Here is a 42,523-nt window from a genome sequence, read left to right on the forward strand (position 1 = left end):
CAATGTTGTGCTGTACGACCAACCCTACGCGGGCAAGTCCAAAGCCCACAACCGGCATGAGACCATGCTGACGAAAGAGGTCGAAGGCCAGATCCTCCTGGAACTGATCGACCACTTCGCCGCCGAGCACGTGCTGTCGTTTTCCTGGGGCGGCGCCGCCACACTGACCGCCCTGGCCCAGCGCCCACGGCGCATCGAAAAAGCCGTGATCAGCTCGTTCTCACCGGTACTCAATGCGCCGATGCGTGACTACCTGGAGCGCGGCGTGGATTACCTGAGCAGCCTGGACGGCGACCGTGTCGGACACTTGGTCAACAGCACCATCGGCAAACACTTGCCGCCGTTGTTCAAGCGTTTCAACTATCGCCACGTCAGCAGCCTGGCCGAGCACGAATACGGGCAGATGCACTTCCACATCAGCGATGTGCTTCACAGCGACCAGTTGTGCTACGTCAACGCGGCGAAAAAAATCAACGTGCCGGTGCTGTTCCTGAACGGCGAATGGGACGAATACACCGCGGCCGACGACGCCAGGCTTTTTGCCGATCATGTGCAGTACAGCAGCTTCAGCACACTGCAAGCCACCGGGCACTTCCTGGACATGGAACACAAGGCCGCCTGCCGCGACAGCCGCAACGCCCTGTTGGACTTCCTGAAACCGGCCCACCACGAAAGTCGACCACGCTACAACTACGTGCAGGACTATCATGCACTGGCTATCTGAAACCGAGTCCTCGCGAGCAAGCCCCGCCCTACGCTTCTGGCAACGGGGCTTGCCCGCGAACGACCGCTCTGGTTTGAGGCTTGCGTAGACGGGTGACCTCGCCGTACGTAAAGAAAAACTTCAAATCCTCGGCCACATCTGGTACAAAGTCAGCCGCTCTGAGCGGGTGTCGTATAATGGCATTACTCCAGCTTCCCAAGCTGATAACGAGGGTTCGATTCCCTTCACCCGCTCCAATCGAATTCTGGTCCCGCGTTGTATATTTTTTGGCGAGGGATTAAAAAAAACCGGCTCATGGTGGCCGGTTTTTTTATGGCTGATGTTTGGGGAAGTGTGAGGTGATCTCCGAGCGTAGATAGATGGCTCCCCATCTCCGTCCAAAATAATACGCCCCCATTTCCACATCCTCGACGTTATCGAGAAAGCACCCTCTTGCAAGCCGAAGACGCCTTGAGCCGGCTACCGCCACGGCATCGCCGAAAAAAGGTATCTCAGCGATAGAGCATCAAACATGCTTAGCGACAAAAGCGACGACGACAAACACGGTCAGAGCGAACGCTGCACCGATGCTGAACGGCAACCACGTAACGCGGAATGTGGTCGGGGCCGGGCGCCTCATTTCTTCTGCCAAAGCCTCTACCTCTCGATGCAATTGCTCAATGCTTGCTTGATGACTTCGATGTGTGGACATGTCATTTCTCCTCCGAGGTCGCGGGGCCCTGTCTGTCCATCAACAGCATCTGATCCCTGGGTCTGGAGAATCAGCGCAATTAAAATATCGTATGGCTACCATGAAGATTTGTAGGCAAAATCCGAAAACTGCGTAGGGGGTGCGCTTACCTTACTTTTTGGCGAGTTTTCGCCTTGTCGCCCTTGTCCTTCGATGGCTACTCTCCAGACGTCGCTGCAAATCAGCGATCGGGCTTGGGAACCCGTGAGTCATGCAACCGCGCTTCACGGGAGCTAGACAATGCGTACCTCGCAGCAAAACAGATCATTTTTAAACCAGCCAAATCTCAGGCCTCGAATTTACTGCTTCTCGATCAACGGAGGCAGACCATGAACGAAAACACTGAGCTCAAAACCATCGGCTACACCCCCTTCAACTATTCCGCTGATCGAGCACTGTTCCGAGTCAACGGCGGCGTCCCTATCCAAGAGGCATTGGAACGGGCGTCGGATCTTTTGCATCTCGCCCACCGGCTTGCCGAAGACGCGGCGTTTGAGAAGAGCACCGACCGCTACGCCTGGGCTGCGCATTTTTTGTTGGAGATGAGCAAGGCAGTAATTGATGACGTTGTGAAAGTCATTACGCCTAGATCGGAAGTTGAAGTTAGAAAAAAAGCCGAGAAACAATAGATAGACCGTACGTTTGAGAATGGGAGCCGCAAGACTCCCACCTAACGACAAACCAAAAAGCCCCGGCGGTTTTTCGCAGCGGGGCTTTTTGTATCTTGGCTGCCTACTTGTGTTGCTCAGCCCCCAGGCAAATGCCCCAACGGCAACGCCCCCGGCGTCTTCACCGTATGAATCGCAAAATTGCTCCGGATGTCACTCACCCCCGGCAACTTCAGCAGCCGCCCGGTGAGGAACCGGTCGTAGGCCCGCAGATCCGGCACCACCACTTGCAACAGAAAATCCGATTCGCCTGAGACCAGGAACGCCGAGATCACCTCCGGCAACGCCGTGACCGCCTGGCGAAACGCTTCGGCTTGTTCGTCGTTGTGTCGTTCGACCTTCACGCCGACAAAGATCGTCAGCCCGAGGCCCACTTCGTCGCGATCCAGAATGGCTTGATAACCACGAATCACACCGGCGTCTTCGAGCATCCGCACGCGGCGCAGGCAGGGTGACGGGGACAGGCCAATTTCTTCGGCCAGTTGCACATTGCTCAGCCGACCGTCACGTTGCAGCGCGGCGAGGATTTTGCGGTCGAAGGCATCCAGTTTCATGAATTGGCATTTCCCGATTAAATAACACGAGTACATGGCAGGTTATGCCAACTTCCTGAGCTTTAGAAGCTGACTTCGCAACCACCTGCCCTGCCCTTCGGCCCTAGACTGACACGACCGAATCGTCGATGAAGGGGGATGTGGCATGGCAGAGCTCTGGTTGTTCCTGATGGCCTTGATGGTGGTGTATGTGCTGCCTGGGCCGGACATGATCCTGCTGCTGCAAACCGGTGCCCGCCAGGGCAAGGGCGCGGCGCTGGCGACGGCGGTGGGCCTGGGGGTTGCCCGGGGATGTCATGTCGCGCTGGCCGCATTGGGGCTTTCGGCATTGTTCAAGACCGCGCCCTGGACGTTTGATGCGGTGCGCCTGGCCGGGGCTGCCTACCTGTTATGGATCGGTTTTCAATGCCTGCGGACCACGTTGTTGCCGAGTTTTGAAGGAGCCGGTATCGAGGCCGGAAAACGGCGTTGGTACCAGGCGATTCGGCGCGGTCTGCTGACCAATCTGCTCAACCCCAAGGCATTGTTGTTTTGCTCGGTGTTGTTGCCGCAATTCATCGATCCACAGGGCGGGCCGGTGCTGGGGCAGTTTGCGGCCCTGGGTGTGATGTTGGTCAGCGTGGGTTTGTTGTTCGATAGCGCCTACGCGCTGGTAGGTGTCGCGCTTGGGCGCTGGCTTCAACGCTCGCCTTCGGCCCAGCGTGTTCAGCAATGGTTGTTTGGGAGTCTTTTGATTGGGTTTGCGGTGCGGCTGACGTTTGTGCAGCAGGCCTAGTGCCTGTGGATAAGCTGGTCGGACGGACACCTGGAGCGAGGCGAACTGGGCTGAAACCGGGGGCTGCTACGCAGCCCAGCGGGAGCAAGCTCCCTCGCCACGTGGCATTATTCGGCGGTAACAAATACCGAATCATTCTGGCGATCGACTATCAGCGCCAACTCGGTTTTGTCCGGTTCGTCGGAACCCATGCCCAGTACGACCAAATCAATGCGGAGACCGTATGATGAACATCAAACCCATTCGCAACCAAGATGATCTGAATGCAGCCTTTGCGCGCATCGAGCAACTCTGGGGTGCTGACGTCGATTCGGCTGAAGGCGATGAGCTGGAAATCCTTGCCTTGCTGATCGAAAAATATGAGGACGAGCACTACCCAATGCCGCCTTCCGATCCAATTGAGGCCATCAAATTCCGGATGGATCAGCAAGGCTTGACCGCGCGCGACTTGGAACCGTTCCTCGGTTCGAGCGGGCGTGTATCTGAAGTGCTGAACCGCAAACGCAAACTGAGTCTGGCGATGATTAAACGCCTTCACGATGGATTGCGAATCCCTTATGAGAGCCTTTTGGCGGACGTTGCCTAACACGTGACGGCATCGACCAACCCCACCAACATCTCAAATAGAACCGGTCCATCGTGACCGGTTTTTGAGGTCCTCGTTTTAGTCACTACCACCCTCATCACATCCCGAAATAACTCACTCCCTCTCCCCCGCAGTCCTTACCGGGCGCGGCTTCTACACTTCGAAGCAACCCACTCAGCCACCCGCCAGTGTCGTCGCTGGTGGTTATAGTGTTGATCATTAAATTTCAGTAGGTATAGTACCCACCAAGCACACCACACGGAGGTGTTGTGAATAGCCGATTCTTGATAAGCCAAATCATTGCAGACGGTTGGTATCTGGTGCGGGTTCGGGGCAGCCACCATCACTTCAAGCACCCGACCAAGCCGGGATTGGTCACGGTTCCTCATCCGAAGAAGGACCTGCTCAAGAAAACGGCCATCAGTATTTTGCAACAGGCGCTGCTTCAGCCGCCCCGTTGCCCTGCGTTCCCGGAGGACGATGAATATGCTTTACCCGATTGCGATTTCCATGGGCGATGACAAGCACGCCTGGGGTGTTGAAGTGCCGGATATTCCCGGATGTTTTTCCGCAGGCGATGACCTGGACGAGGCCATGGCGATGGCGCGTGAGGCCATTGAGGGACACTTCGAGATTTTGGCCGAGGACGGTTCGGCGATTCCGCCAGCCAACACCGTCACCCTGCATGCAGCTAATCCAAAGTATGCCGGCTGCACTTGGGCGCTGGTGGACATCGATGTCACTAAGTACCTGGGCAAGGCGCAGAAACTCAACATCACGTTGCCCGGTTATCTGCTGAATCGCATTGATGAATATGTGTTGCACCATCCTGAAGAGAAGAGCCGGTCAGGGTTCCTCGCTTCTGCCGCTCTCAAGGTATTGCAGCAAGGGCGGTGAACGTTTGTGGGAGCGAGCTCGCTCCCACAGGGGTTTGCAATCGCCCCTCCGATGGCTGCGGGCCGTCTATTTTTTCTCAGCCCCGGACTCCTGCATCTGCACCGAAGACTTGGTGCCGTCGGTGTTGTCCTTGGTCTCGTTATCCGAGTTGTCGAAACAGCCTTGCAGAGTGAACAAGCAGCAGGCAAGGCAAAAAGTGCGGGCGAGATTCATGATGTACTCCAATGCCGAGGGCTTTCAGCAGTGACCTGCGAGAGCGGCAATGGTTGCGACTGTCATCGTGCCGAACGATGAACGTCGACGGATGTTGGGGACTGAAATGTAAGTAGAATCTTCACCGCCTCGTTGCTGTCACACCAGACAGGTGCATCCAATAAGGAAACACGGCAATGACGTTCGCAAAAATCGCTCAAAAACTGGCCCTCTGGGCGGGGAGCCCCAAGACATTCCTGGGGGCCATCGTATTGTTGGCACTGTGGGCAGCCAGCGGACCTTTCTTCGGTTTCAACGACACCTGGCAATTGATCATCAACACCTCAACCACGATCATTACCTTCCTCATGGTGTTCCTGATTCAGAACACGCAGAACCGCGATACAGACATCTTGCACCTGAAGATCGATGAACTGTTGAGAGCGACCAAGGAGGCACAAAACGCAATGCTCGGACTCGAATCCCTGGACCTCAAGCAACTGGAGGCGCTGAGGAAACACTACCAGGCCATGGGCAACGACGAGGTCAGAAGCCTTGAAGGCCTGGAAGCGAAAAGCAAGATCGACCTGAACCAGTGCTGAGAGATGCGCGAGTGGGTGACATGCCCACTCGCGCGGTTCGGCCAAGCGTCAAGGCAGTGGGTTACCGCCCGTCACGCCAAACACTTCCCCAGTGATGTAGCTCGACTCCTGGGATGCCAGCAATACATAGAGCGGCGCGCATTCGGCCGGTTGGCCTGGACGTTTCATCGGCACCTGCACGCCAAAGGAAGGAATCTTCTCCTGCGGTTGGCCGCCACTGGGTTGCAGCACGGTCCAAATCGGTCCCGGTGCCACGGCATTGACCCGGATGCCCTTGCTGATGACTTGTCCGGCCAACGCCTTGGTGAACGCCACGATGGCCGCTTTGGTCGTGGCGTAATCCAACAGCGTCGCGGACGGGTCGTAGGATTGGATCGATGCGGTGTTGATGATGGTCGCCCCCGCCGGCATCAGCGGCACCGCTGCCTTGCAGATCCAGAACATCGCATAGATGTTGGTTTTCATGGTGTCGTCGAATTGCGCAGTGGTGATGTCGGCAATGTCTTTTTGCGCTTCCTGCTTGCCGGCAACGTTCACCACAATATCCAGGCCGCCCAATTGCTCGTGGGCACTCTTGACCAATTGCACGCAAAAGGTTTCGTCCTTGAGGTCGCCGGGAATCGCAATCGCCTTGCGGCCTTCGGCTTCGATCAGCTCGATGACTTGCCGCGCATCCCGCTCTTCGCTGGGCAAGTAGTTGATCGCGACATCCGCGCCCTCGCGGGCATAGGCGATGGCGGCGGCACGACCGATGCCTGAGTCACCACCGGTGACCAGGGCCTTGCGCCCTTCCAGACGCCCGAAGCCCTGGTAACTGTTTTCACCATGATCGGGCTTGGGCACCATGTCCTGGTCAATGCCCGGTGGCGACTGCGGCTGGTCGGGAAAGGGTGGGCGCGGATATTGGGTCAGTGGGTTCTGCATCGCGTATTGGTTGGGCTCTCGGCGTGTGGACATCGAGGTTCTCCTTTTCGGCGGGCAAAAACAGCCGGGACGCTGACGCCCCGGTCCTGAATGCAAAAGCAGATGCGGCAGATCAACGGCTGGCTTGCAGCGCCCTGGCCATTTCAAGATGGGTCTGCAATTTAGGCAGGGTTTCATCGGCAAACGCCTTGATCTCCGGCACTTCGGTGGTCTGGGCCTGCTGCTGGATCTGCGCGATGGCCTCCTCGGTGGCCTTGACCTGGGTGGCGGCATACGCAGCCTCGAACGACTCGCCTTCCTTGACCTGCGGCATCAGGGCCTTGGCCTTGTCAGCCACCTCCTCCCGGGGGGCGACAGGCAAGTCGAGCTTCTTGGCGATCTTCGCCAAGTGTTGATTGGCCGTGGTGCGGTCGTTGATCACCATGATGGTGTAGTCCTTGACCTCCCTGGATTCGGCTTTTCCGTGGGCCATGCGACTTGTCTCGATGTCGGCCATGCCTTTGGCGGAAGCATCGTTGATGAATTCGGCAGGCGATTGGGCCCAGGCACTGTTGGCGCCCAGGCCCATCAACACGACAACACTGGTGGTGCGAAAAAAACTGGCCATACGGCTCATGATCGCGCCCTCCTCTGATGAAAGTTCTGGCGGTTTATCCACCGTTGAATCAGAACCAGCCATGAATACAGCGAAACGTGCGACCCGGCTTTCGACGGTTTCTATCGACGCTCGTGATGGTGGTTCTCCCACTTCTGCGACCCGCTTCGGACACCTTCGTTCGATCATGAGCAATGTTTGCCAGATAAATACCGCTTGAACCGGGCATGGTCCGGCCCCCCCTATTCGTGGATGCAGGGCGCGCAGCCCCCTTCTTATATTCGAATTGGATACGGGTTGAAGGTTTGAGAAAGGTGCTCGTGCCACGACGAACGGTGGCGTGTTTTCAGATGCCGAACGCCCTGTGATTCTGGCGTTTGGCGGCATACATCGCCTCGTCGGCGTGGCGGAACAGGGCAACATCTTCAGTGCCATGGTCGGGGAAACAGGCCACGCCGATGCTCGGTTCGATGCTTAGGCAGTGCCCGTCCAGGCGCAGTGGCTGGGCCAATGCATGGCGGATTTTTTCCTGCACGCGTTGGGCATCCGCCAAGGCCTGGATGCTGTGCAGCAGCACCACGAACTCGTCCCCACCAATACGTGCCACGGTGTCGGTGTCGCGGATACAGCCCTTGAGACGATTGGCCACCGCTTGTAACAGCATGTCGCCAACCCCGTGGCCATAGGTGTCGTTGATCTGCTTGAAACGGTCCAGGTCGATGTACAGCAAGGCCATGCGCCCGGACGCCGCGCGAGCGGTCGCCAATGCACACTTGAACCGTTCACGGAGTAATTCGCGGTTGGGCACCTGGGTCAATTGATCGTACTGAGCCATGTGCTGCAACCGGGCGTGCAACTGCTTGCGCTCGATGGCGACGGTGATCTGTGCGCAGACGTATTGCAGCAGTTCCTTGTCCTGCTCGGTGTAGCGCTCGTTGTGCGGCGCACTCTTGACGATCAGCGCGCCAATCGTACCGCTCTGCGAGTTCAGCGGCACGCCCAGCCAACACGGCGCATCCGGCCGCGCTACAAGGTCATCGAACCCCGGCGGCAAGTCGTTACAACCAGGCGTCAGCAGGATCGGCTGGCCGCTGCGAATCACCTCGGCGCACAAACGTCCGGTGACCGTGCCCGGCAATTCGGGCTGCCCTTCCCGGTCGTCGACGTGATAAGGGAAGTTCAGTTGCGAACATTGTTCGTCGTACAGCGCCACCGAGAAATTCAGCGCCGGCAGCCACTCGCCAATAATCAGGTGGATGCGCTTGAACAGCGCCAGCAGGTCTGCCGCGGCATGGGCCGCCTCGGAAATCGCATACAACGCCGCCTGTCGGGACTCGGCCTGCTTGCGTTCGGTGATGTCTCGGGCCACGGCAATGCGCAGCTGGTCCGCCGGCGACCAGCGCGCCGACCACAGGATGTGCACCACCCGCCCGTCCTTGCGCACGTAGCGGTTCTCGAAATTGAGCTTGGGCTCGCCGTCCATGATCTCCCGCGCCGCCTCAAGGGTCCGCTGGCGGTCGGCGGGATGCACCAGGTCGATCATTAGCTGGCCGATCAGTTCCTGCGGCGTGTAGCCAAAGATCTGTTCGCAGGCAGCACTGACGAACACGAAACGCCCTTGGCCGTCGACGGCACACACGGCGTCCAGCAGAAGATCGATGTAGCTGGCCAGCGGCGCGGAACTTCGAGTGTCCATGGGGCTGGAGGTCATCCGGATAATGCAGCGGTGAGCGAAGCGGGTGATCGTCAGTTCGTGACGCCGATACAACGAGCGAGAACGACTCGCCCCCTGTAGCGATGAGGATAGCGCAGGGGATCAGACTGTAGAGGATGAGCCTCGATATCGGGGCGAACATTCACACAAACGATGGAGACCAACGGGACTGGCCACACTTCAAGGACGATGTAGTATGTTGTATTACAAACCACTACATCGAGATCATCATGTCCATCATGTCATTGCGCTTGCCCGATGATGTCGCCGAAACCCTGGCGGTATTGGCCAAGGCTACCGGGCGCAGCAAATCATTCCTGGCCGTCGATGCGCTACGCGAATACCTAGCCCGTGAAGCCTGGCAGATCAAGGAAATCCAAGAAGCCTTGCATGAGGCAGATGCAGGTGACTTCGCGAGTCCCGAGGATGTCAGCACGATTGCCGAAAAATGGATGAACAATGCAGGTTGAGTGGCTGCGTACTGCCCTCAAGAATCTGGACGACGAAGCCGCTTATATTGCGCTGGACAATCCAAAAGCAGCAGCGCACTTCGTCAAGGCAATCCTCATGAGCGTCGAGCAACTTGCTCAATTCCCTGCGTCCGGTCGTGAAGGCCGCCTGGCTGGCACCCGTGAATGGGTTGTCCCCGACCGCCCATACCTGATTCCCTATCGCGTTCGCCACGGACGTGTGCAAATCCTGCGACTGTTCCATATGCGACGATTGCCAACGCCTGGTAGGTGCAGCCACTCGCTTCAACGCAACCCCGTCATTCCGTAAAAAACGCCATACCGGCATACGGTGCCTGCCGACAAGCCTTCAACCGCGACGCCAGGTCGCCCACATGCACTTCAAGCTTGTGCCCGTCCGGGTCGAGAAAGTAGAACGAATCACCCTCGCTGCGGTTGTCGCGCCATGATGACACCTGGGCCGCGTTCAGCCGCGCCACCAGTTCCGGGAAATCCTCGGCAGTGATGGTGAAAGCGTAATGGGTGTAGTCCCCCGCCGGCTGGGGCCGGCGCAATGGGTCGAAAGCCAGGCACAACCACAAACCCGGCAGCGACAAATAGGCCCCGCGGTCCCACTTGGCTTCGAGACGCAACTGTAATAGCTCGCCATAAAAACCCACGCTGCGATCCAGGTCGGTGACGGCAAGGGTCAGATGATTGAAGCCTGAGAGCATCAGCAAACCACCTTCAGAAAAGAGTGATAACCCAGTGGGCGTGGGGCGAACCCAGGGTACTTCCAAGCTCCGACATCGCCGACGGATTCCCCGTCCAAGGCCCTAGGCAAAGTCCTACGCAGAACTCTCCAGTGACACTCAAACACGCCAGAAACAGCCGATTCAAAGCCCTGCACAACAATCTGTAAAGTCTGGAAACACACCGCTATCGAAACACCCCACGGACAGCACCATTCACCAAGGAATGTAATCGCACCATGAACCAGACCGCTCAAGCACCCCATCACTTCACCCACTACCGCAAGGTGATTTCCCTGGCAGACCAGAACTGGCAGGGCACCGAGGCCGGAAAGGTCTCAGGGCTGAATGTCGAGGTCAAGACACCCAATGTGCTGGTCGACCAATACGGTCGTACCTTTCATCATTTCTGTACCACGTCCTACCTGGGCCTGGACTATCACCCCGCATTGCTGGACGGCGCCATGACGGCCCTGTGGGAAACCGGGACCCTGCGGGTCGCCAACTCAAGGAATCGCTGCAAACTGGCGATCCTGGACCAGTACGAAACCCAATTGTCGGAGCTGTTTGGCGCCAGTTGCCTCAGTGCCCTGTCGTGCAGTGCGGCAAGCGCCGGAATCCTGCCGCTGCTGGCCAGCGGTGCATTCACCAACCATTGTTCGCCGGTCATGGTGTTTGACAAACACGCCCATTACTCGATGAACCACAGCAAGGCCGCCTGTGCCGATGAAACCCAGGTCGTCACGTGCCCGCACAACGACATGGACTTCATCGAAGACCTGTGCAAACGCCAGCGCTGCGTGGCGTACGTGGCCGACAGCGCCTACAGCATGGGCGGATTGGCGGACCTGGACAGCCTGATGTATCTCAAGCAACGCTATGGCCTGTTTCTTTATCTGGATGACTCCCACGCGCTGTCTGCGGTCGGGGAGTCCGGCGCAGGCCTGGTCCGTTCGCGCGTCCCGGCCGTGGATGAACGCACCCTGATCGTTGCGTCCTTGGCCAAGTCATTCGGGGCCAGTGGCGGGATGGTCATGTTTGGTAGCGAGCGGCACAAAGCGCTGGTGCAGCGTTACGGTGGGCCGAGCAATTGGTCCCAGAGCCTGAACGCAGCGGCCATCGGCGCCGGTATGGCGTCGATACGCCTGCACCGCAGTCGAGAATTCAGCGCCCTGCAGGAACGTTTGCAAGCTAATATCCGCTTCTTCGACAGCCTCGTGCGCACTGAACAGCGTGGCAATCCCATGGCAATCCGCATGGTGCCCTGCGGTGAAGCAGCCCTGGCCAACAGCCTGGCCGTCGAACTGGCCGAACTGGGGTATTTCACTTCAGCGGTCTTTTTTCCCGTGGTGCCGCAAGGCAAAGCCGCCATTCGCATCACCCTGCGCGCCGACATGGAGCCGAACGTGATTCGCTCGTTTTGCGAAAAGATCACCGAACTGCTGCTGACCCACGGGCGTGACATCCGCCCTTGAGACAGGACGCTCGATGAAGAACCGTACAACCCTGATCGTCACTTGCACTACCGTTTTCCTGGCCCAACTGGGCATGAGCATCTACTTGCCGGCCCTGCCCGATATCGCCCGGGACCTGGGCGCCGATGCGTCCCGGGTTTCCTGGGGCTTGTCGGTGTACCTGATCGGCATGGCGCTGCCCATGTTGCTGTGGGGCAGCCTGAGCCAACGGCTGGGGCGCAAGCCGGTCTTGCTGGCGGCCTTGGGGTTGTACGGCTTGGGCAACCTGGCCCTGCCGCTGGGCACAACCGTGGAGGCGTTCCTGACGCTCAGGTTGATCCAGGGCATCGGTGCCAGCGGTATCTCGGTGATGGCGCGGGTACTGATTCGGGACAGTTTCAGCGGCGACCTGTTGGCCAAGGCACTGTCATGGATATCGATCGCCTTTGTGATTGCCCTCGGTATCGGCCAGTACCTGGGCTCGCTGATCCAGGCCGTTTTCGGCTGGGAAGCGATTTTCCAAGGCTTGGGCGCCGTCAGCCTGGCCATGGCAGCGGCGGTGTCCCGGGCCAGGTTCCCGGTGCTGGTGCAAACCGGCAACGGGCAATCGGCGTGGGGCATCTACGGGCACATCCTGCGACAACCCGCGTTCATGCTGCCGGCCTTGGCCGGTGGGCTGGGTTACGGCGTGATCGTCGCCTTCAACACCGCCGCGCCACTGATCCTGCAGGAGAGCTTCCACTGGTCACCCATTGAATACGGCCTGCTGGGCTGGCCGGTCAGTGCGGCGTACTTGCTTGGGGCGCTGGTGGTGAATGCTTTTGTATTGCGTACCGGTCAACGGCGAATGATGGGCTGGGGCATTGCCCTGGTGCTGGGCGGGAGCATGAGCATGCTGGCAGGCAGCCTCACCTTGAGCAGTATTGCGCTGCTCTTCTGGCTGCCGTATTGCTTCGCGGTGTTTGGCCAGTCGTTGATCTACCCCATCAGCCTGTCCCTGGCCAACGAAGGCTCACCGGTGGCCGGCGCCTATGCCATGGCGTTGAGTGGGTTCCTGCACCAACTGATGGCCTCGGTGATCGGTGCCATGGCCAGCCTGTTGTTGAGCCAACAGGCCTGGCCGCTGGCGGCGTTATGCGCACTGTTGGGGGCGGCGGCGATGCTCTGTGTGAAGTTCGTGCCACCCCGGGTCGCTTAGGCTTTGTACGAAAAGTGCCTGCGCGACGATCATGCTGCGTTGAAAACAGGCTCGGAATGCTCATTGACAACCAGTCAACTCCGCTTCCTCGCCTGTTTTCGCCTTGCCTGATCGCCGCTCGGCGACTTTTCATACAAAGCCTAGAACGCGCTGCGGAAAATCTCTTCGATCTGCCGCTGGTCCGCCGCCCGTGGGTTGGTCAGGCCGCAGGCGTCTTTCAAGGCGTTGGCGGCCAGCACCGGTACGTCGTTGAGGCGTACGCCCAGGTCACGCAAACCGGCCGGAATGTCCACGTCAAGGGCCAGTTTGCGGATCGCCGCAATGGCGTCCCGGGCTCCCTCTTCCGGGCTGAAACCGCGTGTATCGGCGCCCATGGCATGGGCCACGTCGGTCAGGCGAACGGCGCATACCGAAGCATTGAAGCTCTGCACATGAGGCAACAGCACCGCGTTGCATACACCATGAGGCAGGTCGTAGAAGCCACCCAACTGGTGCGCCATCGCGTGCACGAAACCCAGCGATGCATTGTTGAACGCCATCCCCGCGAGAAACTGCGCGTAGGCCATGTTCTCCCGCGCGGTCAGGTCATTGCCGTCACGCACGGCCAGGCGCAGGTTGTTGCTGATCAGGGTGATGGCCTTCAGGGCGCAGGCATCGGTGATGGGGGTAGCGGCGGTGGAGACATAAGCCTCGATCGCGTGGGTCAGTGCATCCATGCCGGTGGCGGCTGTCAGGCCCTTGGGCATCGCCACCATCAGCGCCGGGTCGTTCACCGACATCAATGGGGTGACATTGCGATCGACAATCGCCATTTTCACGTGGCGTGTCTCGTCGGTGATGATGCAGAAACGGGTCATTTCACTGGCGGTGCCCGCCGTGGTGTTGATGGCGATCAGCGGCAACTGCGGCTTGCTCGAACGGTCGACGCCTTCATAGTCGCGAATCTGCCCGCCGTTGGTGGCACACAGGGCAATGCCCTTGGCGCAGTCGTGGGGCGAACCGCCACCCAGCGACACGACGAAATCACACTGGCTCTCCTTCAGCAGCCCCAGCCCGAGCTCGACGTTGGCGATGCTTGGGTTGGGCTTGGCGCCGTCGAAAATGACCGAGTCGACGTCCTGTATCGCCAACAATTCGGCCACCTTGGTGGCGACGCCGGCCTTGGCCAGCCCCACGTCGGTGACGATCAGGGCTTTGCGAAAGCCGTAGTTGCGGATAGCGGTCATCGCTTCATCGAGGCAGCCCAGCCCCATGATGTTCACGGCGGGAATGAAAAAAGTGCTGCTCATGGGGTCACGCTCCTGGTTGAGGCCGGATCGGCAGGGCCTACAGAATGACCGACTAGTCATGACGCATCTTGATCTGGCTCAAGACTGGGTCGTGATAAAGTCGCGCCCTGCCTTTGCCACGTTTTGAGATGATCCTTGCGATGACCGATTTCCAGGAATACGACACCCGGCTCGAAGACTGGGAGGCCTTGCGCGCCGACACCGCCTTCAGCGGCCTGTTGGTGGGCAACGGGGCCAGCCGCGCAGTGTGGGATGATTTCGGCTATGACTCGCTGTTCGAAAATGCCCGCACCGTCGAGGAGAAACCCCTGAGCCCGTCGGAGCTGAGCGTGTTCGATGCGATGCAGACGCGCAGTTTCGAGCAGGTACTCGCTGCGCTTAAAACCACCAGTCGGGTCAACAAGGCCCTGGCCGTCAGCTCCGCCGCGCCGCGCAATCGCTATTACGCGATCAAGGAAGCACTGATCAACACTGTGCATGCGGTGCACATCCCATGGCGCCTGGTGCAACCCTCGACCCTGGCGACGCTCAACCAGGAGCTGAGCCGCTACCGCACGGTGTTCACCACCAACTACGACCTGCTCAACCATTGGGCGATCCAGCAGGCGCCCGAGAGCATCAGCGACCTGTTCTTCGGCGATGATCACAATTTCGACCTGAGCCAGGCGACCACCGACAAACCACGCCTGTTGTACCTGCACGGCGGCCTGCACCTGGTGCGCAACCAGGACGGCACGGCGCGCAAGCTCACCTCCACCGAAGGCACCTTGCTGGGCAGTTTCGCCATCAACAACACGATCAAGACCCTCGACGACGTGCCGTTGTTCGTCAACGAAGGCCCAAGCCAGGACAAGCTCAAGACCATCCGCAGCAGCGATTACCTGTCGTTCTGCTACGACCAGTTGCTGCAGCACGGCGACAACCTGTGCCTGTTCGGCCATGCCCTGGGCGAGCAGGACAAGCACATCGTGCAAGCCCTGCGCCTGGCCGCACCGAAGACCGTGGCGATTTCGATCTATCCCCGTAGCCAGGCGTTCATCCAGCATCAGAAGCGGCATTACGCCAAGGTGTTCCAGGGGCTGGAGGTGCAATTGCGCTTCTTCGATGCAAAGAGCCACCCGCTGGGCGATCCGAAGCTGTCGGTGCCGGTGGAGGTTTAACCAGAGCTGGCATGACCTGGAAACCCGACGTCAGTGAATGGTGGCGAGGGAGCTTGCTCCCGCTGGACTGCGAAGCAGTCCCATCGTGCAAATGACGGCTGCTTCGCAGCCGAGCGGGAGCAAGCTCCCTCGCCACAGGACGCTCGCTGCCACAGGGATGAATTCAGAGCGCCGCCACGGTCTTGTCCTTGATCACCGTCGTCGGTCCGTTGGCCTTGACGCTGGCAATGCCTTTGTCCCGGGCCGCATCCGATGAATAAGCTTCACTGCTGCCAATCACTTCATGGTTGGCCGCTTTGAGGTTGAAGTACGGATGGCCGTCCTTGGTGTTCTTGAGTTCATAGCGCTCGGCCAACGGACTGTTTTTCTGCACCGAAGCAATGCCACCATCGACACCGCTGCGGGTGGTGTACAGCTCACTGGTCAGAATCGTTTCGGCGTTGGCCGCTTTGAGTACAAACCGAAACTGGCCGCTGCTGCTTTTGCTGATTTCGTACCATCCGGACATGATTTTTCTCCTGGCAATGAAGACATGCCCCGAGAGTAAAGACCCGCCGCGCTTGCCCTGCCAGTCCGCTGTGCAGCGTTATTACAATGTGATGGCCGTGCCCAGCAGCGTCAGGAAACCCGCCAGCCAGCTCGGGTGCGCAGGCCAGGCCGGTGCAGTGGCGAGGTTGCCCTGGACATGGCCTTGGGTCACGGGAATGTCGATATAGGTCCCGCCCGCCAGTCGGACTTCCGGAGCACACGCCGGATAGGCGCTGCATTCACGCCCTTCGAGAATGCCCGCCGCCGCCAGCAATTGCGCACCGTGGCACACCGCGGCAATCGGCTTGCCCGCCAGATCGAAATCGCGCACCAGTTGCAGGACGGTTTCATTCAGGCGCAGGTATTCCGGCGCTCGTCCCCCCGGCACCAACAGCGCGTCGTAGTCGGCGGCCTGGACGTTGGCGAAGTCATGGTTGAGGGCAAACAAGTGCCCCGGTTTTTCACTGTAGGTCTGGTCGCCTTCGAAATCGTGGATCGCCGTGCGCACCGTCTGCCCGGCGGTTTTGTCCGGGCACACGGCGTGCACGGTGTGGCCAATCATCTGCAGGGCCTGGAACGGCACCATGACTTCATAATCTTCGACGTAATCGCCGACCAGCATGAGGATTTTCTTGGCGGCCATGGGAAGGGCTCCTTTGGGGGGCTGCGTGGGTGGTTAACGCATTAAAGGTAGCCCGCTACGTCAATAGATGAGGGATAAGCGCCGATTACCTGACGGGATGCACCTCGCTCCCACAGGATGTCAGTGATGTCAGGCGAGGTATCCATCCGCTCGCAGCAGCGTTTCGAGGCAATGCTCGGTAACGTGGTAGAAAGCCTTGAGCTCCTGGATCTTCGCCAGCAGCTCGGTGGGGTCCGCCGGTTCGGCGCGTTTGACCGCGAGGATCATCTTGTTCTTGTTGGTGTGCTCAAGGGAGATGAACTCGAAGACCTTGGTCTCGTAGCCGCACACTTCCAGGAACAGCGCCCGCAAGCTGTCGGTGACCATTTCCGCCTGCTGGCCAAGGTGCAGGCCATATTGCAGCATTGGCTTGAGCAAGGCCGGGCTCTGGATCTGCAGGCGGATCTGCTTGTGGCAGCACGGCGAGCACATGATGATCGAGGCGCCCGAGCGAATGCCCATGTGGATCGCGTAGTCGGTGGCGATGTCGCAGGCATGCAAGGCTATCATCACGTCCACCGCGCTCGGCGCCACGCTGCGCACGTCGCCGTGCTGGAAGCTCAGGCCCGGGTGTTCCAGGCGCGCGGCGGCTTCGTTGCACAGCTTGACCATGTCTTCGCGCAGCTCGACACCGGTCACCACGCCTTCGGCCTGCAAGGTGTTGCGCAGGTAATCGTGGATGGCGAACGTCAGGTAGCCTTTGCCCGAGCCGAAATCCGAGACCCGCACCGGTTTGTCCAGGGCCAGCGGCGAAGACGTCAGTGCATGGCTGAAGACCTCGATGAACTTGTTGATCTGCTTCCACTTGCGCGACATCGCCGGAATCAGCTCGTGCTTGTGGTTGGTCACGCCCAAGTCGGCCAAAAATGGTCGGTTCAGGTCGAGGAAGCGATTTTTCTCACGGTTGTGCTCGGCAGATGGCACTTCCCGCAGTTGCTGGGGCTTGCTCTTGAACAACGAGCTCTTGCCCTTCTTGCTGTACTCCAGCTGCGCCTCGTCGGTGACCGCCAGCAAATGTGCGTTCTTGAACGATGCCGGCAACAGCCCGGCAATGGTTTCCACCCCTTCGGCTACAGGGAAATTCTTGGTGATATCGCGGGTCTTGTAGCGGTAGACGAAGGACAGGCACGGCTGGTCCTTGACCGTCAGTTGCTTGATGATCAGCCGTTGGAGGTCCGCTTCGTCCCCTACGTACTTGGCCAGCACCAGTTTGATGAACGCATTCTGTTCGAGATTGGTTTTCAGCAACTCGATGAACTGGGCGTGGTGATCCGGCGCGTGATGGGCAGGGGTTGCGGTGGCGGACATGAACAAACGGCCTCGGGGCGGGCGAATCGGAGAATGGCGGGTATTTTAGGGGGGATGGGGTGCGAGGGCACGGAGAATTTCCCGCACGGTGCGAATTCGGCTAATGCCCCCTCCGCGATGACCAACGTTGTTGCAAGCAGCGGGGTTCATGTGGCGAGGGAGCTTGCTCCCGCTCGGCTGCGAAGCAGTCGCCTGGAAAAGTTGATGTCCGACAGAGAACCGATGGGGACCGCTTCGCGGTCCAACGGGAGCAAGCTCCCTCGCCACACAAGCGCTCTTGCCATGACCGAAGTTTTAGCCCAGCACCACCAACCTATTCGGCAGTTCATTGCGCTCCTGGGTCACCGGCACGTGCTCCTTGAGCAATTCGCCGCAAGCTTCGATGCAGGTCACGAAACCCTGCAACGTCTGCCCCTGGCGAACCTGCTGGGTGAACGCTGCGACGATGGCATCCCAGCATGTGTTGTCCAGGCGCTTGGAAATGCCTTCGTCCACCAGGATTTCCACGTACCGCTCAGCCTCGCAGACAAAGATCAGCATCCCTGTGCTGCCCACGGTGTGGTGCAGGTTCTGCTCGAGGAATTGCCGGCGCGCCAGGTTGGAGGCCCGCCAGTGACGCACGGAACGGGGGATCAGATGCGTGGTGATCCTGGGGATGCGAAACACCAGGCACAACACAATGAAACTGACCCACTGCACCAGCAACAGGCTGTGCATCGTCAGCCAGCCGGAAAGGTAATGGACCACGCCGGGCACCACCAGGGCCAGCAGGCTGGCCCATAACAGCGGGATATAGGCGTAGTCGTCGGCGCGGGCGGCCAGCACCGTGACCAGTTCAGCGTCGGTATGCCGCTCGACCCGGGCGATGGCCTCGGCGACCTTGCGTTGTTCGTGTTCAGTCAGTAATGCCATGGTTAGAAATGCCTGCTCATTATTATTGTCACCAGCCGCCCGACGAACCGCCGCCCCCGAAACTGCCACCGCCACCACTGAAGCCCCCGCCGCCCCCGCCGCCGAAGCCTCCACCGGATCCGCCCGAACCGCTGGAGCCACCACTTCCGGTCGGCAGGATACCGAGCATCTGGCAGACCAATATCGTCAAAATAAACAGTATCACCAGGAAGATGAACAGCCCGGGATGGCGCTCGACAAAATCGCCCTGCTCCTGCTGCCCGTCCGCACTGTACGCCGGTGCCGGCTCGTCCAGCGGGCTGCCGCCCAGCACCACCAGCATCGCCGCGACGCCGTCGCTGATGCCTTTGTTGAAGTTGCCGGTCTTGAAAGCCGGGGTGATCACCTGGTTGATGATCACCGAACTCTGCGCGTCGGTCAGGCGATCCTCCAGGCCGTAGCCCACCTCGATGCGCAGTTTACGGTCATCCCGGGCGACGATCAGCAGTGCGCCGTTGTTTTTATCCTTCTGCCCGATGCCCCAGTGGCGCCCCAGTTGATAACCGAAGTCTTCGATGCTGCTGCCTTGCAAGTTCGCCAGCGTGACCACCACCACCTGTTCGCCGGTGGCCTGTTCATGGGCCTTGAGCTGCGCTTCCAGTTGCGCGCTCACCGACGGTTCGAGCATCTGGGCGGCGTCCACCACCCGCCCGGTCAATGCCGGAAACTTCAGCTCGGCCTGGGCCGTGATGGCAAACACCCAGAGCAACAGCACAAAGGCGCAGCTGCGAGCGGCTAGCTTCAAGCCGTAAGCAAAAGCAGTGCGCAGGACCTGTGCTTGCGGCTTGTAGCTTGAAGCCTGTAGCTGCTCCATCAAAACTTCACTTCCGGCGCTTTCTCGGCATTGGGGCTGGTGGCCTCGAAGGTTTCGCGGATCGGCAGGTCGCTGTACATCACGCTGTGCCACAGGCGCCCCGGGAATGTGCGGATTTCGGTGTTGTACTTCTGCACGGCCAGGATGAAGTCGCGGCGGGCCACGGCGATGCGGTTCTCGGTGCCTTCGAGCTGCGATTGCAACGCCAGGAAATTCTGGTTGGCCTTGAGGTCCGGGTAACGCTCGGACACCACCATCAGCCGGCTCAACGCGCCGGTCAACTGGTCCTGGGCCTGCTGGAACTGCTTGAGTTTTTCCGGGTTGTCCAGGGTGCTGGCGTCGACCTGGATCGACGTGGCCTTGGCCCGCGCTTCAATCACCGCAGTCAGGGTTTCCTGCTCGTGCTGGGCGTAGCCCTTGACGGTTTCCACCAGGTTGGGAATCAGGTCGGCGCGGCGCTGGTACTGGTTCTGCACCTGGCCCCAAGCGGCCTTGGCCTGTTCGTCCAGGGTCGGGATGTTATTGATGCCGCAACCGGCCAGTAACGTGGTGAGCAGCATCAGGGCCAGCATCGGCAAGCTGCGAAGGTGGTTCAGTCGTGGATTCATCGGGTGGAGCTCTCCCTTGCATGACATTGGAAAAACACGGCCACCTATCTCACCGGCACCTGGGGCATAATCTGCCGCCGCACTGGATTGAAACGGGTCGATGGGCTAAAAGATGCGCAGTGCGAAACTAAGTTCAGCCCAATGGGTTCGAAAGTGTGCTGCATTTAACTGAACAACAATAGCCGCTCCTTATATTTTGGCCGACCGGCGTGGCCTGATCACCGCCCTTTTAGGCTTGCGAGAAAATTATTCATGAAGAAGCTGTGTTTGCTGGGCCTGTTTGTCAGTCTGGCCAGTCAATCCGTATTAGCCGACAACCTGCCAGCCCCCATAGAGAACAAGGATGCGTTCATCAGCAACCTGATGAAGCAGATGACCCTCGAAGAGAAGATCGGCCAATTGCGCCTGATCAGCATCGGCCCGGAAATGCCCCGGGAGATGATTCGCAAGGAAATCGCCGCCGGCAACATCGGCGGTACGTTCAACTCCATTACGCGCGATGAAAACCGTCCGATGCAGGACGCGGCCATGCGCAGCCGGTTGAAGATCCCGATGTTCTTCGCCTATGACGTGATCCACGGCCACCGCACGATTTTCCCGATCCCCCTGGCCCTGGCCTCGAGCTGGGACATGGACGCGATCTACCACTCCGGCCGCATCGCCGCCCAGGAAGCCGCAGCGGACAGCCTGGACATCACCTTCGCGCCGATGGTCGATATTTCCCGTGACCCGCGCTGGGGCCGCACCTCCGAAGGTTTCGGCGAGGACACCTACCTGGTGTCGCGCATCGCCGGGGTGATGGTCAAGGCTTTCCAGGGCAACGGCGCCAACGCAGCCGACAGCATCATGGCCAGCGTCAAGCACTTCGCCCTGTACGGCGCGGTGGAAGGCGGCCGGGACTACAACACCGTGGACATGAGCCCGCTGAAAATGTACCAGGACTACCTGCCACCCTACCGCGCCGCCATCGACGCGGGTGCCGGTGGGGTGATGGTCGCGCTGAACTCCATCAACGGCGTGCCGGCGACCGCCAACACCTGGCTGATGAACGACCTGCTGCGCAAGGAGTGGGGTTTCAAGGGCCTGGCGGTCAGTGACCACGGCGCCATTTTCGAACTGATCAAGCACGGCGTCGCCAAGGACGGTCGCGAAGCGGCAAAACTGGCGATCAAGGCCGGCATCGACATGAGCATGAACGATTCGCTCTATGGCAAGGAACTGCCAGGGTTGCTCAAGGCCGGTGAAATCGAGCAGAGCGACATCGACAACGCCGTACGGGAAGTGCTCGCGGCCAAATACGACATGGGCCTGTTCAAGGACCCGTACCTGCGCATCGGCAAGGCCGAGGACGACCCGGCCGACACCTACGCCGAAAGCCGCATGCACCGCGCCGACGCCCGTGACGTGGCGCGCCGCAGCCTGGTCCTGCTGGAAAACCGCAACCAGACCCTGCCCCTGAAGAAGACCGCGAAGATCGCCCTGGTCGGTCCGCTGGCCAAGGCACCGATCGATATGATGGGCAGTTGGGCCGCCGCCGGGCGTCCTGCGCAATCGGTCACCCTGTTCGATGGCATGACCCGCGCCCTGGGCGCTGACTCGAAGCTGATCTATGCCCGTGGCGCCAACATCACCGGCGACAAGAAGGTGCTCGACTACCTGAACTTCCTCAACTTCGATGCCCCGGAAGTGGTAGACGACCCGCGTCCGGCCCAGGTGCTGATCGACGAAGCGGTAAAAGCCGCCAAGGATGCCGATGTGGTGGTGGCCGCCGTAGGCGAGTCCCGTGGCATGTCCCATGAATCGTCGAGCCGTACCGAGCTGAACATTCCTGCCAGCCAACGCGAGCTGATCAAGGCCCTGAAGGCCACCGGCAAGCCGCTGGTGCTGGTGCTGATGAATGGCCGTCCGCTGTCGTTGCTGGAAGAAAAGCAGCAGGCCGATGCGATCCTGGAAACCTGGTTCAGCGGCACCGAAGGTGGCAACGCCATCGCGGACGTGCTGTTCGGTGACTACAACCCATCGGGCAAACTGCCCATCACCTTCCCACGCTCGGTGGGGCAGATTCCGACCTACTACAACCACTTGAGCATCGGTCGGCCATTCACGCCGGGCAAGCCGGGCAACTACACCTCGCAGTATTTCGATGACACCACCGGCCCGCTCTATCCGTTCGGCTACGGCCTGAGCTACACCGAGTTCAGCCTGTCGGACATGGCCCTGTCGTCGACCACGCTGAACAAGACCGGCAAGCTCGATGCCAGCGTGACATTGGAAAACACCGGCAAGCGTGACGGCGAAACGGTGGTGCAGCTGTACATCCAGGACGTGACCGGCTCGATCATTCGCCCGGTGAAGGAACTGAAGAACTTCCGCAAGGTGATGCTCAAGGCCGGCGAGAAGAAAGTCATCCACTTCACCATCACCGAGGACGACCTGAAATTCTTCAACGCCCAACTCAAGTACGCGGCTGAACCGGGCAAGTTCAACGTACAGATCGGCCTGGATTCCCAGGACGTGAAGCAGCAGAGTTTTGAGTTGCTCTGACCTTCAGAACAGGAGCGAGCTTGCTCGTGATGGCGTCAGATCAGCCGCATCGACATTGGCTGACACTCCGCTATCGCGAGCAAGCTCGCTCCCACAGTTGTATCTGGGGGTTCGGGCTAGCCGCGTCGATCCAAAAGGTTCACCACCACCCGATCCACCAAGCCCCACACCCGCTGCTTGAAGCGCTTCCACAGCGGCCGACGCTGCCAGGCGTCGAGGCTGACTTGCAGGCTCTGGGCGAAGTCCCGCTCGAAACTGGCGGCCACTGCACTGCTGAGCCTGGAGTCCAAGGCTTCGAGGTTGGCTTCCAGGTTGAAGCGCAGGTTCCAGTGATCGAAGTTGCAGGAGCCGATGCTGACCCAGTCGTCCACCAGCACCATCTTCAGGTGCAGGAAACACGGCTGGTATTCAAAAATCTGCACGCCGGCCTTGAGCAATCGCGGGTAGTAACGGTGCCCGGCGTAGCGCACGGACGGGTGATCGGTGCGCGGGCCGGTCAGCAGCAGGCGCACGTCAATGCCGCGGGCGGCGGCCTTGCGCAAGGAGCGGCGCACGTTCCAGGTCGGCAGGAAATACGGCGTCGCCATCCAGATGCGCTTCTGGCCGCTGTTCAATGCCCGCGACAGCGATTGCAGGATGTCGCGATGCTGGCGCGCGTCGGCATACGCCACCCGCCCCATCCCCTCGCCCACCGGCGGTACGCGCGGCAGGCGCGGCAAGCCGAAGTTGGACGCCGGTTTCCAGGCTCGCCGATGGCGGTTGGCGAGCCACTGGCGGTCGAACAGCAACTGCCAGTCGAGCACCAGCGGGCCGACGATTTCCACCATCACTTCGTGCCACTCACTGCGGTCGTCGAGGGGGTTCCAGAATTCATCGGTCACCCCGGTACCACCGACCACGGCCAGGCGTTGGTCCACCAACAGCAGCTTGCGGTGATCCCGGTAAAGGTTGCGCACCCAGCGGCGCCAGCTCAGGCGATTGTAGAAACGCAACTCCACCCCAGCCTCGGTCAGACGCTTGCGCAAGGCCAGGGTGAACGCCAGGCTGCCATAGTCATCGAACAGGCACCGCACGCGAACGCCACGCTCGGCGGCCTGCACCAGCGCCTGAACCATCGCCTCGGCGCAAGCGCCCGCTTCCACCAGATAGAGCTCCAGTTCGACCTGTTCCTGGGCTCGAGCGATTTCCACCAGCATGCGCGGGAAGAACTGCGGGCCATCGATCAACAGCTCGAAGCGATTGCCTTCACGCCAGGGAAAAACCGCGCCGCTCATGTCAGCGCGCCGTGAAAATCAGCACCGCATTCACCGGCACCGAGAGGCTAATGGCCGACAACCCGGCCAGGTTTCGCAGCTTTTCCAGCCCCGGCGCCAGATCGAAATCCGCCGCGTTGAGCACCACCGGTTCCAGGGTCACCACTTGGAAGCGGCGCTCATCCAAGCGCGTCGCCAGCAGTTCGACGTTGTATTCGTGCTGCTTGCCGTGCAGGTTCACCGTCAGCGGCAGGCGCAATTCCAACTGCGCACCGTTGGCCAGGTCCTGGATCGGCGCCAGGTCGATCTTGGCGGTGACAGTGGCGTCGGCAAATTGCTTGATCTCGAACAGCTCGGCCCGCATGCGCTCATCGCGCAGGGGAATGCCGCTGTTGATGGATTCCAGCTCCACTTCCAGGCGTGCCAAGCCCTCGGGCTGGACCTGACCGTGCAGCATCAGGAACCGCTGGACCTCGGAGACGTTGCCATTTTTACTGCTGATAAACGACAGCCGCGACGACTCGCCGTCCAGGTACCAGTCGGCCTGGGCTGGCAACGCGGCGCCGGCCAGCAGCAAGCTGACGGCAGCGTGAGGGAAAAACCGCTTGAACATACACACTCGCAGGGCACATAAACCTGTGGCGAACCTTAACCGCGCCGAGGGCGCTTGCAAACTGTCTGTTTCAACAACTGTCCTGCTCACCACATACCTCCGTGGCGAGGGAGCTTGCTCCCGCTGGTCTGCGAAGCAGCCCCAACATCGCGACAGGTTAAAGCTTTGCGAGCGCTGCGCACTCGAGCGGGAGCAAGCTCCCTCGCCACAACAGCGGTCGTTGCAGGCCCATCTCAAGGCTCCAACCGACACCCCATCCGCGCGCCCACCCACCGCGCACTGTGGCTACGTCCCAACCCGCTGACGGTAATGCGTTTCGCTTCAGCGGTTTCGAGAAAGTCGCTGATGGGCACCGACTGCTTCACATAGCCACGGCAGTAGTCCGCCGGTTGCTCCATCACATAGCGGCACGAGCAGTATTCCTTGGCGGTGTAGGCACTGATGATGTCGGGGAAGGCCCGCAATGCCACCCGCTCCAGCCAGACCCAACCGAGCAGGACAATGAGTAGCACCGACAGCAAGGTAAGCAGGATCTTGCGCTTCATGGCTGCCCTCTCCCGACAAACGCCGCCATGGCGCGCTTGAGCAGTTCGTTATGGCGATAGCTGCCGTCGCGGTCGTCGCCGTAGCGCACGATCACCAGTTTGGCGCTGGGGATGACGTACAGCGCCTGGCCCCAATGACCCAGCGCGGCAAAGGTATCCGGCGGCGCATCGGGCCAAGGATGGATGGCCGGATCGGTGGCGCGGTTGAGCCACCAATGCCCGCCGGGTACGGCTTCGTCCTGGCCGGCCTGGAAGCGGGCGAAAGGTTCGCGATTGAAGGCGACCCACTCTGTGGGGACCAGTTGCCGTTCGCCCCAGCGACCGTCCCGTTGCATCAGCAACCCGACACGCGCCAGGTCCCGCGCCGTGAGGTAGGCATAGGACGAACCGACGAACGTGCCGCTGGCGTCGGTTTCCCAGGTGGCGTGGCGGATGCCCAGGGGCTCGAACAAGGCCGTCCAGGGATAGTCGGGGTAGCGCGCCGGGCCGACGATGGTTTTCAAGGCCGCCGCCAGCACGTTGCTGTCACCGCTGGAATAACGGAACGCCCGCCCCGGCGGGCTGGCGCTTTCATGCTGCGCAGTGAACGCCGCCATGTCACGACGCCCCCGGGTATACAGCATGGCCACCACCGAGGAGTTGAGCGGCGCGTATTCATAGTCTTCCTGCCAATCCAGGCCCGAGGCCCAGTGGAAAAGATCGGCCAGGGTCAGGCCCGGGTGCCGGCTCAGTGGCGGGTAGTACTTGGCTGCCGGATCATCCAGGGCAAAGCGCTTTTCCCTGTAGGCCACGCCAAACACCGTCGCCATCAGGCTCTTGCTGATGGACCAGGTCAGGTGCGCAGTCTTGGCAGTGGTCGGTCCGGCGTAGCGTTCGTAGACCAGCCGACCGTCCTGGATCACCAGCAGCGCGTCGGTGCGGATGCCTTCGCGGCTGGCATCGTCCCGGGGTGGGAAGGCGTATTGTTCCAGGGCTTCAATGGTCGGGCCGCTGAGGGTCGGGCCGGTTGACCACTGCTCACCGGGCCAGTCTTCGGCGTGGGCGCTCAGGGTGAGCAGCAGCGGGATCAGGAACCAGCCTTTGGACATGCTTTGGGCTCGCAGGGTTGAACCTTCAGAGCCTATGCAGACTTGATGACAATTTGAGTTTGGGTGCTCCCACCGGGCGGGTGGTCGTTTGGAGGGCTAGCCCAACGCCTTGGCCAACCGCTTGGCCCGCGCCCCTGCCGCAATCTCCATCACGCCTTTATCCCGCGTCCACATCTCGCGCCACGTCGCAGGCCCGGCGGCCAGGGCAGCGTCGAGTTCGCCATCGAGCCCTTGGAACTGAGCGAACAACCCGCCCAGCAGCACATGCCCGGCCACACTGGAAGGGTTATGCCGACTCACCTCCGCGCAGCCGGCGAGCAACGCCAGCAGGCGCAATTGCAACGCCTGGGGCCAGGCACATTCCTGCCCGACGCCATACAACCAGGCGGTCATCGCACTGAGCACATAAAGGTCTTCCAGGGTACGGAACGGTTTGACGTAGGCGTCCCAGCCATCACCGGCCAGCAATTCGCACAGCGCGCCGTCGAGCAGCACGCGGCCATGGCTGATGTCCGGCATCAGGGCAATGGCGGGCAGCTTTTCCAGGGTTACGCCGGGCTCGCCCGCATAGGCCACGGCCAGATTCAGCCGTGGCGTTTCACCGGGCGCTTCGCAGCGAGCGGCAATCAACAGCCACTCGGCGGCGTCGCCGGCGGTGACGAAATCCTTGCGTCCACTCAGGCGCAAGTCGTCGAGACGGGTGTGCATGTCCGCCGGGCGCAGGCTGCGCTGTTCGGTGGCACACAAGGCGCCGAGGCTCTGGGGCGCACTGGGCCAAAGCACCCGCAGCGCCGCCTGATACCCCACCAGGAACGCCAGCCCCGGTGTCGCCATCAACCGCGCCCCGGTTACGGCCAGCTCGAACGGCGTCACCGGTCCCAGGCGTTGCAACAACGCTGAATAACCTTCGGCGAGGTCCGGATGGGCCGGCAGGCGCTCGCCACGTTCGATCAGGGTTTGCCAGGGCATAAGAGGCTCCTCGAGGGCTGTCATATAAGCATCACCAAAGCTTCATGGCGATGACACCGGGGCTACATAGCCTGACTTTGCACAACATGGCTGCATAAAGAAAGTCGATTGGCTGCAACTGAACAGCCCGCACGGAGATTCGCTATGACCCAGATCGCCCGCATCAGCGACACCGGCAATGAACGCCGCCTGCAAGCCGAACGCCTGATCGGCGCCCAAGCCTTGCAAGAAGCACAGGCCCTGCGTTTCAACGTCTTCAGCGGCGAATTCAACGCCAAGCTCAAGGGCGCGGAAATGGGTCTGGACATGGATGACTATGATGTTCACTGCGCCCACATCGGCGTACGCGACCTGAACACCGGCCGCCTCGTGGCCACCACGCGCCTGCTCGACCACCAGGCCGCCAGCAGCCTGGGTCGGTTCTACAGCGAAGAAGAATTCAGCCTCCACGGCCTGGTCCATCTCAAGGGCCCGATCCTGGAAATCGGCCGTACATGCGTCGACCCGGCCTACCGCAACGGTGGCACCATCGCGGTGCTCTGGGGCGAACTGGCCGAAGTCCTGAACGAAGGCGGCTACAGCTACCTGATGGGCTGCGCGAGCATTCCGATGCAGGACGGCGGTATCCAGGCCCAGGCGATCATGCAGCGCCTGCGCGAACGCTATCTGTGCACCGAACACCTGCAAGCCGTGCCGAAAAAACCGCTGCCGACCCTGGACGTGCCCTCCAACGTCATCGCCGAGATGCCGCCACTGCTCAAGGCCTATATGCGCCTGGGCGCGAAGATTTGCGGCGAACCGTGCTGGGACGAGGATTTCCAGGTGGCCGACGTGTTCATCCTGCTCAAGCGCGACGAGCTCTGCCCGCGCTACGCTCGCCACTTCAAGGCAGCGGTCTGATGAGCCGGCTGCGGGTGTACGCGCGAATCGCGCGAGTATTGCTGGTGGTGGCGCTGGGCCTGAGCATGGCCAGCGTGTTCGGCCTGTTCGAACGTGCAGGAATCGCCAACTCGATGGTCCGTCGCCAGCGCTGGTCGCGGTTCTTCATGGCACGGCTGAGCCGCGCCCTGCCCTTTTCAGTCACCGTCCACGGTCAACTGCCGCAACAGCCGATGCTGTGGGTCAGCAACCACGTGTCCTGGACCGACATCCCGTTGCTGGGCATGCTCACGCCGCTGTCGTTCCTGTCCAAGGCCGAAGTGCGCACCTGGCCGGTGGCCGGATGGCTGGCAGCCAAGGCCGGCAGCCTGTTTATCCGACGCGGTTCGGGTGACAGCCAGTTGATCCGCAAGCAAATGAGCCGCCATCTGGAACAGGCCCATCCGCTGTTGATGTTCCCGGAAGGCACCACCACCGATGGCCGCTCCTTGCGCACGTTCCACGGGCGCTTGCTGTCCGCCGCCATTGACGCCGATGTGGCGTTGCAGCCGGTGGCGATTCGTTACCTGCGCAACGGTGAACCGGATTCGCTGGCGCCGTTCATTGGCGATGATGATCTGCTGTCGCACTTGATGCGTTTGTTTGCCAACGATAGGGGTGAGGTGGAAATCCATCTGCTGGAACCGATTGCCTGCCACGGCCAGGAACGCGCGGCACTGGCATTCCAGGCGCAGCAGGCGGTGCACAAGGCGCTGTTCGGGGCGCTTCCAGAGAAACAGCAAGCGCCGATGCGACCTGCTGCGATTGCGGCCTGATCCGGATCTCTGCGCAGCCCCCTGTGGGAGCGAGCAAGCTCGCTCCCACAATTAGACCTGCGGCGTGGTTTGATTCAGCGCAAAATCCTGCAACTGCGGATAGAACAGCCGGAAATCTTCGCTCAGCGGCTCATAGAGCTCCATCAACTCCTTCATCGCCCCGGCCAGTTCCTCGGGCCGGGACAGGCGTCGGGAAATGCCGCGCAGCACCTGCCCCAACACTTCGAATTCCCGATAAGACCCCAGCCAGTCATCCGCCGCCATGTACGGCGCGATCTGTGCCAGGCGCCCCGGCAGCTGCGGTTCGGTGCCGAGTACCTGGTACACCCGGGCAGTGAAATCCACCAGCGGCCCTTCGCCGTACAACGCCCAGTCCCGGGCCAGGCAGTGGTCGAAAAACACGTCCAGCACGATCCCGGCGTAGCGCCGTCGCACCGTGGAAAAACGCGACAGGGCGATGTCCACCAGGGGATGGCGGTCGGTGTACATGTCGATGCGCCGATGCAGGGCAATCGCCGCTTCGATCCGTGGGTCGTAGAGCCCTTGCAGCGGGCCTTTGACGAAGTCGCCGTAGAGGCTGCCGAGCAGTTGTTCCCGGCCAGGGCCGCCGAGGTGCAGGTGCGCGAGATAGTTCATGGCCCGCAGCTTAGCACCGCCGAGTCCATATCGTTATAACCCGATATAGCGATTTGTTCGGTTTCCAGATCAAATCCATATTTGTATATCGCGAAATAACGATTTAAGGTTCGCTCCATCGCGATATAGCGTTTTACTCATCACGAGCTGCCACCATGCCCCTTGACCTCGACGAAATAATAAAAGCCCTGGCGCACCCAGTACGGCGAGACATCCTCAACTGGCTCAAAGACCCCAAGGTCCAGTTCCCCGAGCAGTTGCACAACCACGAATTCGGCATTTGCGCCGGACAGATCGACCAGCGTTGCGGCCTGTCGCAATCCACGGTGTCTGCGCACTTGGCGGTGTTGCAACGGGCGGGGCTGATCACCAGCCAGAAGGTCGGCCAATGGCACTTCTTCAAGCGCAACGAGGAAGTGATCCAGCAGTTCCTCAAGCAAATGAGCCAAGAGCTCTGACCCGACAAGGACCCATCATGCCCCTCTCACTCCTGATCCTGGCCCTGAGCGCCTTCGCCATCGGCACCACCGAGTTCGTCATCATGGGCCTGTTGCCCGATGTGGCGGCCGACCTGGGCGTGTCGATTCCTGGCGCCGGCTGGCTGGTGACCGGCTACGCCCTGGGCGTGGCCATCGGTGCGCCGTTCATGGCCCTGGCCACCGCCCGGTTGCCGCGCAAGGCCGCCCTGGTGGTGTTGATGGGAATTTTCATCATCGGCAACCTGCTCTGCGCCATCGCCAGCGACTACAACGTGCTGATGTTTGCCCGGGTCGTCACGGCCCTGTGCCACGGCGCGTTCTTCGGTATCGGTTCGGTGGTGGCTGCCGGCCTGGTGGCGCCCAACAAGCGCGCTTCAGCCGTAGCCTTGATGTTCACCGGCCTGACCCTGGCCAACGTGCTCGGCGTACCGCTGGGCACCGCATTGGGCCAAGAAGCCGGCTGGCGTTCGACCTTCTGGGCAGTGACTGTCATTGGCGTAATTGCGCTGATCGGCCTGATCCGCTTTCTGCCGGCCAAGCGCGATGAAGAAAAACTCGACATGCGCTCGGAACTGGTCGCGCTCAAGGGCGCAGGCCTATGGCTGTCCCTGAGCATGACGGCGCTGTTCTCCGCCTCGGTGTTTACCCTGTTCACCTATGTCGCCCCGCTGTTGGGTGAAGTGACCGGCGTATCGCCCCGCGGCGTGACCTGGACCCTGGTGCTGATCGGCCTGGGCCTGACCCTGGGCAACATCATCGGCGGCAAGCTGGCGGACAAGAGCCTGGCGAACACGCTGATGGGCGTCTTCCTCACCATGGCCGTGGTGTCCACCGTATTGAGCTGGACCAGCGTGGCGCTGATCCCCAGCGAAATCACCCTGTTCCTCTGGGCCACCGCCTGCTTCGCCGCCGTACCGGCCCTGCAGGTCAACGTGGTGACCTTTGGCAAGGCCGCGCCGAACCTGGTTTCCACGTTGAACATCGGCGCCTTCAACATCGGCAACGCCTTGGGCGCCTGGGTCGGCGGCAGCGTCATCGACCACGGCCTGGGCCTGACCTCCGTGCCCTTGGCCGCCGGCGCGCTGGCCGTGCTGGCGCTGCTGGTCACCCTCATCACCTTCCGCCAGGGCGGCAATGCCGAGCTGGCTCCAGCAACTCACTGACTTCTAACCCCTTCCACTTTCGAGGTTTGTATTTCATGGCGACTATTTTCGACCCCATCAAACTCGGCGACATCGAGTTGAAAAACCGCATCATCATGGCCCCGCTCACCCGCTGCCGCGCCGACGCGGGCCGCGTGCCCAACGCGCTGATGGCCGAGTACTACGTACAACGCGCCTCCGCCGGCCTGATCCTCAGCGAAGCGACCTCGGTCACGCCGATGGGCGTGGGTTACCCGGACACCCCGGGCATCTGGTCCAACGACCAGGTGCGCGGCTGGTCCAACGTCACCAAGGCGATCCACGGCGCCGGCGGCAAGATCTTCCTGCAACTGTGGCACGTGGGCCGGATCTCCCACCCGTCGTACCTGAACGGCGAAACCCCGGTGGCGCCCAGCGCGATCCAGCCCAAGGGCCACGTGAGCCTGGTGCGTCCGCTGGCTGACTACCCGACCCCACGCGCACTGGAGACCGCTGAAATCGCCGACATCGTCGAGGCGTACCGCGTCGGCGCCGAGAACGCCAAGGCCGCCGGCTTCGACGGTGTGGAAATCCACGGTGCCAACGGCTACCTGCTCGACCAGTTCCTGCAGAGCAGCACCAACCAGCGCACCGACCAATACGGCGGCTCCCTGGAAAATCGTGCCCGCCTGCTGCTGGAAGTGACCGACGCGGCCATCGAAGTCTGGGGCGCCGGCCGGGTGGGCGTGCACCTGGCACCACGCGCCGATTCCCATGACATGGGCGACGAGAACCGCCTGGAAACCTTCAGCTACGTGGCCCGGGAACTGGGCAAGCGTGGCATCGCCTTTATCTGCTCCCGTGAAAAGGAAGGCGACGACAGCATCGGCCCGCAACTCAAACAAGCTTTCGGCGGCCCGTACATCGCCAACGAACGCTTCACCAAGGACAGCGCCAATGCCTGGCTGGCCGAAGGCAAGGCCGATGCCGTCGCCTTCGGTGTGCCGTTCATTGCCAACCCGGACCTGCCGGCACGCTTGAAAGCCGATGCCCCACTGAACGAGCCTCATCCCGAAACGTTTTATGGAAAAGGTCCCGTGGGATACATCGATTACCCCGTACTTTGATCGTGTAACTGAAATAACAGAGCCCTGCCTCGAAAGAGCAGGGCTTTTTTATGCATTTAAATATTCGGTCAACTATCTAAACTTCCTAAAGCCCAGGGCAATGTTCATATTAAGTCTGACGACAATGCCAAACAGCGCCGTCGATCAAACTTTAATACTCCTCATTTGAAAAGGAATTCAAGCATGACGAAGACCCTTGGGTACAGCCACCAGGACAACAATGGGTTTTACGAAAAAACACTCGCGCAGTTCAACTACGCACCGCTGGATGTTCTGTACAAGTACATTGAGTCGCTGAACACGCAAGAACACTCGGAGATCCTCGACGCCCTGATGAAACAAGCAAGGCTGAACGACGGTGCCAACCAACAGGTTCAAGCCTGGCAGCAGGAGCGCATTCGCCCAAACCGCACTCGCCTCATTGTAAAAGTCATCAACCATACCGAGCGGGCGTTTCCCGTGGGTGAAAACGATATCAACCTGGACGACGATGAACGAGATTTCTTGAGCATTCGTCCTTGGGACATCCTGGCCTTCAAGCTCGACTTCATATATTCCAGACAACTGGGCAGCCGCAGCAAGGACATGTACAAGAACTTCATGATGTTTGGCGACGACGACGCTGCCTTCCTCTTCAACTTCGGCTTGCGCGTCAATACGACATTCGGTGTGATTTCATCGACATTGACGCCTGTCCGGACAAACAGGGTGATCTCTGTCGGCGCGACCCCCATCAAGTGCTCGACCCGAATCACTCACTCGGCAAATGAAGAACCCTACGGTTTCACCGTGGAGATCACGCTGACTTGAAAATGCAGCCCCGGCAGGTTCGTCTGGCGGGGTATCCAGCGGGCCTTTCGAATGGACTTTTTATGGTCTTTCACAAGTACGAAACAAATCACCTACAAAATTTGCCACCGATTGCCTATCAACCACGGTTGTGTCGGTTTATAAAAGCACCTTTGGATCTCAGGTATTGACATAAACTGACAAAATTACTCATTTTGTTTCATTTGCGCAGGCTGGGGCTCAGGCGCAGCATATCCAGCCCGATGTCGACCCAGCGCTCAGCCTCAGCGGCCAGCGCGAAACTGTCGGGCGCCAGTAGCCATTGGTAGAGGATGCCGTCGATGTAGCCGTGGATGGCAATCGCCGCCCTTTCGGGATCCAGGTCATCCGGCAACTGACCGCGCTTCATCGCATTGCTCAACGACAGCACGATACGCACGTTGCAGTCGAGACTGACCTGGCGCCGCTGCTGGCGTAAATCGCACATTTCATCGGTGAATTCGCACTTATGGAACAGAATTTCATTAATGCGTCGGGTCTTCGGGTCCAGGGCAACTTGCTGAAACAATTGCACCAGCAGCTTGCGAGTACAGCCCAGCGGGTCAAGCTCCTCTTCATTCTCACTGGCGCGGGCCAGGTCATCGAGCGGCTCATGCAAGGTGTCGAGCATGGCCTGGAGCAGGTCCGCCTTGTTGCTGAAATGCCAATAGATGGCGCCACGCGTCACACCGGCCAGGGTTGCGATATCGGCCAGCGTCGTGCGAGCCACGCCCCGCTCGAAGAAGGCTTTTTCGGCCGCTTCGAGAATCTGGCTGCGAGTCTCCAGGGCTTCCTCTTTGGTACGACGGACCATGGCAGTAAACACCTCAATCAGGATGCATCAACAATGCGTAAGGATCAGCTAGACGTGAGGCGGCGTTTCTCGAAACGCGTCCCCGACCTCCGAATGCCTTTGTCAGGCTTTTGTAAATACGGATGGTACGCAATTTGGCTGTTTACAAACAACCATGTACGTAAGTATATTTCTTAGCATCCTACTAATTGCTTATCTTGCTCTTTTTCCACCTTCCACCTTCCACCTTTCGAGTGCGCCCGTTGCGCGCCTGGACCCGAGGATTTCCATGCAATTCAAGCCAGCTGTTACTGCCCTGGTTACTGCCATCGCCCTGGCATCGCTGCTCAGCGGATGCAAAAAGGAAGAGGCTGCACCTGCTCCTCCGCCTCCTCAGGTCGGCGTCGTAACCCTCAAGACCCAGCCCTTCACCCTGACGTCGGAGCTTCCAGGGCGCACCAGCGCGTTCCGCGTCGCGGAAGTACGGCCACAGGTCAACGGCATCATTCTCAAGCGCCTGTTCAAGGAAGGTGCTGACGTCAAGGCCGGCCAGCAGCTCTACCAGATCGATCCGGCCGTGTACGAAGCGACCCTGAAAAGCGCCGAGGCCAACCTGCGGTCCACCAAGTCGATCGCCGATCGCTACAAGCAATTGGTGGACGAACAGGCCGTCAGCCGGCAGGAATACGACACCGCCGTGGCCAACCGCCTGGAGTCGGAAGCCAATCTGCAAACTGCCCAGATCAATGTGCGCTACACCAAAGTCTACGCGCCCATCTCTGGCCGCATCGGCCGTTCCTCGGTCACCGAAGGCGCGCTGGTGAGCAATGGTCAGACCGACGCCCTGGCAACCATCCAGCAACTGGACCCGATCTACGTCGACGTGACGCAGAGTTCGGTCGAGTTGCTGCAACTGCGCCGAGAGCTGGAAAGCGGCCGTCTGCAAAAGGCCGGCGATAACGCCGCCATGGTCAAGCTGACCCTGGAAGATGGCAGCCTGTACCCACACGAGGGCAAGCTGGAATTTTCCGAAGTGTCGGTTGACCAGACCACCGGTTCGGTGACCTTGCGCGCCGTGTTTCCCAACCCGGACCACACCCTGCTGCCGGGCATGTTCGTCCACGCCCAATTACAGGCCGGTGTGAACAGCGCAGCCATCCTGGCGCCACAGCAAGGCGTGACCCGTGACCTCAAGGGTACGCCGACCGCTTTGGTCGTTGGCGCTGACAACAAGGTCGAACTGCGTCAACTCAAGGCCAGCCGTACCGTCGGCAGCCAATGGCTGATCGAAGACGGGCTCAAGGCCGGCGATCGCGTGATCACCGAAGGGTTGCAGTTCGTACGCCCTGGCGTGGAAGTCAAAGCCACCGAAGCCACTAACATCGATACCAAGAACCCGGCCCCCGCACAGGCAGCTGATAAAGCCGCCGGCGGCAAAGGGGAGTAAACCATGTCGAAATTCTTTATCGACCGTCCGATTTTCGCCTGGGTGATCGCCCTGGTGATCATGCTGGTCGGGGCTCTATCGATCCTCAAGTTGCCGATCAACCAGTACCCGAGCATTGCGCCGCCGGCCATTGCGATCCAGGTGACCTACCCGGGCGCATCCGCGCAAACCGTGCAGGACACCGTGGTGCAGGTGATCGAGCAGCAGCTCAACGGCATCGACAACCTGCGTTATGTATCGTCGGAAAGTAACTCCGACGGCAGCATGACCATCACTGCCACTTTCGAGCAAGGCACCAACTCCGATACCGCGCAGGTCCAGGTCCAGAACAAGCTGAACCTGGCCACCCCGCTGCTGCCGCAAGAAGTGCAGCAACAGGGCATCCGCGTGACCAAGTCAGTGAGAAACTTCCTGATGGTCATCGGCGTGGTGTCGCGCGACGGCAGCATGACCCGGGAAGACCTGTCCAACTACATCGTGTCCAACATGCAGGACCCGATCTCGCGTACCGCTGGTGTCGGTGACTTCCAGGTCTTCGGCGCCCAATACGCGATGCGGATCTGGCTCGACCCGGCCAAGCTGAACAATTTCAACCTGACCCCGGTGGATGTGAGCACGGCGATTACCGCGCAGAACGTCCAGATCGCCTCCGGCCAGCTCGGCGGCCTGCCGGCCATGCCCGGCCAGCAACTGAACGCCACTATTATCGGCAAGACCCGCTTGCAGACCGCCGAGCAGTTCAAGGCAATCCTGCTCAAGGTCAACCCGGACGGCTCGCAAGTGCGTGTCGGCGACGTGGCCGATGTTGCCTTGGGCGGTGAGAACTACAGCATCAACGCTCAGTTCAATGGCGCCCCGGCTTCCGGCCTGGCAGTGCGGCTGGCGACTGGCGCCAACGCCCTCGACACGGCCAAGGCCCTGCGCAAGACCGTCGACGACCTCAAGCCGTTCTTCCCGCAAGGCCTGGAAGTGGTGTTCCCCTACGACACCACGCCAGTGGTGAGCGAATCGATCAAGGGTGTGGTTGAAACCCTGGTCGAGGCGATCGTCTTGGTGTTCCTGGTAATGTTCCTGTTCCTGCAGAACTTCCGCGCCACCATCATCACCACGATGACCGTGCCGGTGGTACTGCTCGGTACCTTCGGGATCCTCGCGGCATTCGGTTTCAGCATCAACACCCTGACCATGTTCGGCATGGTGCTGGCCATCGGCTTGCTGGTGGACGACGCCATCGTCGTGGTGGAAAACGTCGAACGGGTGATGAGCGAAGAAGGCCTGTCGCCCAAGGAAGCCACCAAGAAATCCATGGGGCAGATCCAGGGCGCCCTGGTGGGTATCGCCCTGGTACTCTCGGCGGTACTGCTGCCGATGGCGTTCTTCGGCGGCTCCACCGGTGTGATCTACAAGCAGTTCTCCATCACCATCGTCTCGGCCATGGCCCTGTCGGTACTGGTGGCACTGATTTTCACCCCGGCCCTGTGCGCCACCATGCTCAAGCCAATCCCCAAAGGTGAGCACGGCACGCCGAAACGCGGCTTCTTCGGCTGGTTCAACCGTACCTTCGACCGAGGCGTCAGAAGCTACGAACGGGGCGTGGGCAACATGCTCAAGCACAAGGCCCCGTACCTGCTGGCCTACATCATCATCGTGGTAGGCATGGTCTGGCTGTTCACCCGCATCCCGACGGCGTTCCTGCCGGAAGAAGACCAAGGCGTGCTGTTTGCCCAGGTACAGACACCGGCCGGTTCCAGCGCCGAACGTACCCAGGTGGTAGTGGACAAGATGCGTGAGTTCCTGCTGCGTCCGAGCAAGGATGGCGGCGAAGGTGATGGCGTAGCCTCGGTGTTCACCGTGACCGGCTTCAACTTCGCCGGTCGTGGCCAGAGCTCCGGCCTGGCATTCATCATGCTCAAGCCCTGGGAAGAGCGTAACGCTGATAACACCGTGTTCAAGATCGCGGGCCGCGCCCAGCAACACTTCTTCACTTTCCGCGACGCAATGGTGTTCGCCTTCGCACCGCCAGCGGTGATGGAACTGGGTAACGCCACCGGTTTCGACGTATTCCTGCAGGATCGCGCCGGTATCGGCCATGAAAAACTGATGGAAGCCCGCAACCAGTTCCTGGGCATGGCCTCCCAGAGCAAGATATTGGCCCAGGTACGTCCGAACGGCCTGAACGACGAACCGCAATACCAGTTGGAAATCGATGACGAGAAGGCCAGCGCGCTGGGCATCACGCTCTCGGAGATCAACAACACCCTGTCGATTGCACTGGGCAGTAACTATGTGAACGACTTCATCGACCGTGGCCGGGTGAAGCGGGTGTATGTCCAGGGCCAGCCGAACTCGCGCATGAGCCCCGAGGACCTGAAGAAGTGGTACGTGCGCAACAGCGCCGGGACCATGGTGCCGTTCTCTGCGTTCGCCAAGGGCGAGTGGGTCTACGGCTCGCCGAAACTGGCGCGTTACAACGGCGTGGAAGCGATGGAGATCCTCGGTACCCCGGCACCGGGTTATTCCACCGGTGAAGCCATGGCCGAAGTCGAAACCATCGCCAAGAAGCTGCCGGCCGGTGTTGGTATTTCCTGGACGGGCCTGTCCTATGAGGAACGCCTGTCGGGTTCCCAGGCACCAGCGTTGTACGCCTTGTCGCTGCTGATGGTGTTCTTGTGCCTGGCAGCGTTGTATGAAAGTTGGTCGATTCCGATCGCGGTCATGCTCGTGGTCCCCCTGGGCATCATCGGTGCCCTGATGGCGACCAGCCTGCGCGGCCTGTCCAACGACGTGTACTTCCAGGTGGGCTTGTTGACAACCATTGGCTTGGCGGCGAAAAACGCCATCCTGATCGTCGAGTTCGCCAAGGAACTTCACGAGCAGGGCCGCACGCTGATGGAAGCCGCCATCGAAGCCTGTAGGATGCGTCTGAGACCGATCATCATGACGTCCCTGGCGTTCGTCCTCGGCGTGGTCCCACTGGCGATTTCCACTGGCGCAGGTTCGGGCAGCCAGCACGCCATCGGTACCGGTGTGATCGGCGGTATGTTGACCGCCACCATCCTGGCGATCTTCTGGGTGCCATTGTTCTTCGTGACCGTGTCGTCGATAGGCCGTCGAAAAAATACCGACGAGCACGACACTCCTGAAACTTCCAAAGAGGCTGGCCAATGAGCAAGTCGCTACTCTCCCTGACCATCGCCGCCGTCGTGCTCAGCGGTTGCTCGCTGATCCCCGACTATCAGCGGCCCGAAGCACCGGTCGCGGCGCAATACCCGCAAGGGCCGGCCTACGAGGCGGCCAATGCGCCCGGCCAGGCCGCCGCCGAGCAAGGCTGGAAACAGTTTTTCCATGACCCGGCGTTGCAACAGCTGATCCAGGTCGCCTTGGAAAACAACCGCGACCTGCGTGTCGCGGCGCTGAACATCGATGCCTATGCCGCCCAATACCGTATCCAGCGCGCAGACCTGTTCCCGGCGGTCTCGGCCACCGGTGCCGGCAGCCGCCAGCGCCTGCCGGCCCGGGCTTCGCAAACCGGCGAAGCGGCGATCAGCAGCTCCTATTCGGCCACCCTGGGCATCAGCGCTTATGAACTGGACTTGTTCGGTCGGGTTCGCAGCCTGAGCGAGCAAGCGTTGCAAAGCTACTTCGCCACCGAAGAAGCCCGCCGCAGCACCCAGATCAGCCTGGTGGCCAACGTCGCCAATGCCTACCTGACCTGGCAAGCCGACAAGGAGCTGCTCAAGCTGACCCAGGACACCCTCGGGGCCTACGAACAAAGCTTCAAGCTGACCTCGCGCAGCGCCGAAGTCGGCGTGGCCTCGGCCCTGGACCTGAGCCAGGCGCGCACCGCCGTGGAAAACGCCCGCGTGCAACTGGCCCGTTACACTCGCCAGGTCGCCCAGGACGAAAACAGCCTGACCCTGCTGCTGGGCACTGGCCTGCCGGCCAACCTGAACTCGCAACCGCTGAGCGATGATCTGCTCAGCGAAGTGCCGGCCGGGCTGCCGTCGGACCTGCTGCAACGTCGTCCGGATATTCTCCAGGCCGAACGCAACCTGCTGGCCGCCAACGCCAGCATCGGCGCCGCGCGGGCCGCGTTCTTCCCGAGCATCAGCCTGACGGCCAACGCCGGCACCTTGAGCCCGGACCTGTCCGGCCTGTTCAAGGGCGGTTCGGGCACCTGGTCTTTCGCGCCGCAAATCAACCTGCCGATCTTCAACGCCGGCAGCCTGCGAGCGAGCCTGGACTACGCCAAGATCCAGAAAGACATCAACGTCGCGCAGTACGAGAAGTCGATTCAAACGGCGTTCCAGGAAGTTTCCGACGGCCTGGCCGCGCGCCAGACCTACAACGAACAGTTGCAGGCCCAGACCGACTTCGTCGCCGCCAACCAGGACTACTACCGCCTGGCCGAGCGTCGCTACCGCATCGGCGTCGACAGCAACCTGACCTTCCTCGACGCCCAACGCCAGTTGTTCAGCGCGCAACAGTCGCTGATCACTGACCGTCTTGCGCAACTGACCAGCGAGGTCAATCTGTACAAGGCATTGGGCGGTGGCTGGAATGCCGAGACCGGCAAGAACGAACCGGTGAAAGAAGAAGCGCCGAAGATGAAATTGTTCTGATAGATGTTTGAACGCTGAACATGAAGCCCACCGAAAGGTGGGCTTTTTTGTTTGTGCCTGCTTCAACTCCGACTTGGCGAACGCGGGTCGACGATATCCAGCGCACGATTAGCCAACAGTTCACTCAGCTCGATCATCTGCGCCACGCCGAACGCGACATGCCGCCGCGAGCCCTCCAACTCGAACGCCAGGTCACTGACCATGGCATTGGCCGAGGCCAGGGTTTCGCTGAGATTGGCCAGGAGACACTCCGTGTCGATGGTATCGATGACGGTGAAAACTTGGGTTGAGGTTTTGGGTTTGGGATCAGGGTGGGTGCCCAGATGGTAATCGAGTGCCCGGTCTGCGGCCTCTTGGAGCTTTTCTGGATCGGGGTCGTTGTAGGGGAAGGTGCTCTCTGATGGCGAAGAAGGATGATGTTTTTTCATAACGGCGCTCCTGCATCAATTGGAGCCCGAGACGTGGGCCCGGGCGCTAGCGCCTAACGAAGTCGACGGGCTTGCAGTCCCGGTCGCTGGATTGGCAGCGACCCAAACAAGCTAGAGATTCCGCTTCCGAGCAGCAACCTTAAAACCTCGTCGGAAGAATCGCCTCGTCTGTCAGACCGGCCACAAATCTTGTGGGAACGAGCTTGCTCGCGATGGTGGCCTGTCAGCTGGCTTTGCTCTTGTTGACTGGGTACATATCCGTTTTCGTGGTAACGGCTACTTATGGTTTCGCCCTTACGGCGAGTCACTTTCGAAAAGCCGGAATGCCGGCCCAGGCGAAAGTAACCAAAGCGCTTCTGCCCCACCACTCGGCACCTCGCCTAGGCTCGGTGTGCCCTCACTCCGGCATTGCTCCGTGGGCCGCCGCGAAGGGCCATCCATGGCCCAGCGCGGCTAACCCGGCATCCATGCCGGGTTGCCCACTGCGCAATGCCTGCGTTCGGCCATCGTGGTTAACGGGGCGCCGAGATCAACGTCCACCGCGAGGCGGCCTAGTAGCCGACCTGGTTCTTGGTGGGACCGCGTTTCCCCTGTGGGAGCGAGCTTGCTCGCGAAGAGGCCGGACTCCAACGACTGTGCCATCGTCTTCGCGAGCAAGCTCGCTCCCACATTGGATCGGAGTCCAGATGCCAGAATCAGGCCGGCTGTAAGGCCGCCTTCGCGAGCGAGCTTTTGCTCCCACAGGTCTGATGGGTGTACGACCGGAAGAGTCAGGCCGGCTCTAAGGCCGCCTCGCGTCGGACGTTGATCTCGGCGCCCCGTTAACCACGCTGGCCGAACGCAGGCATTGTGGAGTGGGCATCCCGGCATGGATGCCGGGATAGCCGCGCTGGGCCATGGATGGCCCTTCGCGGCGGGCCCACGGAGCAATGCCGGAGTGAGGGCATGCCGAGCCTAGGCGAGGCACCGAGTGGTGGGGCATGAAGCGTTTTGCTTACTTTTGCGCTTTTCAAAAGTGAGCCGCTGTAAGAGCGGGACCCTAAGTGGCCGTTACCGCAGCAATGGATATGTACGCAGTCAACAAGAGCATGGCCGGCTGTCAGGCCGCCATCGCGACCAAGCTCGCTCCCACAGGAATCGCATCCGCCGAAGCAATGCTTTGCTGTTCGATAATCGCCCAAAACCCGCAAACGGCGATTGAACCGATCCCGGGCCGCCCTTCACCATCCTTCGCACAAAACCAATAACAACAGGTTCGACGCCATGCCCATCCGCCCCGCCGCACCCGGCTGATCCTCAATAGCCTCACGCCACTGGTTCCACCGTTCCGCCTGCAGCCCAAGGTTGTGGCAACGACCCGCTTCGTCCACAAAAAATAGAGACAACGCCCATGAAGCCCACACAGCACTTGTTCCCCAGCCTCATTGCCGTCGCCCTGACCAGCACCGCCCTGCCCGTCCTGGCCGCGGAATCAGGGTTTGTCGAAGATGCCAAGGCCACGCTGAACCTGCGCAACTTCTACTTCAACCGCAACTTCACCAACCCGAACAACGCCCAGGGCAAGGCCGAGGAATGGACCCAGAGTTTCATCCTCGACGCCAAGTCCGGGTTCACCCAGGGCGTGGTCGGTTTCGGCGTGGACATACTGGGGATGTACTCGGTCAAGCTCGACGGCGGCCGTGGCACCGCAGGTACACAACTGCTCCCAGTGCATGACGACGGCCGCCCGGCCGACGACTTCGGCCGTTTGGGCGTGGCCCTGAAGGCCAAGGTGTCGAAGACCGAACTGAAGGTCGGCGAGTGGATGCCAGTACTGCCAATCCTGCGCTCCGACGACGGTCGCTCCCTGCCGCAAACCTTCCGTGGCGGCCAGGTGACCTCCACCGAAATCAGCGGCCTGACGCTGTACGGTGGCCAGTTCCGCGCCAACAGCCCGCGCAACGACGCGAGCATGGAGGACATGTCCATGAACGGCCGCGGCGCGTTCACCTCCGACCGTTTCAACTTCGGCGGCGGAGAATACGCCTTCAACGAAAAACGCACCCAGGTCGGCGTGTGGTACGCGGAACTGTCCGACATCTACCAGCAACAATATTTCAACCTGACCCACAGCCAGCCCATCGGCGACTGGACCCTGGGCGCCAACCTCGGCTACTTCACCGGCAAGGAAAACGGCAGTGCC

44 protein-coding genes, 1 tRNA gene and 2 pseudogenes (1 of these 47 only partly in view) are annotated in these 42,523 nt (G+C 60.7%); 25 read left to right on the forward strand and 22 right to left on the reverse strand.

The genetic code is table 11. The annotated features are described in order from the left end of the window. On the forward strand, positions 1-724 hold the 3' portion of the coding sequence (locus BLT00_RS26355; RefSeq protein ID WP_063322554.1) for an alpha/beta fold hydrolase. The gene continues 161 nt to the left of window position 1, outside the view; the window shows 724 of its 885 coding nt (coding positions 162-885); the start codon falls outside the window, past its left edge; its stop codon occupies positions 722-724. Between the two features lie 162 nt (positions 725-886). After that, positions 887-960, forward strand: a tRNA-Gly gene (locus tag BLT00_RS26360). Positions 961-1,229: 269 nt separating this feature from the next. Here the strand turns inward: BLT00_RS26360 and BLT00_RS26365 are convergent. Next, entirely contained in the window at positions 1,230-1,415 is a 186-nt protein-coding gene (locus BLT00_RS26365) for a hypothetical protein (protein WP_033046215.1), read from the reverse strand. Between the two features lie 368 nt (positions 1,416-1,783). On the opposite strand from BLT00_RS26365, the gene BLT00_RS26370 reads away from it, so the two are divergent. After that, on the forward strand, positions 1,784-2,083 hold the full coding sequence (locus tag BLT00_RS26370) for a DUF3077 domain-containing protein (protein ID WP_092148664.1): 300 nt from the start codon (positions 1,784-1,786) through the stop codon (positions 2,081-2,083). A gap of 116 nt (positions 2,084-2,199) precedes the next feature. On the opposite strand, the gene BLT00_RS26375 is transcribed toward BLT00_RS26370, so the two are convergent. After that, positions 2,200-2,676 (reverse strand): Lrp/AsnC family transcriptional regulator, encoded by a 477-nt coding sequence (locus BLT00_RS26375; protein WP_092148668.1) that lies wholly within the window; start codon positions 2,674-2,676, stop codon positions 2,200-2,202. Positions 2,677-2,821: 145 nt separating this feature from the next. Between BLT00_RS26375 and BLT00_RS26380 the strand changes: the two genes are divergently transcribed. The 5 genes and pseudogenes from BLT00_RS26380 (at position 2,822) to BLT00_RS26400 (ending at position 4,934) form a co-directional block, all read left to right on the forward strand. Further along, entirely contained in the window at positions 2,822-3,451 is a 630-nt protein-coding gene (locus BLT00_RS26380; protein WP_092148671.1) for a LysE family translocator, read from the forward strand. Positions 3,452-3,552: 101 nt separating this feature from the next. Next, a pseudogene (locus BLT00_RS26385) lies at positions 3,553-3,678 on the forward strand (type II toxin-antitoxin system HigB family toxin); the annotation flags it as partial. Next, complete coding sequence (locus BLT00_RS26390; protein WP_092148674.1) at positions 3,678-4,037, forward strand: helix-turn-helix domain-containing protein; 360 nt, start codon at positions 3,678-3,680, stop codon at positions 4,035-4,037. The pseudogene BLT00_RS26385 and the gene BLT00_RS26390, both read left to right, overlap by 1 nt. Positions 4,038-4,306: 269 nt before the next feature. Then, a pseudogene (locus BLT00_RS26395) lies at positions 4,307-4,483 on the forward strand (type II toxin-antitoxin system HicA family toxin); the annotation flags it as partial. Between the two features lie 40 nt (positions 4,484-4,523). Continuing rightward, a complete protein-coding gene (locus tag BLT00_RS26400; RefSeq protein WP_092148680.1) occupies positions 4,524-4,934 on the forward strand; it encodes a type II toxin-antitoxin system HicB family antitoxin in 411 nt (136 codons plus the stop codon). A gap of 66 nt (positions 4,935-5,000) precedes the next feature. On the opposite strand, the gene BLT00_RS31955 is transcribed toward BLT00_RS26400, so the two are convergent. Next, on the reverse strand, positions 5,001-5,147 hold the full coding sequence (locus BLT00_RS31955) for a hypothetical protein (RefSeq protein ID WP_170862029.1): 147 nt from the start codon (positions 5,145-5,147) through the stop codon (positions 5,001-5,003). Positions 5,148-5,323: 176 nt separating this feature from the next. Here BLT00_RS31955 and BLT00_RS26405 point away from each other — a divergent pair, with 176 nt between their 5' ends. Next, the gene (locus tag BLT00_RS26405) at positions 5,324-5,728 is read left to right on the forward strand and encodes a low affinity iron permease family protein (RefSeq protein ID WP_092148683.1); all 405 of its coding nucleotides are present in this window, start codon (positions 5,324-5,326) and stop codon (positions 5,726-5,728) included. Between the two features lie 48 nt (positions 5,729-5,776). On the opposite strand, the gene BLT00_RS26410 is transcribed toward BLT00_RS26405, so the two are convergent. From BLT00_RS26410 to BLT00_RS26420, 3 genes are all read right to left on the reverse strand, one after another. Beyond that, positions 5,777-6,685, reverse strand: a complete 909-nt coding sequence (locus BLT00_RS26410) for an SDR family oxidoreductase (protein ID WP_092148686.1) — start codon at positions 6,683-6,685, stop codon at positions 5,777-5,779. 79 nt (positions 6,686-6,764) lie between these two features. After that, entirely contained in the window at positions 6,765-7,268 is a 504-nt protein-coding gene (locus tag BLT00_RS26415; RefSeq protein WP_063322561.1) for a DUF4142 domain-containing protein, read from the reverse strand. Between the two features lie 325 nt (positions 7,269-7,593). After that, positions 7,594-8,943 (reverse strand): sensor domain-containing protein, encoded by a 1,350-nt coding sequence (locus tag BLT00_RS26420; protein WP_092148689.1) that lies wholly within the window; start codon positions 8,941-8,943, stop codon positions 7,594-7,596. 248 nt (positions 8,944-9,191) lie between these two features. Here BLT00_RS26420 and BLT00_RS26425 point away from each other — a divergent pair, with 248 nt between their 5' ends. Together BLT00_RS26425 and BLT00_RS26430 are read left to right on the forward strand one after the other, a co-directional pair. Continuing rightward, positions 9,192-9,431 carry a CopG family ribbon-helix-helix protein gene (locus tag BLT00_RS26425; protein WP_063322563.1) on the forward strand — a complete coding sequence of 80 codons (240 nt, stop codon included), beginning with the start codon at positions 9,192-9,194 and terminating at the stop codon, positions 9,429-9,431. After that, a complete protein-coding gene (locus tag BLT00_RS26430; RefSeq protein ID WP_092148692.1) occupies positions 9,421-9,741 on the forward strand; it encodes a type II toxin-antitoxin system RelE/ParE family toxin in 321 nt (106 codons plus the stop codon). Before BLT00_RS26425 ends, BLT00_RS26430 begins: the two co-directional genes overlap by 11 nt. On the opposite strand, the gene fos is transcribed toward BLT00_RS26430, so the two are convergent. Then, positions 9,731-10,144, reverse strand: coding sequence for a fosfomycin resistance glutathione transferase (fos, locus tag BLT00_RS26435; RefSeq protein ID WP_092148695.1), 414 nt, complete (start codon positions 10,142-10,144; stop codon positions 9,731-9,733). The genes BLT00_RS26430 and fos overlap by 11 nt on opposite strands. A 257-nt stretch (positions 10,145-10,401) precedes the next feature. Between fos and BLT00_RS26440 the strand changes: the two genes are divergently transcribed. Both BLT00_RS26440 and BLT00_RS26445 read left to right on the forward strand, forming a co-directional pair. Continuing rightward, a complete protein-coding gene (locus BLT00_RS26440; protein ID WP_063322565.1) occupies positions 10,402-11,637 on the forward strand; it encodes an aminotransferase class I/II-fold pyridoxal phosphate-dependent enzyme in 1,236 nt (411 codons plus the stop codon). Between the two features lie 13 nt (positions 11,638-11,650). Next, on the forward strand, positions 11,651-12,814 hold the full coding sequence (locus BLT00_RS26445; protein WP_092148698.1) for an MFS transporter: 1,164 nt from the start codon (positions 11,651-11,653) through the stop codon (positions 12,812-12,814). A 140-nt stretch (positions 12,815-12,954) separates the two neighbouring features. On the opposite strand, the gene yiaY is transcribed toward BLT00_RS26445, so the two are convergent. Next, positions 12,955-14,103, reverse strand: a complete 1,149-nt coding sequence (yiaY, locus tag BLT00_RS26450; protein ID WP_063322567.1) for an L-threonine dehydrogenase — start codon at positions 14,101-14,103, stop codon at positions 12,955-12,957. Positions 14,104-14,243: 140 nt separating this feature from the next. On the opposite strand from yiaY, the gene BLT00_RS26455 reads away from it, so the two are divergent. Next, the gene (locus tag BLT00_RS26455; protein ID WP_092148701.1) at positions 14,244-15,263 is read left to right on the forward strand and encodes a DUF4917 family protein; all 1,020 of its coding nucleotides are present in this window, start codon (positions 14,244-14,246) and stop codon (positions 15,261-15,263) included. Positions 15,264-15,426: 163 nt separating this feature from the next. On the opposite strand, the gene BLT00_RS26460 is transcribed toward BLT00_RS26455, so the two are convergent. From BLT00_RS26460 to BLT00_RS26485, 6 genes are all read right to left on the reverse strand, one after another. Further along, complete coding sequence (locus BLT00_RS26460) at positions 15,427-15,771, reverse strand: YegP family protein (protein WP_057449704.1); 345 nt, start codon at positions 15,769-15,771, stop codon at positions 15,427-15,429. A gap of 81 nt (positions 15,772-15,852) precedes the next feature. After that, positions 15,853-16,434: a DJ-1/PfpI family protein gene (locus BLT00_RS26465; protein ID WP_072347081.1), complete on the reverse strand. Its 582-nt coding sequence runs from the start codon at positions 16,432-16,434 to the stop codon at positions 15,853-15,855. A 129-nt stretch (positions 16,435-16,563) separates the two neighbouring features. Beyond that, on the reverse strand, positions 16,564-17,781 hold the full coding sequence (locus BLT00_RS26470) for a class I SAM-dependent methyltransferase (RefSeq protein ID WP_092148704.1): 1,218 nt from the start codon (positions 17,779-17,781) through the stop codon (positions 16,564-16,566). A gap of 294 nt (positions 17,782-18,075) precedes the next feature. After that, positions 18,076-18,693 (reverse strand): TPM domain-containing protein, encoded by a 618-nt coding sequence (locus BLT00_RS26475; protein WP_092148707.1) that lies wholly within the window; start codon positions 18,691-18,693, stop codon positions 18,076-18,078. Between the two features lie 28 nt (positions 18,694-18,721). After that, positions 18,722-19,546 (reverse strand): TPM domain-containing protein, encoded by an 825-nt coding sequence (locus BLT00_RS26480; RefSeq protein ID WP_256572793.1) that lies wholly within the window; start codon positions 19,544-19,546, stop codon positions 18,722-18,724. After that, entirely contained in the window at positions 19,546-20,154 is a 609-nt protein-coding gene (locus tag BLT00_RS26485) for a LemA family protein (RefSeq protein ID WP_003198691.1), read from the reverse strand. Before BLT00_RS26485 ends, BLT00_RS26480 begins: the two co-directional genes overlap by 1 nt. 252 nt (positions 20,155-20,406) lie before the next feature. Here BLT00_RS26485 and bglX point away from each other — a divergent pair, with 252 nt between their 5' ends. After that, positions 20,407-22,698, forward strand: a complete 2,292-nt coding sequence (gene bglX, locus BLT00_RS26490) for a beta-glucosidase BglX (RefSeq protein WP_092148710.1) — start codon at positions 20,407-20,409, stop codon at positions 22,696-22,698. Positions 22,699-22,814: 116 nt separating this feature from the next. Here bglX and BLT00_RS26495 read toward each other — a convergent pair whose 3' ends face one another. The 5 genes from BLT00_RS26495 to BLT00_RS26515 form a co-directional block, all read right to left on the reverse strand. Further along, positions 22,815-23,972, reverse strand: coding sequence for a phospholipase D-like domain-containing protein (locus BLT00_RS26495; RefSeq protein ID WP_092148713.1), 1,158 nt, complete (start codon positions 23,970-23,972; stop codon positions 22,815-22,817). Between the two features lies 1 nt (position 23,973). Further along, positions 23,974-24,564 (reverse strand): YceI family protein, encoded by a 591-nt coding sequence (locus tag BLT00_RS26500; protein ID WP_092148716.1) that lies wholly within the window; start codon positions 24,562-24,564, stop codon positions 23,974-23,976. A gap of 233 nt (positions 24,565-24,797) precedes the next feature. Continuing rightward, the gene (locus BLT00_RS26505) at positions 24,798-25,109 is read right to left on the reverse strand and encodes an amidase (protein WP_092148719.1); all 312 of its coding nucleotides are present in this window, start codon (positions 25,107-25,109) and stop codon (positions 24,798-24,800) included. Then, entirely contained in the window at positions 25,106-26,197 is a 1,092-nt protein-coding gene (locus tag BLT00_RS26510; protein ID WP_092148722.1) for a serine hydrolase domain-containing protein, read from the reverse strand. Before BLT00_RS26510 ends, BLT00_RS26505 begins: the two co-directional genes overlap by 4 nt. 96 nt (positions 26,198-26,293) lie before the next feature. Next, complete coding sequence (locus BLT00_RS26515) at positions 26,294-27,166, reverse strand: acyl-CoA dehydrogenase family protein (protein WP_092148725.1); 873 nt, start codon at positions 27,164-27,166, stop codon at positions 26,294-26,296. A gap of 144 nt (positions 27,167-27,310) precedes the next feature. Between BLT00_RS26515 and olsB the strand changes: the two genes are divergently transcribed. Both olsB and BLT00_RS26525 read left to right on the forward strand, forming a co-directional pair. Next, the gene (gene olsB, locus BLT00_RS26520) at positions 27,311-28,066 is read left to right on the forward strand and encodes an L-ornithine N(alpha)-acyltransferase (RefSeq protein WP_003198679.1); all 756 of its coding nucleotides are present in this window, start codon (positions 27,311-27,313) and stop codon (positions 28,064-28,066) included. After that, complete coding sequence (locus BLT00_RS26525) at positions 28,066-28,860, forward strand: lysophospholipid acyltransferase family protein (protein WP_063322579.1); 795 nt, start codon at positions 28,066-28,068, stop codon at positions 28,858-28,860. The genes olsB and BLT00_RS26525 overlap by 1 nt, the downstream gene beginning before the upstream one ends. Before the next feature lie 51 nt (positions 28,861-28,911). Here BLT00_RS26525 and BLT00_RS26530 read toward each other — a convergent pair whose 3' ends face one another. Next, the gene (locus BLT00_RS26530) at positions 28,912-29,496 is read right to left on the reverse strand and encodes an acyl carrier protein phosphodiesterase (RefSeq protein WP_092148728.1); all 585 of its coding nucleotides are present in this window, start codon (positions 29,494-29,496) and stop codon (positions 28,912-28,914) included. A gap of 155 nt (positions 29,497-29,651) precedes the next feature. On the opposite strand from BLT00_RS26530, the gene BLT00_RS26535 reads away from it, so the two are divergent. The 4 genes from BLT00_RS26535 (at position 29,652) to BLT00_RS26550 (ending at position 33,033) form a co-directional block, all read left to right on the forward strand. Next, positions 29,652-29,954, forward strand: coding sequence for an ArsR/SmtB family transcription factor (locus BLT00_RS26535; RefSeq protein WP_030138446.1), 303 nt, complete (start codon positions 29,652-29,654; stop codon positions 29,952-29,954). Between the two features lie 17 nt (positions 29,955-29,971). Next, a complete protein-coding gene (locus BLT00_RS26540; protein ID WP_063322581.1) occupies positions 29,972-31,138 on the forward strand; it encodes an MFS transporter in 1,167 nt (388 codons plus the stop codon). 35 nt (positions 31,139-31,173) lie between these two features. Beyond that, positions 31,174-32,223, forward strand: coding sequence for an alkene reductase (locus BLT00_RS26545; RefSeq protein ID WP_072347067.1), 1,050 nt, complete (start codon positions 31,174-31,176; stop codon positions 32,221-32,223). A 183-nt stretch (positions 32,224-32,406) separates the two neighbouring features. After that, positions 32,407-33,033 carry a hypothetical protein gene (locus BLT00_RS26550; RefSeq protein ID WP_092148731.1) on the forward strand — a complete coding sequence of 209 codons (627 nt, stop codon included), beginning with the start codon at positions 32,407-32,409 and terminating at the stop codon, positions 33,031-33,033. A gap of 199 nt (positions 33,034-33,232) precedes the next feature. On the opposite strand, the gene BLT00_RS26555 is transcribed toward BLT00_RS26550, so the two are convergent. After that, complete coding sequence (locus BLT00_RS26555) at positions 33,233-33,865, reverse strand: TetR family transcriptional regulator (protein WP_063322584.1); 633 nt, start codon at positions 33,863-33,865, stop codon at positions 33,233-33,235. A gap of 268 nt (positions 33,866-34,133) precedes the next feature. Between BLT00_RS26555 and BLT00_RS26560 the strand changes: the two genes are divergently transcribed. From BLT00_RS26560 to adeC, 3 genes are read left to right on the forward strand one after another with little or no spacing between them, the layout of a single operon-like run. Further along, positions 34,134-35,291, forward strand: coding sequence for an efflux RND transporter periplasmic adaptor subunit (locus BLT00_RS26560; RefSeq protein ID WP_063322585.1), 1,158 nt, complete (start codon positions 34,134-34,136; stop codon positions 35,289-35,291). A gap of 3 nt (positions 35,292-35,294) precedes the next feature. After that, complete coding sequence (gene emhB, locus BLT00_RS26565; protein ID WP_092148737.1) at positions 35,295-38,459, forward strand: efflux RND transporter permease subunit EmhB; 3,165 nt, start codon at positions 35,295-35,297, stop codon at positions 38,457-38,459. Further along, positions 38,456-39,913 (forward strand): AdeC/AdeK/OprM family multidrug efflux complex outer membrane factor, encoded by a 1,458-nt coding sequence (adeC, locus tag BLT00_RS26570; RefSeq protein ID WP_092148740.1) that lies wholly within the window; start codon positions 38,456-38,458, stop codon positions 39,911-39,913. Before emhB ends, adeC begins: the two co-directional genes overlap by 4 nt. Positions 39,914-39,975: 62 nt before the next feature. Here the strand turns inward: adeC and BLT00_RS26575 are convergent, their stop codons facing one another. After that, the gene (locus BLT00_RS26575) at positions 39,976-40,341 is read right to left on the reverse strand and encodes a DUF6124 family protein (protein ID WP_092148743.1); all 366 of its coding nucleotides are present in this window, start codon (positions 40,339-40,341) and stop codon (positions 39,976-39,978) included. 1,390 nt (positions 40,342-41,731) lie between these two features. Here BLT00_RS26575 and BLT00_RS26580 point away from each other — a divergent pair. Continuing rightward, on the forward strand, positions 41,732-42,523 hold a 792-nt coding region (locus tag BLT00_RS26580; protein ID WP_139209658.1), incomplete at its 3' end, for an OprD family outer membrane porin.

The sequence above is a fragment of the Pseudomonas sp. NFACC51 genome, from assembly GCF_900103575.1.
Taxonomy (GTDB): Bacteria; Pseudomonadota; Gammaproteobacteria; order Pseudomonadales; family Pseudomonadaceae; genus Aquipseudomonas; species Aquipseudomonas fluorescens_Q.

What these genes read in the sequence shown, in the direction of transcription:
- BLT00_RS26365 (WP_033046215.1), bottom strand. Translation starts at nt 1,415, where the DNA reads ATGTCCACACATCGAAGTCATCAAGCAAGCATTGAGCAATTGCATCGA.
- BLT00_RS26375 (WP_092148668.1), bottom strand. Translation starts at nt 2,676, where the DNA reads ATGAAACTGGATGCCTTCGACCGCAAAATCCTCGCCGCGCTGCAACGT.
- BLT00_RS26535 (WP_030138446.1), top strand. Translation starts at nt 29,652, where the DNA reads ATGCCCCTTGACCTCGACGAAATAATAAAAGCCCTGGCGCACCCAGTA.
- bglX (WP_092148710.1), top strand. Translation starts at nt 20,407, where the DNA reads ATGAAGAAGCTGTGTTTGCTGGGCCTGTTTGTCAGTCTGGCCAGTCAA.
- BLT00_RS26540 (WP_063322581.1), top strand. Translation starts at nt 29,972, where the DNA reads ATGCCCCTCTCACTCCTGATCCTGGCCCTGAGCGCCTTCGCCATCGGC.
- BLT00_RS26455 (WP_092148701.1), top strand. Translation starts at nt 14,244, where the DNA reads ATGACCGATTTCCAGGAATACGACACCCGGCTCGAAGACTGGGAGGCC.
- BLT00_RS26515 (WP_092148725.1), bottom strand. Translation starts at nt 27,166, where the DNA reads ATGCCCTGGCAAACCCTGATCGAACGTGGCGAGCGCCTGCCGGCCCAT.
- BLT00_RS26460 (WP_057449704.1), bottom strand. Translation starts at nt 15,771, where the DNA reads ATGTCCGGATGGTACGAAATCAGCAAAAGCAGCAGCGGCCAGTTTCGG.
- BLT00_RS26420 (WP_092148689.1), bottom strand. Translation starts at nt 8,943, where the DNA reads ATGGACACTCGAAGTTCCGCGCCGCTGGCCAGCTACATCGATCTTCTG.
- BLT00_RS26465 (WP_072347081.1), bottom strand. Translation starts at nt 16,434, where the DNA reads ATGGCCGCCAAGAAAATCCTCATGCTGGTCGGCGATTACGTCGAAGAT.
- BLT00_RS26405 (WP_092148683.1), top strand. Translation starts at nt 5,324, where the DNA reads ATGACGTTCGCAAAAATCGCTCAAAAACTGGCCCTCTGGGCGGGGAGC.
- BLT00_RS26510 (WP_092148722.1), bottom strand. Translation starts at nt 26,197, where the DNA reads ATGTCCAAAGGCTGGTTCCTGATCCCGCTGCTGCTCACCCTGAGCGCC.
- BLT00_RS26440 (WP_063322565.1), top strand. Translation starts at nt 10,402, where the DNA reads ATGAACCAGACCGCTCAAGCACCCCATCACTTCACCCACTACCGCAAG.
- yiaY (WP_063322567.1), bottom strand. Translation starts at nt 14,103, where the DNA reads ATGAGCAGCACTTTTTTCATTCCCGCCGTGAACATCATGGGGCTGGGC.
- BLT00_RS26390 (WP_092148674.1), top strand. Translation starts at nt 3,678, where the DNA reads ATGAACATCAAACCCATTCGCAACCAAGATGATCTGAATGCAGCCTTT.
- BLT00_RS26480 (WP_256572793.1), bottom strand. Translation starts at nt 19,546, where the DNA reads ATGGAGCAGCTACAGGCTTCAAGCTACAAGCCGCAAGCACAGGTCCTG.
- BLT00_RS26485 (WP_003198691.1), bottom strand. Translation starts at nt 20,154, where the DNA reads ATGAATCCACGACTGAACCACCTTCGCAGCTTGCCGATGCTGGCCCTG.
- BLT00_RS26425 (WP_063322563.1), top strand. Translation starts at nt 9,192, where the DNA reads ATGTCCATCATGTCATTGCGCTTGCCCGATGATGTCGCCGAAACCCTG.
- BLT00_RS26525 (WP_063322579.1), top strand. Translation starts at nt 28,066, where the DNA reads ATGAGCCGGCTGCGGGTGTACGCGCGAATCGCGCGAGTATTGCTGGTG.
- BLT00_RS26415 (WP_063322561.1), bottom strand. Translation starts at nt 7,268, where the DNA reads ATGAGCCGTATGGCCAGTTTTTTTCGCACCACCAGTGTTGTCGTGTTG.
- emhB (WP_092148737.1), top strand. Translation starts at nt 35,295, where the DNA reads ATGTCGAAATTCTTTATCGACCGTCCGATTTTCGCCTGGGTGATCGCC.
- adeC (WP_092148740.1), top strand. Translation starts at nt 38,456, where the DNA reads ATGAGCAAGTCGCTACTCTCCCTGACCATCGCCGCCGTCGTGCTCAGC.
- BLT00_RS26555 (WP_063322584.1), bottom strand. Translation starts at nt 33,865, where the DNA reads ATGGTCCGTCGTACCAAAGAGGAAGCCCTGGAGACTCGCAGCCAGATT.
- fos (WP_092148695.1), bottom strand. Translation starts at nt 10,144, where the DNA reads ATGCTCTCAGGCTTCAATCATCTGACCCTTGCCGTCACCGACCTGGAT.
- olsB (WP_003198679.1), top strand. Translation starts at nt 27,311, where the DNA reads ATGACCCAGATCGCCCGCATCAGCGACACCGGCAATGAACGCCGCCTG.
- BLT00_RS26500 (WP_092148716.1), bottom strand. Translation starts at nt 24,564, where the DNA reads ATGTTCAAGCGGTTTTTCCCTCACGCTGCCGTCAGCTTGCTGCTGGCC.
- BLT00_RS26400 (WP_092148680.1), top strand. Translation starts at nt 4,524, where the DNA reads ATGCTTTACCCGATTGCGATTTCCATGGGCGATGACAAGCACGCCTGG.
- BLT00_RS26550 (WP_092148731.1), top strand. Translation starts at nt 32,407, where the DNA reads ATGACGAAGACCCTTGGGTACAGCCACCAGGACAACAATGGGTTTTAC.
- BLT00_RS26575 (WP_092148743.1), bottom strand. Translation starts at nt 40,341, where the DNA reads ATGAAAAAACATCATCCTTCTTCGCCATCAGAGAGCACCTTCCCCTAC.
- BLT00_RS26495 (WP_092148713.1), bottom strand. Translation starts at nt 23,972, where the DNA reads ATGAGCGGCGCGGTTTTTCCCTGGCGTGAAGGCAATCGCTTCGAGCTG.
- BLT00_RS26530 (WP_092148728.1), bottom strand. Translation starts at nt 29,496, where the DNA reads ATGAACTATCTCGCGCACCTGCACCTCGGCGGCCCTGGCCGGGAACAA.
- BLT00_RS26445 (WP_092148698.1), top strand. Translation starts at nt 11,651, where the DNA reads ATGAAGAACCGTACAACCCTGATCGTCACTTGCACTACCGTTTTCCTG.
- BLT00_RS26380 (WP_092148671.1), top strand. Translation starts at nt 2,822, where the DNA reads ATGGCAGAGCTCTGGTTGTTCCTGATGGCCTTGATGGTGGTGTATGTG.
- BLT00_RS26410 (WP_092148686.1), bottom strand. Translation starts at nt 6,685, where the DNA reads ATGTCCACACGCCGAGAGCCCAACCAATACGCGATGCAGAACCCACTG.
- BLT00_RS26470 (WP_092148704.1), bottom strand. Translation starts at nt 17,781, where the DNA reads ATGTCCGCCACCGCAACCCCTGCCCATCACGCGCCGGATCACCACGCC.
- BLT00_RS26505 (WP_092148719.1), bottom strand. Translation starts at nt 25,109, where the DNA reads ATGAAGCGCAAGATCCTGCTTACCTTGCTGTCGGTGCTACTCATTGTC.
- BLT00_RS26475 (WP_092148707.1), bottom strand. Translation starts at nt 18,693, where the DNA reads ATGGCATTACTGACTGAACACGAACAACGCAAGGTCGCCGAGGCCATC.
- BLT00_RS26545 (WP_072347067.1), top strand. Translation starts at nt 31,174, where the DNA reads ATGGCGACTATTTTCGACCCCATCAAACTCGGCGACATCGAGTTGAAA.
- BLT00_RS26560 (WP_063322585.1), top strand. Translation starts at nt 34,134, where the DNA reads ATGCAATTCAAGCCAGCTGTTACTGCCCTGGTTACTGCCATCGCCCTG.
- BLT00_RS26430 (WP_092148692.1), top strand. Translation starts at nt 9,421, where the DNA reads ATGCAGGTTGAGTGGCTGCGTACTGCCCTCAAGAATCTGGACGACGAA.
- BLT00_RS31955 (WP_170862029.1), bottom strand. Translation starts at nt 5,147, where the DNA reads ATGAATCTCGCCCGCACTTTTTGCCTTGCCTGCTGCTTGTTCACTCTG.
- BLT00_RS26370 (WP_092148664.1), top strand. Translation starts at nt 1,784, where the DNA reads ATGAACGAAAACACTGAGCTCAAAACCATCGGCTACACCCCCTTCAAC.